We start from the raw sequence: 49,524 nt of genomic DNA on the forward strand, positions 1-49,524 counted from the left end.
CATTGACGCCGCGTGATGCCGGATACGGCTTCGTCGTTGTCACGACGCGAGTGGGGAACCGTTCTGTGGGTCATGTTGGTAATGTTCAGGTAGTCATACGGCAAGCCAATGTCGACATCAGTAATGCTTTGCGTCCGCTTCGCGCACTTTGCCGCGAAACACGTGGTACTGCATCGCGTTGTAGACGAGGATGATCGGCAGGATTACGACGGTGCCGACGAGTGCAAACAACTGGCTTGAATGGCTCGACGAGGCTTCCCAGATCGTCAGCGATGGCGGCACGATGTTCGGCCAGATGCTGATCACGAATCCCGTATAGCCGAGGAAGACCAATCCGAGCGTCAACAGGAACGGCGTTGCTTCGCGTTCGGTCCGTAGCGCTCGGACGATTCCCGCGACGCATGCGAGCACGAGGACCGGCACCGGCATGAACCAGACGAGATTGCCGCTGCCGAACCAGCGATGGGCGACGGCGGGCAGGCCGATCACGGTCCACAGGCTGACTACACCCATCACGCCGAGTAGCACGCCGGTCAGTGGCTTCATCAGCGAGCGCATCCTGCGCTGAAGTTCTCCTTCGACCTTGAGGATCAGCCAGCCGCAGCCGAGCGTTGCGTACGTGACCAGCACGCCGATTCCACAGAGCAGGCTGAACGGCGATAGCCAGTCGAACGGGCCGCCCGCGAACTGGTTGTTCACGATCCGGATGCCTTGAAGCAGCGAGCCGAGCACGATCCCTTGGCAGAATGCCGCGAGCGCGGAGCCACCGATGAACGCGAGATCCCACAGGTGTTGGGTGCGGACCGCTTTCGCTCGCAGTTCGAATGCTGCGCCGCGGAAGATCAGCCCGACTACCATCAGGATCAACGGCAGGTAGTTGGCAGGAAGCAGCGTCGAATATACGACGGGAAACGCCCCGTACAGATCGGCGCCGCCGAGCACGAGGAATGTCTCGTTGCCATCCCACACCGGAGCGATCGTATGGAGCATCACGTCGCGATCGCGTTTCTCCTCGAAGAACGGAAACAGCAGGCCGATACCGAGGTCGAAGCCGTCCAGCATCACGTAGAGAAACACGCCGAGCCCGATGATCGCGGCCCATACGACAGGAAGGTCGATCTGCATGGGTCACTCCGTTTCGGTAGTGTCCAGCGGTGTGGACAGGGCGCTTTTATGCAAACCGGGATGCCGGCGAACCTCGACAAGACCGGCTTTGGCCGTTGGCCCACGAAACATCAGCTTCATCATGTAATAGACCCCCGCGCCGAATACCAGGAAATAGACCACGACGAAGATCAGCAGCGACACGCCGGCTTGTTGCGCGCTGATGGGCGACACGGAATCCGCCGTACGCAGCACGCCGTAGACCGTCCACGGCTGGCGTCCGACTTCGGTCGTGATCCAGCCGGCAAGTAACGCGACGAGGCCCGACGGTCCCATGCACAGAACGAACCGCTGGTACCAGCGCGCTTCGTAAAGCCGGCCGCCGGGCCTAAGCAGCAGGCCGAGCAGGGCGGTCAGAAGCATCAGCATCCCGAGGCCGGACATTATCCGGAACGTCCAGAACACGATTGGCGAATACGGGCGGTCCTGCGGAGGGAATTCCTTCAGGCCGCGAATCTCGCCATCCCAGCTGTGCGTGAGGATCAGGCTGCCGAGATGCGGCACCTGGATCGCATAGCGCGTGACTTCGGCCTGCATGTCGGGCAGGCCGACGAGATTGAGCGCGGTGCCGCCTTTCTCGGTTTCCCACAGCCCCTCGATTGCCGCGATCTTCGCGGGCTGGTACTTGCGCGTATTGAGGCCGTGCGCATCGCCGACGACGATTTGTACCGGCGTCAGGATCAGCAGCAGCCGGAGCGCCATCGAGAAGCTGCGCTTGACGGGCTCGTCGCGACGTCCCTTCAGTAGATGCCATGCGCCGCACGAAGCGACGATGAAACCCGCGACGATGAACGCGGCGATCGCCATGTGGGCAAGGCGGTACGGAAACGACGGATTGAAGATGACGGCGAGCCAGTCGACCGGAACGATGCGACCGTTCCGAATCGCGTAGCCTTGCGGCGTCTGCATGAAGCTGTTCGAGGCGAGGATCCAGAATGTCGACACGAGCGTGCCGGCCGCGACCATGAGCGTGGCGAAGAAGTGTGCTCGCTCGCTCACGCGCTGCCAGCCGAACAGCATCACGCCGAGAAAGCCGGCTTCGAGGAAGAACGCGGTCAACACTTCATACGTGAGCAGCGGCCCGGTGATGTTGCCGGCGACGCTGGAGAACCCGCTCCAGTTCGTGCCGAACTCGTAGGCCATCACGACGCCCGAGACCACGCCCATGCCGAAGCCGATCGCGAAGATCTTCGACCAGAACAGGAACATGGCCCTGTAGGCGTTATCGCGCGTCACGAGCCAGCGCCATTCGAGCACGGCCAGAAAACTGGCCATGCCGATGCTGATGGCGGGGAAGATGATGTGGACGGAGACTGTGAACGCGAACTGTAGCCGCGCGAGATGAAGTGCGTCGAATATCTCCATCACCGCTCCGTCTCAAGTTTGAATTCACGTTCTTATAATCAATAGCAGTACGCAAAGTCAACGTAAATATCTGGATTGCAAAATTTGTACGATACGAGGTACGGGCCAGTGACGGCCGATCGTGCCTTATGCGAAGGGGGTTTCGCGAGTTTGCAGACTGACCATGACCGATAGGTTGTGATTATCTACAAATCGGTTTGTGTGAAATCACAGTATTGTGAAAGGCCACAATCGCAATATGATGTTTCACAGTTTCATCGACCGAATACCGCGATTACTATCAACAGCCGAATCGCGCACTGCTCATGCTGGGCCAGATGAGTACTCTCGATCAAAAGGCCGAAATAGGTGTCCGGCACCGGTAGTTGTGTGTCCGTCCGAGCCTCTTTCCGCAGCGTTGGTTCGATCGCTGAATCATCCTTGCGTCATGTCCTCATGCCGCTTTCGTTCGTTGCCTTGAGTAATTTGCCGATGCGTCTGTCTACCGCCCTGAGTTTCGTTTCGATCGCGGCCAGCCTGTTGCTCGAAGGATGTGCAGCCGCGCCGTCGGTTGCCGTATTCGGCGCGGCTTTTCCTGACTGGCTGTTCTGCATCGTTGGCGGTGTATTGGGGACGGCGATCGTTCACGTCGTGCTGGGCAAGCGCGGCAAGCGCGCACTGCTCGCGCCGCTGGCGATCAGCTATCCCGCGCTCGCCGCAGCGCTCGCGATGGCGTTCTGGCTGCTCTTCTTTCCCCACTGATCTCGCGTACCGTTATGTCCGACGCTTCCGGCGCATCGCGCAAAAAGTCCCTGCCTGCATGGCTCATCGTGATTGCCGCGCTGGTGTTGCTCGGCGTTGTCGTGTGGCGTCTCGACCAGTCGCCGACGACCGATGACGCATACGTCTACGCGGACACGATCAACGTCGTGCCGGAAGTCAACGGCAAGATCGTCGAGATGCCGGTACGCGACAACCAGCCGGTGAAGCAGGGCGACCTGCTGTTCCGGATCGATCCTCGGCCGTACCAGGACGCGCTGAACCAGGCGCGCGCACGGCTGGTTACGCTCGACAAGCAGATTGGGCTGACGCAACGCACGGTCAATGCGCAGCAGTACAACGCAGATTCCGTCAAGGCGGCGGTCGAACGCTCGCGCGCGCAGGCTGCGCAGGCAGCCGATACGCTGCACCGGATGGAGCCGCTGCTCGCGCCGGGCTACACGTCGGCGGAGGACGTCGACCGGGCGCGAACCGCGCAGCGCGCGGCGCAGGCGGAACTGAACGCGGCGATGCTGCAGGCGCAGCAGGCATCCGCAGCGGTGAGCGGTGTGGATGCGCTGGTCGCGCAGCGTGCGGAAGTCGAGGCACAGATCGCGATCGCCGAATTGAATCTCGAGTACACCGAAGTTCGTGCGCCGTTCGACGGACGGGTGGCTTCCTTGCGCACGACGGTCGGCCAGTTCGCTTCGGCGCTCAAGCCGGTCTTTACGTTGATCGACACGCGTCATTGGTACGTTGTCGCGAATTTTCGCGAAACCGATCTGAAGGGCATACGCGCCGGAATGCCGGCCACTGTCTATCTGACGAGTGACACCGGCAAACGCTTCGGCGGTACGATCGATTCGATCAGCTACGGCGTGCTGCCTGACGACGGCGGCGTGGTGCTGGACGGGTTGCCGCGCGTGGCGCGCAGCATCAACTGGGTGCATGTGTCGCAGCGGTTCCCGGTCAAGATCGCGGTGCGTGACCCGGATCCGAACCTGTTCCGGGTCGGCACCTCGGCGGTCGCGACCCTCAGGCGCGACGCTGCTGCACACGACACGGCACGGTGAGCGCGGCATGAGCACCGCGCAATTCTCGCCGAGCCGTCTGCAGCGCTTCGCGGGCTTCGTCGGCGGAGAGATTCGCCCGTACCCGGGGCGCATGAACGTGATGCTGCGCTGCGTGCTTGCCAGCGCAATCGTCATCGTTGCGTCGATGGCGCTGGAGGTGCCGTTGCTGGCGGTGTCGCTGATCGTGGTGTTCTTCGTGACGCAGGCGAACGTCGTGGTGACGCGCCTGATCGGCATCCTGTTCGTCGTCGGTTCGACACTCGCCGTCGGCAGTTCGATCCTGGTGTTCAAGTTCACCTACGACTATCCGCTGTTGCGGATACTGCTGGCGGGTGCGTTGTTCTTCTTCAGCGTCTACATGATGCGGGTGGCAAAGATCGGCGTGGTGTTCTTCATCGTCGCCATCATCGTCATTTACTCGCAGACCTTCGTCGATCGAACCGATCAGGCTGAACTGCTGGTACGCGCGGTGCTGTGGGTATGGGTCGCGGTCAACTATGCGATCGCAGTGACGCTCGTCATCAATACGCTGTTCCTGCCGGCGGAACCTGTGCATCAGCTTCGAGCGGCCCTGTGCGGGCAACTCAATGCCGTCGACTCGCGTCTGGCCGCGCTCGAACAGCGTGCACCGACGGTGGGTGGCCCAACGGCACGCGACATCCAGGTCGGTGCGCTGACGCTACAGAAATTGCTCCGCTTTGCGACGATGCGCGACCGTGTGTATCGCTCGAGCCAGGCATTGCATCTCGCCCGCGTGGCGACGGTGTCGCGCCTGTACGCGGCGGCGGGCCATCTGCCGGGCTCTGCCACGGGATCGGTGGCCGATGCGCTTCCGGTGCTGCGCGACGCCGTTCGGCGCCTGACCGAGGCAGCTGGGACGGACGCCCGTTTTGTTGCGCCGGACGCGCTGGCTGGACTGGCGGCGGAAGGGTTGCCGGGTGCGCTGGCAGAAATGCGCGACGCTTTGCTGATGTTCTCGGACCGGTCGGCCGCCCCGCCTGAAGCACAGTCCAAGGCCGAGAAGGAGCGCATGTTGGTGCCGGATGCCGTCACCAACCCGGTTTACGCGCAGTTCGCACTGAAGACGCTTATGGCGGCCATGTGCAGCTACGTTTTCTACGTCGCGACCGACTGGCAAGGCATCCATACGATGATGCTGACCTGCCTGATCGTCGCGCAACCTAGCCTCGGCGCATCCGCGCAGCGTGCCGTACTGCGGATCGGCGGCGCGGCGGTCGGCAGCGTGCTGGCGCTCGCGATGGTCGTCTGGGTCATGCCGCATCTGGACGGCATTGTCGGCTTGCTGATGATGACGTTGCCGGTGATCGCACTGGCCGCGTGGGTATCGGCGGGTTCGGAACGCATTAGCTACGCGGGTACGCAGATCATGTTTACGTTCTCGCTCGCCGTGCTCGAGCATTTCGGCCCGACCACGAATCTCACGGAAATCCGGGACCGGATGATCGGGATTCTGCTCGGCGTTGTCGTGTCCGCGGTAGCTCATGCGTTTCTATGGCCAGAGGCCGAGGGTGAGGCGCTGCGTCAGCGGGCGGCGAAGCTGCTGCGCCGGATTGGTACGCAACTTCGCTCGGATACGACCGGGCCGGTGCCGGTCGGGCTGTGGGCGGAACTGGGCGACAGCGAGGCAATGTCGGCACGTGTCGCGCTCGAGCCGGGCTGGCAGATGGCGGACGGCGAGCACGAAGGCCTGACCTTGCGGGTGCAGACCCTGCTGGCTCATACGCGCGAAATCCTGTTGGCGACCGATGCGTTCGGCGCGGAGCGGGATGCACAGCACCTACCGGCCGAGGTTGCTGTCGCGACGGCAGCGTTCCAGGCCGAACTGGCCGGTGCGCTGGACAGTTATGCAGACGCGCTGGTCGAGCACCCGTTGACGATAGACGCGCCATCGCGTGCATCGATTGCAGCTCTCTCGGATCGCTGCACGGAGGATCTGTCCGCCCGGCGGGGCGATGCGTCGCAGACGGCGTACGACCGACTGCTGACCCGCGCCGGCGATCTCGCCGGCCAGATAGCAGGGCTGCCCGCCTGGGCGCCAGAACCCGTCGCTTCAGTATTGACTTCCCGAGCTTCCCAAGCATGACCGATTCGTTGATTCGACCTTCCTGTTCATCGTTGCGCCGCATAGCCGTCGCGGTGCTGCTGTGCGGGCTGTCCGCATGTGCGCTGATTCGTCACGACACCAAGCCCACGACGACACTCGATCCGGATCGGATCCGCATCGCTGACGACATCCACCTGGCGCGGGACGGCTGGCCGTCGGCGCGCTGGTGGACGCGCTACGGCGATCCGCAGCTCGACGCGCTGGTCGGTCGGGCACTGGCCGATTCGCCGACGATGGCGATCGCGCGCACCCGCGTATCGCAGGCCAAATCCGACGTCGATCTCGTGAAAGCGGGGACCAATCTGCAGGTGAGCGCGCTCGGGTCGGTCGATCGGGAGCGCGTGTCGAGCAACGGCTTCTTGGGCGCCTATTCCGGCAATCAGCCGCTGCTGGGCGCGACCGGGCCGTGGTACACGGAAGGCATCGTTGGCCTGAGTGCAAGCCTCGATATCGATATCTGGGGCAAGCAGCGTGCGCAGGTCGAGGCCGCGCTGGGTATGCACAACGCGCGGGTGGTCGAGACTTCGGCGATCGAGCTGGAGGTATCCGCCGACATCGCGCAGCTCTACTACGGTATTCAGACGACCTATCGTCTCATCGGTCTGCTGGAACAATTGCATGACGTGGCTGCGTTCTCGATGGATGCGCACGCCGCACGCGCGGCCCGTGGGCTCGAGCCACAGACGCAGGCGGAACTCGCCCGCGCGCAGAAGCTGGCGACGGAGCGGCAGCTGGTGGCTGCTCGCGGGCGCATCGTGCAGTTGCGTGAAGCGCTGCGTGCGCTGCTCGGTGCCGGGCCAACGGATCTGCCGGAGATCACGCCCGTGCCGTTGCCGGAGCCGCCGTCGTCGCTGCCGTCGACGCTGTCGTATGAACTGCTGGCGCGGCGCCCGGATTTGCAGGCGATGCGCTGGTATGTCGAAGCGTCGTTCGACAAGATCGACGCGGCGAAGGCCGCGTTCTATCCGAGTTTCGACATCAAGGCATTTTTCGGCGTCAACGCGCTGCATCTGGGTGACCTGTTCACGCATGCGAGTCAGCAGATCAATCTCGTCCCCGGCCTTTACCTGCCGGTATTCGATGGTGGCCGACTCAACGCGAATCTCGGCAATGCGCGCCATGCGAGCAACCTGCTGATCCTGCAATACAACCAGTCAGTCCTGAACGCCGTGCGCGACGTTGCCACGACGGGCAGCCAACTGCAGGATCTCGACGCTGAAGCGAAGCTGCAGACGCAGAAGATCCAAGCCGTGACGTTTGCGCAGGACAGCGCCGATGCGCATTACCGTAGCGGGCTGGGCAGCCGCTTGACTGCGGAGGAAGCGAAGCAGGCCGTGCTTCTGGAGCAGGTCGCACTGCTCGATCTCGACGGTCGTCGGATCGGCCAGGACATCGCGTTGACCAAAGCGCTCGGTGGTGGCTACCGGTCGGATGCGCCGGTTGTCCTCAACCCGAGGTAATGCCGTTCATGTTCGAACAGTCACTACGATCGCCCGTTCGTGATGTGCCGCGTGAGGTCGACGGCTTTCGCACGATGATGGCCGTTCAGATCTCGATTCGGAACGTGCTGAACGACAGAATGCTGACGGCGCTCGGGGTTCAGTTCTCGCAGGGCAACGCGCTGGCCCATCTCGCGCGCAGCGAAGCGACGTCATGCCAGGAGCTTGCGAAGTCGCTTGGCTGCGGAACAAGCCGCCTCACACGACTTGCCCAGGATCTGGAACGTCGCGGGCTGATCGTGAGGCGTCGGGATGGCCGGGACCGCCGCACGCTGAATCTGTCGCTTACGTCGAAGGGGCGAGAGATCGCGGAGCGGGTTCCGCCCGTCGTCGAGGAGGCCGAGCGGATCGTGCTGGGGCGATTGTCGGAGGAGGAACGGATGTTTCTCAGACGATTTCTCCGGCGAATCATTTGCGAGATCGAGGCATGAACGGTTACGCCCCGATTGCGCCATGCCAACGGACGCCGATGCGTGCGTCGTCGATCCGTGCTCCATGGCCCGAAACCTGTAGAGCGAGTGTCGCCACATGTCCCGCACTGCATTGATCGCTTGCCATACCTGCGACACGTTGCTGCGCAAGCTGCCGCTCGCCGGGAACACGCAAGCGCGCTGTCCGCGTTGCAATGAACTGCTTTACCGAGGCGGCGTTTCGAAGCTCGACCGCGTCTGTGCGCTCACGCTGGCCGCGCTGATCACGTTCGTGATCGCGCAGGGTTTCCCGATCCTAGAAATGAACGTGAACGGCATGCATGTGCAGACGACGTTGTTGGGTGCGGTGCGGGCGCTGTGGGATCAAGGTATGGGCATCGTCGCCGTGATGGTGTTCTGCGCGACGCTGCTGTTTCCGCTCACCGAGATGGCAGCGCTGCTGTACGTGATGCTGCCGCTGCGCGCCGGCCGCATTCCGCGTGGTTTTGGCACGGTGTTGCGCGCGATCGGATTGGTGCGCCCTTGGGGGATGATCGAGGTATTCATGCTCGGCATCCTCGTCACGATCGTCAAGATGGTGAGCCTTGCGCAGGTGGTGCCTGAAGCGGCGCTGTTCGCGTTCGCGGCGCTCACGCTGATGTTGACCGTCGTCGTGATGTTCGATCCGCGTGCACTGTGGGATCTGGCTGACGAACTGCGCGGCGACAACCACGCCGGCGACGAGGCGACGATCCAATGAGGACGACGACCGCTGCCCGTGAAGGCATGGCGAGCTGCCACGTCTGTGGCCAGGTTCAGACGCTTGCCGTCGATCGGCGTGAGGTGCCGGCCCATTGTGCGCGCTGTGGAAGCATGCTGCACCAGCGCTTCCCGAACAGCCTTGCACGCACCTGGGCGTTTCTGCTTGCGGCAATGATCCTGTACATCCCCGCCAATCTGCTCCCGATGATGCGTACGTCGTCGATCGTCGGCTCGCAGTCGGACACGATCATGAGTGGCGTGGTCTATTTCTGGGTGTCGGGTGACTGGCCGCTCGCGGTGGTCGTGTTCGTCGCCAGCATTCTCGTGCCGATGCTCAAGCTCTGCGTACTGCTGATCCTGGTCATCACCGCCCAGTGTCGTTCCACCTGGCGGCCGATGCAGCGCACCACGCTCTATCGGGTCGTCGAGCACATCGGCCGCTGGTCGATGCTCGACATCTTCGTCGTGACGCTTACCGTCGCGCTCGTCCACTTCCGGTCGCTCGCCGTCATCACCGCCGGTCCCGGCGCACTGGCGTTCGGCTCGGTCGTGATCCTGACGATGCTCGCGTCGTTGCAGTTCGATCCCCGTCTGATCTGGGATCCCGTTGAAATCTCTGGAAATCACCATGAATAGTCCGCAAGGCCCACAACGCGATTCCAATCCAGGTGCCGGCCAACCACCGACCATTGCCGATCCGGCGATCGCGAAGCGCGCCGGTTGGCTGCCGTCGCTCGTGTGGCTTGTGCCGCTGATTGCGGCGCTGATCGGCATCGGTCTCGTGGTCAAGTCGGTGCGCGAACGAGGCCCGGAAATCACGATCAGCTTCGCCAATGCGGAAGGGCTCGAGCCCGGCAAGACGCAGGTGAAATACAAGGATGTCGAGGTTGGCACGGTTGACGCGATCCGTCTTGCAAAGGATCTGTCGCATGTGCTGGTCGACGTCCGGCTCAAGAAGGAAGCCGAAGACTTCGCAGTGAAGGGGTCGCGCTTCTGGGTCGTGCGCCCGCGCATTGGCGCGACCGGCGTATCGGGCCTCGGCACGTTGCTGTCGGGCGCATACATCGGCGTCGACGCGGGCCGTTCGCAGGATAGCGAGCGCGCGTTCAGCGGCCTCGATACACCGCCTGCCGTGACGGGCGACCAGCGCGGTACGCAGTACACGCTGCGCGGCGATTCGCTTGGCTCGGTCGATATCGGCTCGCCCGTGTACTACCGGCGCGTGCAGGTCGGGCAGGTGGTCGGCTTCTCGCTGGACAAGCTCGGCACGGGCGTTACGTTCACGGTGTTCGTCAACGCGCCGTACGACCAGTACGTTCACGAAAATTCGCGCTGGTGGCAGGCGAGCGGCGTCGATCTGCGTCTCGATTCGAGCGGCCTGAAACTGAACACGCAATCGCTCGCCACTGTGATTCTCGGCGGCATCGCGTTCCAGTCTCCGGCCGATCAACCGCCTGGGGAAGTGGCTGCGCACGACACGGTATTCCAGCTGGCCTCGGACGAGGGGCAGGCGATGCGCGACCCGGACGGTGAACGCGTGCCGGTCGTGATGAACTTCAATCAGTCGCTGCGCGGACTCGCGGTGGGTGCGCCGGTCGACTTCCGCGGCATCGTGCTCGGCGAAGTGACCAACATCGGCATCGACTACGACGCGAAGGCGAAGAGCTTCAAGATGCCGGTGACGATGAATCTGTATCCGGAACGGCTCGGCAAGAGTTTCCGGGACGCGATTCGCAGCAAGGGCGAACCTGAGCGTCGACAGATCCTGCAGCGACTCGTCGAGCACGGGCTGCGCGGCCAGTTGCGCACCGGAAACCTGTTGACGAGTCAGCTCTACGTCGCACTCGATTTCTTCCCGACGGCGCCGGCCGTGAAGCTTGATGTCAGTCACGAGACTGTCGAACTGCCGACCGTGGCGAACACGCTCGACGAGCTGCAGTCTCAGGTGGCCGACATCGCGAAGAAGCTCGACAAGGTGCCGTTCGACCAGATCGGTGCAAATCTGAACAGCGCGCTGTCGAACGCCGACAAGCTGTTCAAGCAACTCGACACGCAGGTCGCGCCACAGGCGCGCGACACATTGTCGGCGGCGAAGCAGACGTTCACGGCCGCCGAGGCGACGCTGCAGCAGGACTCGCCGCTGCAGTCCGACGTGCGCGGCGCGCTGAAGGAGCTGACGCACACACTGCAATCGCTGAATGCGCTCGCCGACTATCTCGAGCGTCACCCCGAATCGCTGCTCAAGGGCAAGCCAGGAGATCAACAATGACGACACGCGTGAACGGTTTCTCGAGCGGCGCTGCGGCTGCCTTCGCCGTGCTGGCGCTCGCCGCGTGCAGCTCACCCCCCGCGAGGTTCTATACGCTGAGCCCGGCCGACGCTGCGGCGCCCGTGCACACCGCGCCCGCCAACCCGCCGTTCCTGATCGAGGTGCCGTCCGTCGGCGTGCCCGAACAGGTCGCGAAGAACCAGCTCGTCGTGCAGAAGAACGCCGCGCAGGTGGATGTGCTCGAGCAGGAACGCTGGGCATCTCCACCGGCCGACGAGATCCGTCGTGCGCTGTCCGATGATCTTGCCGCGCGGCTCGGCACGATCGATGTTGCGAACTCCGCATATCCGTCCGGAGTGCCCGTGTACCGAATCAGCGTGAACGTGCAGCGCTTCGAGTCGTGGCCGGGCAAGCGCGCGGCGGTCGATGCGGTGTGGAGCGTGCGCTCGCTCGCCACGCAGGCCGTGATGACCTGCCGCACGAGCGTCGCGGAACCGGTTGACGACGGCTACGACGCGCTCGTGGTCGGCCACCGGCGTGCACTCGCGGCACTGGCGAGCCAGATTACCGGGGGTGTCGAGGCGATGGAAGCGTTGCGTATCCGATTCGTGAAAGCGCCTGTCTCTGGACAATCCAGGGCGGTGAATCTGTCACAGGCTTCGACTGTGCCTTGCCTCAATTTATCGCGCTGAACGCGACCATCGGGCTGATGCCGCAAAGCGTGGCCCGGCTGTAGACGCCATGCAGGCGTGGCACGGGACCATGACGTGACGAAAGTACCGTCGATTTACCGGGCGATGCAATCGTAAAAGGGAGACGTTATGGACCGCCTGGTGGCTATGAAGGCCTTTGTTCGTGTGGTCGACTGTTTGAGCTTCACCACGGCGGCCAGACATCTGCATCTCGCGCCGGCCACTGTGTCGCGCCTCGTTCAGTATCTCGAAAAGCAGGCCAACGTGCGCCTTCTGAATCGAAGCACGCGCACCGTCAGTCCGACTGAAGAGGGCCGTGCCTACTACGATGCCTGCGTTCGCGTGTTGGAACAGATCGACAACATGAACGCGGAGGCTGCAAACGCCGGGTGCGCGCCGGAGGGGCGGATCAAGGTCGGACTTTCCTCCGCGATAGCGAAGAGTGTGCTGATTCCCGCGCTGCCGTCGTTGCTTTTGGCGTTTCCGAAACTCGATGTGGAGATGGCTATCTCCGACAACCCGTTCGATTTCGCAAAGGACGCGGTTGATTGCACGATCCATATCGGTACCGTACGGGAGAACAGCGTGATCGCGAAGGGAGTGGGATGGATCGATCGAATCATGGTTGCGTCGCCGGCCTATCTGGCGCGCTACGGTGAACCTCGTAGACTCGCGGAACTGAAAGACCATATGACCGTGGCAGCCGCATGGGATGACGGAACTGGACTGAAACCCTGGGAGGTCCATGTCGGCGGTAAGGCTGCGCCAATTGTGATGAAGAGCCGGATCATGGTGAACGACGCGGATGCGGTCATTTCGTGCGCGCTGGCAGGACTGGGCATCATCTCAGGCTACCGTTTTGCGCTCCGCTCCTATCTTGACGATGGCTCGCTCACGGAGATCATGCGAGGCAGCTTCGCGGAGGCGAAGCCGGTGAGCATCGTGTATTACCCGAATCGCCATATGCCAAACAAGCTACGCACTTTCATCGATTGGTTCAAAGCAGTATTCGAAGAGGCGATCGAGGATTCGGGTCATTCCCCCCGGTGATCCCGGGAAGCAGAAAACAAGTGGTCGTTGTTAGCTGTTGCCTGGGCTTCAACTGGCCCCAGGTGGGCTGTCGTTGCGTGCGACGACAATCAGTCGTCCGGGCGTCTATACGGAGAATAGCGAAGGCGGTTGTGGCCAAACGCCCTCGACACAGACGTATCGCGCGGGGATCCAGCAGTCCGACTTGCCGACGCTACGTCGCTCGGTGCCGGGACGGTGTTTCATCAGATTCCGCCGCTTCACCGCGATCGGCCAAGGTGACGCCCAGTGCGCTCTGGACAGCCTCGAATCGCGAGCTGACATTGAGTTTCTCGAAGATATTCTTCAAGTGCCACTTGATGGTCTCTGGCGCAACTCGCAATGCACGTCCGATTTCCTTATTGGAAAGACCATGAGCGATATGGCCCAGGATTTCGATCTCGCGAGAACTGAGCAGGTCTCGGGCCGTGCGCGATTGGTCGTCGCTCGTCGGTATCCACTGTTCTTCGAACGCGGCGAGCAGTCGATCCAGAAAGGCTTTTTGAATACCTGCAAGATCGGGCGTATCACGCGCCCATTTCCTGAGCAGGTGCAGCAACGGCTCGCCCTCGTCGACGAAGCTGCCGATCATATCGTTTGCCTGCGCATAGCGCAGTGCGTCTTCCAGTGCCTTGAATGCCGCGTCACACGTGTTGTTCTGCAGGAGCGCCAACGCGCGCAGTAGGGATATCCGGGCTTCGTGGTACTTCATCCCGGCCTGGGCTAGCGTGTTTCTCAATGCGTCGAGCCGCTCGACAGCTCGGCCCGGCTGACCAGTCGCAATGTCGAGCCGTGCCTTCACCTCGCACCAGCTTGCCCACGTGATGATGAAGCTGCCCATCGGCATCGGAATCTGCTCTGGCATGAGCGGATCGAGCGCATCGGCGGTTTCTCTTGCTCGATCGATCCAGCCACGCTGAAGACAGAGCCGCACGATGTCGGCATCGCACGCTGCACGCAAGCGCAGCCAGCTTCGGGTGATGGCGATTTCGGTCGCCTGTGTCAGGCAGAGCAAGGCAGACGCAATATCATTGCTCCTCGCATACAGTCGGGCAGCGGTACGACAGAAGTTCGACAGTGAGCCGAGCGGACACGCTTCCGCCGCGATGGTCGACCGGTCGTCGATCAACTGCCATGCGCGGGACAAATCGTTCTGTTCGTAGCAAACAGCAGCCAGATAGCCGGCTGGCACCGCTGCCGCCGCGGAGTTGCGGAATACGTTTGCTTCCGCATAAGCGATGGCGGAGGAGAACAACGCTTTGGCCTCCGCCAGGCGACCGCACACGAGCATGTTCAGCCCGAACATGCATTCACGATAGACGCTCGCGTAGAGACACTCGGGATCGTCAATCCTGGTTCCGGATCTTTCGAGCCTGATGTGCTCAACCTCGTCGAAGCGACCGGCGTAGATCAGGCCGAAGATGTGTGCCGTCTCCCCGATTCGCCTGACCCACGCCGACAGCGGCAGCGGCGAGGCTGCGACTTGTCCCCCAAACTCGAGCGACTGGCAGCTATCGTCTCCAAATCCGGAAATCGCTGCATCTACCGCAGTTAGCTCGATGGGGAGTGTCGAGTTCCGTTCGTCTTCCATCTGCGCGCTGTCAGTGCCGCAGTGCGTGAAGTCGGCCTTCACAGGCCGCAGCACATCGTCGGCTTCCGAGACGCGCATCAGAAACGCCAGCGCCCAGGCTTTGGCAAGCTGCAATCGAATTCTCGACTTCACCACCTGAGGTGGAAGTCTGCCGATCAAACCCAGCAACGCGCTGATGTCGCTACGATCCATCAACGTCATCGCGCAGCTTTCGACCCAGGTCGCTGCCTGTTGCGTCTCACCGGCAGCCAGGGCATGACGCACGGCGTCCTGCCATTGGCGCTTGTTCGCGAACCACTGACTGGCACGATGATGAAGTTTCGGCAGATCGTCGGGTAGCTGCCGGGCGGCTCGCCGTCTGAGCGCGTCGGACAGCAGCGCGTGATACCGGAACCATTGCCGTTCGTCGTCGAGCGATCGGATAAACAGGTTGTTCCGCTCCAGCCAATCGAGCTTTTCCCAACTGTGGGCGTTGGCTCCGATGATGGCATCGCACAATTCGGCATTCATGCGGTCGAGAATCGACGTTCGAAGCAGAAATTGATAGACGGCGGACGGCAGGCGCGTAAGGACGGCTTCGTCGAGATAGGCGTCGATGCCGAATCGGTTGCCGGTGAGATCTCGCGCTACCTTGATTGTGTCCGGTTCCCCCTTCAGCGACAGTGCAGCGAGCTGCAAACCTGCAATCCATCCCTCGGTTGCTTCGTGTAGTAATTCGACGGCGGAGCGGTCGAGCATCGCGTTGCCTGCGTGCGCGAAGAACGTTTGCGCATCGTCGGCTGAAAAGCGCAGGTCGGAAGCGTCGATCCGCAGCAGTTGGTCCTGGGCCTGGAATTGTGCAAGTGCCAACTTGGGTTCTCCACGCGCGCCGAGCAAGACGTGAAAATTCTCAGGCGCATAGCGCAATAGTCGTAGCACGACCGCGCATACCGCGGTGGATGTGAGACGGTCGAAGTCGTCCAGGATCAGGAAGACCTGTTTGCCGCAGATGGCGATTTCGTTGAGCAGAACAGAGATGACGATTCTGCTCGGGGTCAACGGATCCTTGCGCAGCAATTTTTCGGCTTGTTGCCCGACCCCCCGCGTACCTTGGCTCAGCGAAGCGACGAGGTAGGCGCCGAACTGATCGGGATCGTCATCGTCATTGTCCAGACTGAGCCAGGCGACGAGCTGGTGGCGCGCGCGTAGCACTTCGCACCATTCGGACAGCGTCGTCGTTTTTCCGAATCCCGCAGGTGCGGTAATCAGGGTAACCGTGTGTTCGGCCGCCGCGGCCAGCTTTTTCAGCAGCATGCGGCGCGACACTCGGCACCGCGGCGGACGCGGTGGCGCCATCTTCGTTTGTATTAACGAAAGATTCCAGATGTACTCGTCAGAATCGGTCGGTGACGTCATTGCAATCGGTGCGAAATTCACCTTGTCATGATAATAGGTGCCGTAGTCAGGACGGTGAGGGTTTTCCCACGGGAGGGGGGCGCTTACCTTCCTCCCCCCCGGTGTTCGGCTTCTAACCCCCCCTTCGCCAGGCACACGCGCCTCCCACCTACCCGTAGTCTTTCAGTCAGGTTCACGTCCACGCCGCTCGACAACGCGTTCATCGCATTGCGTCGTGCTGGTAGGGCGCGATTCGTCAGGTCAAGCGTTTCCCAACTGTCCGTCGAGGAATCAATGGTAGCTACCGCTTCGCTGATCGACCAATCGTCGTCGGCCTACGCCTATCCGCTGCTGATTAAGCAACTGTTACATACGCCCCTCGCGGTTAGCCCGGAGCAGGAGATTGTTTACCGGGGACAGGTGCGGCACAACTATTGGACGCTGCGTCACCGTATCGGGCAAGTGGCCAACTACTTGCAGGCATTGGGCGTAAGACCGGGAGACACGGTTGCTGTCATGGACTGGGACAGCCATCGCTATCTGGAGTGCTACTTCGCCATCCCGATGATGGGTGCCACGCTGATGACGGTCAACGTCAGGCTGTCGCCGGATCAGATCGCATACACGTTGAATCATTCTGGCGCGTCCGTTCTGCTGATCAATGCGGAGTTTCTGTCTGCACTCGACAAGATTCGCGGAGAACTACGTCACATCGATCGGTTCGTGCTGATTGACGATAGCGGAACGGTCGAGGTGCCCGCATATTTCGTGAACGAATACGAAGCGCTGCTGGAAGAAGCGTCACCGGAGTTCGATTTCGCCGACTTCGACGAGAACACGCGGGCGACGACCTTCTACACGACTGGCACGACGGGTGCGCCGAAGGGTGTCTATTTTTCGCATCGACAGATCGTCCTTCATACGTTGGCGACCATGGCTGCTCTCGCCAGCTCGCCGAGGCAGGGGCGCATCGATCGGGACGATGTCTACATGCCGATCACGCCGATGTTTCATGTCCATGCGTGGGGCATGCCATACATTGCGACCGTTCTCGGAATCAAGCAGGTGTATCCCGGGCGCTATTTGCCGGAGACGCTGCTGGAGTTGATTCGACGCGAGAAGGTCAGTTTTTCACACTGTGTGCCGACCGTCATGCAAATGTTGCTGACCCATCCCGCCGGAAAGGATATCGATTTGAGCGGGTGGAAAGTGATCATCGGCGGTTCGGCGTTGCCAACGGGGCTCGCCCAACTCGCGCTGGCGCGCGGCATCGACATTTTCGCGGGCTACGGCATGTCGGAGACCTGTCCGGTTCTGACCTTGGCGCAAGTCAAGACATCGATGCTCGATGACGAATCGCAGTCGGTCGATATCCGGACGAAGGCTGGCGTGCCGATCCCGTTGGTCGACCTGCGCATCGTCGATACCGAGATGCACGATGTCGCGCATGACGGCAAGACGCCTGGCGAAGTCGTCGTGCGCGCCCCGTGGCTGACGCAAGGATACCTCGACGACCCGAAGGCGTCCGAGACGCTCTGGGAGGGCGGGTATCTGCATACCAACGACATCGGGGTTGTCGACAGCGACGGGTATTTGCAAATCACGGATCGCATCAAGGACGTGATCAAGACGGGTGGCGAATGGGTGTCTTCGCTCGAGGTCGAGAGCCTGATTTCTCGTCATCCGGCTGTCAGTGAAGTTGCCGTCGTTGGCATCAAGGATGAGAAATGGGGAGAGCGGCCGCTGGCGCTGGTCGTGCTCAAGCCTGACGGCGTCGCGGACAAGAGCGCGATTCAGGAACATCTGGCCGAGTTTGTCGAACGCGGGATGATTTCCAAATATGCGATTCCCCAATCGATTCTGTTCGTCGAATCGTTGGAAAAGACCAGCGTCGGAAAGATCAACAAGAAGGCATTGCGCAGCCTGTACGCGAACGCGTGACCAGTCGGTACCCGCCAGGGTCGGCCTGCATGCCTGACATGGCGAAATCAAAAGAAGGCATTCACCGCTTCGTCTCGTCATGGACGGCGACGGTGAATCAGCCTGTAAAACTGGAGACGGAAGAATGACAACAGTGCTCGATTCGAGAGACTCGTACGTGGTGCCGTTCGTGCGGTGCTTCGCCCGGTGATGCGTCGTCGGCCGAATCCATTTCACTAACCTGCATCAGTTTGCAACGAGAGCGATATGACTGGCATAAGCGCGGGCCTCGACGGCATTCAGCAATTGATTGGCAAGGAACTTGGCGTGTCTGCTTGGGAACAAGTCGACCAGGCGCGTATCGACGCGTTTGCTCACTGTACCGGCGACCATCAGTGGATTCACATCGACCAAAACCGCGCCCGGCGCGAGAGCCCGGTCGGCACGACCATCGCGCACGGTTATCTGCTGTTGTCCTTGATTGCGCCGACTTCGTTCGAGGTCTTCATCAAGCCCGCCGGCGTGAGCATGGCGCTCAACTACGGGCTCGACAAGGTTCGTTTTCTGACGCCCGTGCCGGCCGGCGCACGTGTACGCAATCGCATCACGTTGCTGTCGGTTGACGACAAGGGCGCAGGCAGAACGCTGCTGGTCACGGAGAACGCATTCGAGGTCGAAGGCGAAACCAAACCGGCCCTCGTCGCGCAAGCGCTGACGATGGTGCTCAGGTAAGTCGGGAGCGAACGAATCATGGCGACTCGAAAGAACGATGACAGCGCGACACCTCAATCGCGCGACTCCCATGATGATCTTGGCGCCGCAGCAGCCGATCGCGTGCTGGGCCCGAATCCCTTTGTCGGCCTGCGTGGGCGGGATGTAGTGGTTGGCGCGAGTGAGCTCGCGATCGCCGCGGCCAGGAATCCGTCGCTGTTGCTTGAGCAGGAAGCAGCGCTCATCCGTGAGCTGACGGCCATCCTGATTGGCAAGTCCGACGTCGTGCCGGATGCGTCGGACAAACGGTTTCAAGAGCCCGCGTGGACGTCGAATCCGCTCTATCGAGCGGTACTGCAGGGACACCTTGCGTGGTCTCGTGCGCTCGGTCAACTGGTCGAGCATTCGGGGCTGTCCGGCAGCGCCCGGGAGCGAGCGCAGTTTGTCGTATCGATGCTGACCAGCGCGGCGGCGCCGACCAATACGTTGCTCGGCAACCCGGGCGCACTCAAGCGACTCATCGATACGGGTGGCGCGAACGTCGTCTCGGGTGTGCTGAATATGCTGAAGGACGTCGCGGTCAATGGGGGGATGCCCGCCCAGGTCGATACCGGTGCGTTCAAGGTCGGTAAAAATCTTGCGCTGACGCCGGGGGCCGTCGTGTTCCGCAACGAAGTGCTGGAACTGATTCAGTACAGTCCGGCTACCGAGTCGGTGCATGCGCGCCCGCACTTGCTCGTTCCACCTCAGATCAACAAGTTCTACGTATATGACTTGGCACCGGGCAGGAGCGTGGCCGAGTTTCTCGTGAAGCACGGCTTCCAGGTATTCATGGTCAGTTGGAGAAATCCCAAGTCTACCCAACGGAATTGGGATTTCGATACATACGTCAAGGCACTGATCGAGGCAATTGCGGCGATACGTGACATCTCCGGAGCCGAGGACGTCAATGTTCATGGCGCGTGTTCCGGCGCCATGACGATCTCTGCGTTGCTGGGGCATCTCGCGGCATCGAATCAGCCGCTTGTCAACGCGGCGACGCTGATGGTGGCCGTGCTCGACAGCCGTGCTGAATCGCAATTGGGGCATTTCATCGATGCCGATACGATTGCGCTCGCAAAAAAAGGATCGGCCGCGAAAGGTGTGCTCGAGGGCAGGGAAATGGGGCGCGTTTTCGCGTGGATGCGCCCAAACGATCTGATCTGGAATTACTGGGTCAACAACTACCTGATGGGCAATGCCCCACCGGTATTCGACATCCTGTACTGGAACAACGACACGACGCGATTGCCAGCCGCATTCCATGGCCGGTTGCTCGACATCTATGCGAACAACCTGCTCACCACGCCATCGGCGATGACCGTGCTCGGCACGCCGATCGATCTGTCGAAGGTGACCTGCGACAAATATCTGCTCGCAGGTACTACCGACCATATCACGCCGTGGCAAGGTGTGTTCAATACGTCGAAGGCGTTTGGTGGTGCGAATGAATTCGTATTGAGCTCGAGCGGACACATCCAGAGCATCATCAACCCGCCAGGAAACGCGAAGGCGAAGTTTCTTACCGGGAGCCATTCGGCCGAGGCCGCGGATGAGTGGTTGGCCGGAGCAACCAGCAACGCGGGTTCATGGTGGGGCCATTGGGCCGAGTGGCTGGAAGCCAGATCCGGGCCTAAGCGCGAGGCGACGGAAAAGCTCGGCAGCACGAACTACCCAAAACTTGACACTGCACCTGGACGATACGTAGTTGAAGGTTAGTGAAATCCTCGATTCTGATGATATTGCCTTTTTTTTGACCGCCACGGAGGTGAACCATGGATAACGCTTCTCAACTATTTGACGACATCGTCAAGCTGGTTAAGCAATACAACGTCCCAGGCATCCAACTCGATGCCATTCTGAGTTCGAGGCGCAAGGATCTCGAAGCGATGCTGGAAATCGGGAAGACGCTGCAAGGCGGTGGTCAGTCGATCGCGCAAAAGCAGGCGGAGATTCTGCGTACATCCCTCGAGGATTTGCGCAACGTGCTGACCGCGCAGACGAGCGCGGAGCGAGACAAGGTTGCCGCCGCGAACGAGACGATTCAACGCGCGTTCGGCAATGTCAGTGAACTTGTCCAGATCGCGCTGCAGTCGCAGTCCGCTGCATTCGACACGCTGCGTGCGCGGACGGAGGCAAGCCTTGCGGAGTGGCGCGCGTTGTTGCCGATCGATATCGGACGGCCTCAAGGAGGGAAGGAATGAGCGATCGCCATTCCAGCGGCACCGAGTCTCCGGGCGAAGCGTGTCGGATCGGGGAGGCGGAGGTCAGGACGCTGGAGGTGGACGGCCAGAGCCTGAAAGTCGTCATCCGAACGGGTTCGCTCGAGGGCGCACCGCTGTTGATCTTCAACGGCATCGGCGCAAACCTGGAATTGCTGGAACCCTTCACCACCGAACTCACGGGCATTGAGACGATCGCCTTCGACGTGCCGGGCGTCGGTGGATCGCCCGCACCGACCCTGCCTTACCGATTCTGGGGACTGGCGCGGCTGATCAACCGCATGATGCTGCAGCTTGGCTATGACGGGCAGATCGACGTGATGGGTATTTCTTGGGGGGGAGCGCTCGCGCAGCAGTTTGCCTTCCAGTTTCCGGGGCGGTGTCGGCGCTTGGTACTGGCGGCGACGTCTCCGGGCGTGCTGATGGTGCCGGGCAAACTGTCGGTGCTCAGCAAGATGGTGAATCCCCGCCGCTACTCGGACGCAAGATTTCTCGAACGGGTGGGTGCCGATCTGTACGGTGGCGCCTTTCGCGATCACCCTGAACGGTTGCGCGAACACGGCCGCCATTTGCGTCCTCCCCGCGGCCGCGGCTACCTCTATCAACTGCTTGCGGCCTGGGGCTGGAGCAGCCTGCCGTGGTTGCCGATGCTGAGCCAACCCACGCTGGTGATCGCGGGCAACGACGATCCAATCATTCCGATGGTGAATGCCAAAGTGCTTGCCACGATGATTCGGAAAGCGAAGCTGAACGTCGTCGATGATGGTCATCTGTTCATCGTCAATCGACCTCAGGAGATCGCATCGATGGTCCGGCAATTTCTGTCGGACGAGGGTGCGCCGAGCCCGCCACTGCCAGCCCCGCACAAGGACGAGTAGTGACAGTGTTATCAGGACGTGCACGGGAATTGCAGAACGATGCGCGGCAACAAGGGTGTTAATGAAAATAAAGATCGGAGTTTGGAGGATCAGGATGAAATCGACATGGCGTCAGGGAGCATTCGCTTTTTGTGTTGCAGGATCGCTGGGGGTAACGTCCGGAACGGCGCATGCGCAGAGCAGCGTCACGCTATACGGCGTGGTCGACGCGGCGCTGCTGTATACGAGCAAATCCTTGAATACGCACACGGGGGCAAATGACGGCCACAAGTTTGCGATGATCGACGGGGCTGCGTCGGCGTCGCGATTCGGCATGAGAGGCGTCGAAGATCTCGGTGGTGGAATGAAGGCGACCTTTGTTCTCGAGAGCGGCATAGATATTTCGAATGGCGGCTTCGGTAATTCGAACGGCAATATGTTCGGCCGTCAGGCGTGGATCGGATTGAGCGGAGATTTCGGGACGGTCAAGGCCGGTCTGCAATACTCGCCATTCGTGCTATCGTTGATTTCGACTGACCCGCGTGATATCGCATATTTTGGCAGCGGCGCGGTCCTATACGTCGACAACGTGCTGGTCACGGGTCTATTCAATCAGAATGCCGTTTCCTATACCAGCCCGGTGATTGCAGGCTTTCAGGGAAGCGCGATGTTCGGACTTGGCGGGAAGGCGGGGGACTTCCAGTCGGGAAGGCAATATTCAGCCAGTCTGAAATACCAGTCCGGCGGGCTCCTGGTTACGGCCGCGCTTTATAGCGGTAACGCGGGCGGCACGGCAGGTACGCCGATTCCCAGCACCGTGCCGTTTACCGGACGGACCATTGGCGCCGCGTATAGCTTCGGTAATTTGACCGTTAAAGGGTCATATGCGCTCTACAAAGTGAGTGGGTCGTTTGATAATCGGGTGTATGGAGCCGGGGCGAGCTACACCATTACACCTGCAGTCGAAGTCGACGCGGGTGCCTGGTTCACGAGCGACGGCAACGATACGGGGAATCGTTCGATCCTGGCCGCGACGGGGTTGAAGTATTTCCTGTCGAAGGCGACGACCATTTATGGACAGGTCGCGATGGTCCATAACCACGGCCAAATGAACACGGGACTGTCGATTAATGGTGCTTTGCACGAGGTGCCCGGAACTTCGGTGGGTACCACGGTGGGCCTTCGCCATACCTTCTAGGTAAAGGTGCAGGGTCCTGACGCCGCATAAGTGTCGAATCGCGCTGCGTCCATCGAATATGTGGTCTCGATGGACGTCTGGCCGCCTTTCCTACCCGCTTCCAGCTGGTGACCGTCCGTAGAAATTCTGCTTCGTGTCTGAGGATGGCTGGCGCCGGTCTAAGCAAGCAGCGGATTCGCCCTCGTGGGACGGACACGCCAGCGTGGCGACCAACCGTACGTGGTAATACTTTGCCTGGAGTTCTACGCGCTTGAATGATGTTTTCTTGCACGCGGCGTGCTATTTGCTGTGCGCGGACGGATACCGGCGCGGAGTCAGGAGCTTATCTCGGCGTGTCTTAACCCCCGCGCAGCTGTCGCAGCGTTGCACTGTCTGGTACGCACCCAAGCCGGTCAATGCCCGTTGGGCACGGTGGCAGCGGCCCTACACTGGGGGGCAGTGGGTCGAATTACGCGCGTTGATCGATGCGTTAGCCTATGCGGTGGGCATTGAGGATAACCAGCTATAACGCTCGTGTTGCCAGGGGATTGGCGTCCACAGGGCGTCGAAGGACGTCTCCTACGGCTGCAGCGCCCATGCAGGAACGCCGGCGTCAAGCACCTCACTGCGGTTCGCGAGATAGAGCTGTTGCGCGCGCGGGTTGCCGGATGCGTCTGGGGAGTAGTCAACATGCCAATGACGTAAAAAATATCCCACCAGGCAGGCACGAAGCGTGACAGTCTTGGCGCCGCCTTTCATGTCATAGTCGGCATATGTAGTTTCCGGGTGAAGGGCCCGGGGATGTGGGGTAAGACGTAATACTATTTCGGTGTTCCAGTCACGATCTATTGACAAGTCGACATCAGAACTGCCACGTTCCTCGACACTCGCGAATCGCGTGAGCCCGAAATCCCGAAACTCTTCCTTTTCGTGGTCGAAACACCGAATGTGCCAGCGTAGGCCGTCATTCACGAGAGCTAGCGGTGAGAGTTTTCGGGAGTGAGATCCAGTAGTTAGTGAGGTGTACTCAGCAATAACAAACTGTCGCTGATCGATAGCGCGGGTGAGAGTCGCAGCGATATCCAGCGGAACCTGACGCTTGATGCTTGTGCTTACCCAACCAGGGATTCGCTTTGTTCTCGAAGGATCGAAATCGACAGCGCCGTCGCCCGCTAACGCATGCAGAGCCTGCTCGACGTTGTGTTCGAAGTATGGCTGTCCGCCGTCAAAAACGTAGCATTTCCGGCGCAGGTCGTATCTCAGCACCGAAGGGGCTAGCTCTGCATAGAGCGATAGGTCCTTGGTTGCAGCAGGCTCGCTAATCCCGAACCGGAAAGTCAGGTCCTTCCTGCTCACTTGTCCAGAAAATAGGGCCAGAAATTCGATGTAGTACAGCCGCTCGCGCTGGGTGTCTCGGGGCAAGTTCATATAGGTGTTCCTCCGCACCGCATTGTAGGCCAAGATTGATTTTATGTCGTCGCTTAAAATACGTGGTCATAAAAAGTAGTTGCATTTTCCTTTCGCGCCGATAAAATGGTTCCGTCGGCCGTGGATGGCGGTCGATCAGCATCGAGAGACGCTGCCGGCGATCTATCAGGAAAAGCGACTATGAGCGAGCATGACCAGAAGGGCGCGCACGAACAGCGCGGCCATGAAGACGGTTCCAAGCACGGTCACCATGGTGACCACGCGCATCACGGCCATCATGATCATGGCCACCAACCACCGCCGAACCCGCCGGGGCGGCCGGACCCTGGATCGGGTGCGCCGAAGCCCCCTGGTCATCGGCCGGTGGGTTAATCATGGAAGCCTGGTGGGACCGCTATCCGGCTGCGCTCTCCAGGGAGAAGGAGGCGCTGGACCGACTGGGATATCGTTGGTCGATTGACGCCGCTGCGACGGAGGCGGGGCAGCTGGTGGTACATGTTGACGTGCCGCATGGAGATGGGGTGTTGGCACTCACGGCCAGTTACCCGGATATGTATCCATACTTCGTGCCAGCGGTGACGACGGATCCCGGTCAGTTTCAGCGCCACCAGCACCCTCTCGGGCAAAATCTGTGCCTTTTGGCGCGAGAGGGTGAGGAGTGGCGTCCCGGACACGATTCGCTGGCGACGCTTATTCAGGAGCAACTGCCAGCGATTTTGGAAGTTAACGACAGTAGCGCAGCTGCTGAGGCCATCGCGAAAGCAGAGGATCATGTTGGTGAACCTTTGTCGTCGTTCTTGCCGTATGCGGTGGAATGTGCGGTCATCGTTCCGGACGAAACCCCGCCGGCGGAGGTGTCAGCAGGGCGGCTTAACCTACTGCTTCGTGCTGCGCCTCCCGGATGGTCGGATCGGTGTTTCGTCAATGGCGTCGTTGCGTCGATGAGCGACATGCACAACAAGCCGCTCGTGACTTTCGCGGCGAAGATACCGGCCTTCGCAGTCCGTTCGAACGGTTTTTGGCTGAGGCTGGAGAGAAGGCCGGAGATCAGTTCCTTCGAGACCGCCACGCAAGATGTATTCCGCCAGATAGAAGCTAAGCTTCCCGAACTGGGAAAAATGCTTTCGTCTGCGAAGCGGGGCGACGTCATCGTAGTTGGTGTGGTTTATCCTGACGAAGTGTCCTGGCGGCACGCCGCGGATGACTGGATATTCTTGTCCGTGCGTGTGACGCGAGAAGCAAAGCGATCGCGTCAGGCCGACGTTCGCGTGGACTTTTTGCGAGCGGATTGGGGAGGCCAGCAAGCTTGGCTGCGGCGCGCGCCATTTTTGACACCGATGCGCGACAAGGCTGCATTGATTGTTGGGCTAGGCAGCTTGGGATCACCCGTTGGTCTCCAACTGGCAAGGGCAGGAATTGGCCGGCTTGAACTCGTCGATTGCGATAACTTGCAGGTCGGAAATACGGTGCGGTGGGCGTTGGGATGGCAGTATGCGGGTCTCCAGAAGACGACCGCCCTGGCGTCGCACATCAGCAATGAATATCCATACACGGCCGTGCGTGGCTGTAATCTTCGCATAGGAGTGCCCTCGCTCCCTGGAGACAATCGCGTTTCTGAATATGCGATCCTCCGACAACTGGCGACCGAGGCAGATATCGTCATTGACGCAGCCGCGAATCACCGGGTAAGTCACTTCCTGGCCGATCTCGCTCGTGAACTCGGGAAGCCGTATGTTTGGCTGACGACGACGCACGGCGCTGCAGGCGGCATCGTTGGTCGAATCAGAGCGGGCAGTTCGACCGGCTGTTGGCATTGTTTTCTTCGCGGTCTTGAGGATAAAACTATCCGACTGCCGGCAGATGCCGGTACAGATGAAATCCAGCCCGGCGGGTGTTCTCAACCCACGTTCATTGGTGCAGGGATCGATAGTGATGCGATCGCCAACCTCGCCAGCCGTTTGGCGGTCGCGACTCTATGTTCGGGAGCGCATGACGGATATCCGGACTTTTCGTGGGACGTCGCGGTTGCCGATATCCAGAGAGAAGGGATGTCAATTGCGCCTGATTGGACGACTTATGTTTTGGATGCGAGACAAGACTGCCTGGTCTGCAGCTCGCGGGTATGAGCCAGCTTTGGATTGATGCGCCCGCGTTCGACGAGATGCTTGATGAGGCTCGTCGCTCGTATCCGCTCGAAACGGGGGGCGTCCTAGTTGGATATGTCGCCAGTAACAATGAGCCGGTTGTTCAGCACATTATCGGACCGGGACCGGCCGCCCGGCACAAGCGCCAGCGATTTCATCCCGATCATGACTGGCAGTGCCATCGGCTCGACGATATTTTCGAGGCATCATCGGGACGCGCGGTTTATCTGGGAGACTGGCATACGCACCCTGATGGAAGGCCACATATGAGTTGGCTCGACAGGCGAACACTACGCGGCATCGCCCAACATCGAGAGGCAGAGCTTGCACGCCCATTGATGCTCATCGGCGGCGGCGGGCCCGAAGATTGGGAGTGGCGAGTGCATCGGTACGTCAGCGATTGCATAGCCGGTTTCGACATTCGGTACGACGTGCTCGATATTCGGGCATACGCGGCCTGATTCGGTGCGGCTCGGTGCCTGGCTGCCGATGCCTTGACGGCACGCAGGCTTCTCATGGCCGTTGGCGAGGCGACACTCTGAATTTTGAGAACTAATTCGACATATTAATAAGGATAACGTATGAAAAACGTAAATGTTGACATCGTTGGAAATGGGAATGTTGTCGGAAATGGTAACCGCACTGTCAGCGTTACCAACAACACGCGGATTAACAATAGTGGAGGGTCTGGCGGATCGGGCGGTAGTGGCGGTGGCGGGAGCGCGGGTGCAGAGATTGCCGTCCTAGCAGCCGTGGTATCGATCGTCATGTGCTGGCTGTACGTGCGACACATTGATGGAATTTATGATGTCCTTACGAAGGCTGCGCTTCTGTCGAGTTTGCCTGTCCTGCCTCTTGTAATCGGATTTCTGTGGCGACTTCGCACTGAAGAGGGAACATGGGGGGATATGGTCAAATTGTTTATCAACCCTGTTGTTACGATCATCGTTTTGAGCTTGCTCAACTTTGGTTATGGCCGATTGGACGGGCACGTTATTCAGATGGCAACTCATATGCAGGCGCGTGACTTTTGGAACGGTCTATCGGAATACGGACATCGCGTAGTGTTCGAGAACATCGTTGGAACGGCCGCGATTGTGGGTGTCTTGCTTTCGAATGTGTTGATGGCAGTATTCCAGTGCGCGGAAAGTATGGCTCAGCGTACAGGGGGCGTGATGGCCATCAGGCTGGTTGGCCTGACATTCAATTTCAGGCCGGCGCGTATGGTCGTGGTCTTTGCCGTATTTCTTGGAGGTTCGTTCTTGGCTTTCTCAGGAAAAGGCTTTGATTGGTGGTCATCTACCGTTGGCGGTATTACGGCTGCTGCTTTGAAGGGGTAGTCAATCAGATTATCCGGCCAATAGGTGAGTATGATAGATTGCTTGGAACGAAATATTTGGATCATATATGGAGAGGGGCGACGGTTATAGATCTTGCAAATCTCCTATATCGCATTGCTAAGCGGCATCGGACGGGGTTGATTGTCATTGATGAGCTTCAAAATGCACTCCGAGCTGTTGAAAGAAGTGACCCGTTGTTCGACTTCTTTGTCGGTCTGACTAATGGAGGCGGCATACCGATTATCGTTATCGGTACGCCAAAATCCGAGCGGTTGTTCAGAAAAACTCTCCGATCTGCGCGGCGGATCAGTAGTCACGGCGTGATTCAGTGGAACGGCATGCGCGATGCTGCGGCCGCCAGAGCGGGGTTCATCTGGTAGGCTGAGTGCCTATGGGCAGAGGAGTGAGCGCGTTCCGGGGTTGCGATATTGTGAGGAGTGTTTGGCGCAATGGCGGGATAAGCGTGTTGGGGCATATTGGAAATTGAATCATCAGTTGCCAGGAGTATTTTACTGCGATGAACATAAGGTCGCATTGAAGGCGGTTGATCAAAATAGAGTTAATTATGATTTTGGGATATTTTCCTGCTGTTTGTAGCGATGGAGCTCTACGAAATCGAAACGCAAAAGACGACGTACATCGACATCTTCAAGACACCACGCGAATCGCTCAAGGGCTGCAGCATGGGAGACAAGTTCCTTGTGGAGCTTGTTGACCACTCGGGCCATTACATTGGCAACCATAAAGACTTCGTCTATTACGCGGGAGGAGGGCGACTAATGGCAACCCAGGATGTTCCGAGGCGGTTCGCCTCCGTTCTGCAGGAGCATTTGACCGAGTTCGTTAGCCGTCATCCGGCTTCGTTTCCAGCGACCATCGCGTTCCCTACGGCAGAGACGGCGCGACGTGACGTCGAGCTCTGGTAAATTCCTATCGGACCATTGGGTCGCTGGATACTTCGTATGGGAAATGTTGCGGCGCATTATTATTTTCATGCAACCTGATATGTCGCGGATTTTGGTCGCCGCATCAGTAGTCGCAGGCGCAGACTTTGTGGCTCTGAAAGAAGAGGATTTAATGACCGGCGACGATAATCGGCAAACATTGTCCTCTTTGAGCCGATGCAATCCCTACTATTGTAAGCGTTTCACCGAGCGTTTACCGCAGACTTTGTTGTACGCCCATAGCGAGCACGGCATCGGTCGGCGGCGACGTGAACACTTCGCCGCAAACGGCCGCGCTCAGCATCCCTTCGCCGACGTAGCCGCCGTGCGCGGGCTCGTGACCGCTGCCGCCGCCGGACAGGATCGCGACGGGGCGCCGCGACGGCTCGGGCAGCGGCTGGCGGACGAGCACCTGCTCGTCGCCGAGGATCGCGACATGCGGCGACTGCCGCGCGATGCCTTCGAGCATTTCGCGCACGACGTCGGACGGGTGGTTCACGAGCTTTTTCATGGCGACGGTTTCCTGACGATGGGGCGCAGCCCGGCGGCACGCGTGCGGTGCCGCCGGGGCTGCGTACTGTGGATGGTAGGCGGTGAATGGCAGGCGGCGCGCGCCGAATGCAATGCGCCGCGCTTAGCGTTACGTAACATCGAAGCATTCGTAGCACGAATGTAACGATACCAGCGCCGCTCATGGGCATGAAACGCATCGATCGCGATCGCGGCCAGGCGCTTGTCCGGGCCCGCGGGCGCCGGCACGGCGGCGGGAATGCCCGTGCGCTCGCACCAATGGCATGAAACATGCTGTTTCTTCCTCCGGTCCTCAATCGAACCTTCCATTGCCCGGACCGCGAGGAGACCACCATGTATCGCACCCGCATTGTCACGTCCGCGGCGTTGCTCGCCGCCGCCGGCGTGCTGGCCGCCTGCGGCGGCAACGACGTCGCCGCGCCGTCGAGCGCCGCCGCGAGCACCAGTGGCGCAACCATCGCCGGCGACGCGCCCGGCAGCAACACGCCGGACGGAGGCTGGGGCACCAGCGGCGCCCCCGGCACGCGCGGCGTCGTGAGTACCGCCGGCGCGCTCGCGGTCGGCGTCGGCTCGACCGTCAGCGCGGCGTCGTTGCCGGTACTCGGCAACGCCGTGACGCGCAGCGCAGGCGACACGATCTCGAGCGTCAGCACGATTTCGCGCGCCGCGACCAATGCGCTCAGCGACGGGCTCGGCAGGATTGGCTCGACGTCCGATCCGGTCGGCACGACGGTTGCCGGCCTCGGCGACGTGGTCGGCGCAACGGCGAATCCGGTCGCGGGCCTCGCGCAGACCGTCCGCGCGCTCGGCTCGGGGCCGCTGGCGCCGCTCGCGCCGGTGACCACCCCCGTCGGCGCGGCGCTCGACACCGTGGCCGGCGGCCTCGGCACGGCGGGCAAGACGGTCGGCGCGACGCTGGCGTCGGGCGCCGTGCAGCAGGTCACGCAGCCGCTCAGCTCGGCCGTCACGCCGCTCGTCATCACGGCCGGCCAGGCGACGCAGCAGATCGGCGCGACCACGGGCCTCGGGCAGCCGGTGGCCGGCCTGCTCGGGCAGGTCGGCGGCGTGCTGGCGACGACCGGGGGGCGGATGGGCTCCGTTTCGTCGCAACCGGCGGTCGGGGCGGTGGGCGAAGTCGTCGGCGCGCTCGGCAATACCGTCACGAACGCAGGTGGACTCGTGAACGCCAACGGCCCGAACGGCGTCGCGCCGATTCCCGGCCTGATCGTGAGTCTCGCGGGCGCTTCCATCACCACCGTGCAGAACGGTCCGTCGAACGGCGCGCCGGGCGGTTCGAGCGCGTCCGGCCCGCTCGGCGGCTTGCTGTCGGGGGCCGGCTCGACGCCGCTTGGGTCGCTGACCGGTGCGCTCGGCGGCGCGGCCGGTGCCGGCGCGGCGAGTCCGCTTGCTCCGGTGACCAATCTCGTGTCGACGGTCACCGGTGTGGTCGGTAGTGGCGCGGGCGGCGCCGGTGCTGCGGCGAATCCGCTCGCGCCCGTGACGTCGTTGCTCGGCGGTGTAACGGGCGGCGTCGGGAAATAGCGGCGCACCGCGCGGCGAGCGGCCGGACGACGCGCGGCTCGCCGCTGCGGGAACGCGCGCCGCATCGCCTTCGCCGAGCCACGCCGTCGACGATGCGCGACGCGCCGACGCGGCCGTCACCCGCAGCACCTGACGCGCGGCGCCGCGTGCCGCCGCGCGATCGCGCCTACTTGGCTGCCGCGATCGCGTTCGCGCGAATCAAGCGCGCGCGCAGCACATTGCGGCTGATGCCGAGCAGGCGCGCGGCCTGGATCTGGTTGCGGTGACTGAAGTCGAACGCGACCCGCATCACGGTGTCCTCGATATATTCGAACAGGTTCTCGTGCGCCTCGTCGAACAGCGCGCACAGCGCCAGCTCGAGCGCTTCCCCGGCAGGCACCCGGCTCGCCGCTTCCCCCGCGGCCGTGACCGGCACGCACGACGATGCCAGGTTCAGGTCGGTATCCTGCAGTGCATCGTGACGGCTCACCAGCAGCGCGTGATGCATCACGTTCTCCAGTTCGCGGATATTGCCGGGCCACGAATGCGCTTCGAGGCGGCGTGCCGCGCGCGGATCGATGCTGCGCGGCCCGTGGCCGAGGCGGCCGCGGTATGCGTCGAAGAAGTGGCGCGCGAGCGGCAGGATGTCGCCGGGCCGTTCGCGCAGCGATGGCACGTCGAGCCGCACGACGTTGAGCCGGTAGAACAGGTCGCCGCGAAACCGTCCGTCCGCCACCGCCTGCTGCAGGTCGACGTTGGTCGCGGCCACCACGCGCACGTCGATCGGGATGCCCGTGCGCGAGCCGAGCCGCACGACCTCGCGTTCCTGCAATACACGCAGCAGCTTGACCTGCATCGACAGCGGCAGGTCGCCGATCTCGTCGAGAAACAGCGTGCCGCCGTTCGCGGCCTCGAACCAGCCCGGCTTCGTGCCGGCCGCTCCCGTGAATGCACCTTTCTCGTGACCGAACAGTTCGCTGTCGACGAGCGTGTCGGAGAGCGCGCCGCAATTCACGGCGACGAACGGGCCGCCGCCGCGATGGCTGACGTCGTGCACGTGGCGCGCGATCAGCTCCTTGCCGGTGCCGGTTTCGCCGACGATCAGCACGTTCGCGTCGCTCGGCGCGACGCACCGCACGCGCTCGAGTAGCGCGAGCGAACGTGGATCGACGAAGACGTGCGTACGTGGGCGGGCCGGTGCGTGGTGCGCCGGAACGGCGGGAGCGGGCGCGCTATGCGATTCGTCCGGCTGCGCGGTGACGACACGAAGATTGACCGGACGTGGCGTGGCAAACAGTGAAGTCATGGCGATGAAGGCGTAAGTCGATCGAACGGGCCGGACCCGCGCCGGCGGGCGCCGCGGTCCGGTTGCTGCCCGGTCAGCAGAGTGTTCAGTGTTTTGCGCCGCACGGGAAACATCGATTTCTGATAACGAAAGCGGGATTGCTGCGCAGGATGCAACGGCGCGGGAACGTGCTGCCGTGACAGCGGATTCGACGGCATTGCGCTCGGCGCGACGCGCGCAGGGCGTTGCGATCGGACGGCTGGAGCGCGCGGCACTGCTGATTGAGCAGCAGCGCATCAGCACGGCTGTTTCCGCCGGTTCATCGCCGTGCGGAATATCGATGTGACGTGATTTCCGGAACGCTTGCCGCGGCTGGTCATATGGCTGCGGAAGCCATGCCAGGCGGGCGCTCGGACGATATTTCGTGATGCAGAGGATCGACGCGATCGCGCCTGCGTCGACAATGGCACGCTCCTTGCGGACCCGACACGGTATCGGCGCGGCAACGCGCAGCTCGACAACGGGAACGCATGGCATGAGCAATACCCTCAACGTCGTCGCCATCTCGGGCGGCCTGCAGCGGCCGTCACGCACGCTGGCGCTGACGAACGCGATCGTCAGCGCGCTCGGCGATGCCGTGCCGATCGACGCACGGTCGATCGAACTCGGCGAAATCGGCAGCCGGCTGGCCGGCGCGCTGAAGCGCGCGCAGGTACCGCCCGATCTCGACGCGCTGATCCGCGCGATCGAGACGGCCGATGCGCTCGTCGTCGCGAGCCCCGTGTATCGCGCGTCGTACACCGGCCTCTTCAAGCACCTGTTCGACCTCGTGCATCACGAGTCGCTGGTCGATGTGCCGGTGCTGCTCGCGGCCACAGGCGGCAGCGAGCGGCATGCGCTCGTGATCGACCATCAGCTGCGGCCGCTCTTCAGCTTCTTCCAGGCGCGCACGCTGCCGATCGGCGTGTATGCGGCCGAAAGCGATTTCGACCGCTACGAGATCGCGAACCCCGCACTGCGCGCACGCATCGCGCTCGCGGTCGAGCGTGCGGTGCCGCAGCTGCGTCCGCGCGCGCTTGCCGCCGCGGCCGCGTAGCCCGTCTCTCGTTTTTCCATTCGATCAGGACTTCTCATGAGCATTCACGAATCTTCGGCCGACGGCGTCAAATTCGCATACTGGGTGCCGAACGTCAGCGGCGGCCTCGTCGTCAGCACGATCGAGCAGCGTACCGACTGGAGCCTCGAATACAACCAGAAACTCGCTCGCACGGCCGAAGCGGCCGGCTTCGACTACGCGTTGAGCCAGATCCGCTTCACGGCCGGCTACGGCGCCGAATACCAGCACGAGTCGGTGTCGTTCAGCCAGGCGCTGCTGCACGCGACGACGAAGCTCAAGGTGCTTGCGGCGATCCTGCCGGGGCCGTGGCATCCGGCCGTGGTCGCGAAGCAGCTTGCCACGATCGACCACATCTCGAACGGGCGCATTGCGATCAACGTGGTGAGCGGCTGGTTCAAGGGCGAGTTCACCGCGATCGGCGAGCCGTGGCTCGAGCACGACGAACGCTATCGGCGCTCGAAGGAATTCATCCAGGCGCTCAAGGGCATCTGGACGCAGGACAATTTCACGTTCAAGGGCGACTTCTACCGCTTCAACGACTACACGCTGAGCCCGAAGCCCGTGCAGAAACCGCACCCGGAGATCTTCCAGGGCGGCAGCTCGCGCGCGGCACGCGACAACGCGGCGAGCGTGTCGGACTGGTACTTCACGAACGGCAATACGCCGGAGAACCTGAAGGCGCAGATCGACGACATCCGCGCGAAGGCCGCTGCGAACAACCATCGCGTGCGGATCGGCGTCAACGCGTTCGTGATCGCGCGCGACACCGAGGAAGAGGCGAAGGCCGTGCTCGACGACATCATTGCGCATGCGCATGTCGAGGCGGTCAATGCGTTCGGCGATGCGGTGAAGGAGGCCGGCAAGGCGTCGCCCGAAGGCGAGGGCAACTGGGCGAAATCCACGTTCGAGGATCTCGTGCAGTACAACGACGGCTTCCGCACGAACCTGATCGGCACGCCGCAACAGATCGCCGAGCGGATCGTCGCGCTGAAGGCGATCGGCGTCGATCTCGTGCTCGCCGGTTTCCTGCATTTCATCGAGGAAGTCGAGTACTTCGGCAAGCGCGTGCTGCCGCTCGTGCGCGAACTGGAAGCGCAGCGGCAGGCGGTTGCCGCGTGATGCGCGGCGCCTGCGCGCTGAGGCGCTGAGGCAGGCCGCGCACCGGGCGGGCGAACGGACGGCCTGCGAGGAGCATCGCAGGTGACTGACGCTTCCCCTATCGAAACAGGCGGTCGACGGATGCCTGCGCGGCGCCGTCGATCCATGCAGATTTTTGCCGGAAACTCCATGTCCACGGAAATCATCGAAGAACACACGCGGCCGCAAGCAGACGCTGCGCCCGTTCCCGTCATCGGCTCCGATGCCGAAGCGCTCGACGTCGCGCATCAGGTCGCGGCGCGACTCGCCGAACATGCGGCGCTGCGCGATCGCGAACGGAAGCTGCCGTACGACGAAATCGAGTTGTTCTCGTCGAGCGGACTGTGGGGGATCACCGTGCCGCGCGAATACGGCGGCGCGGAAGTGTCGAACGTCACGCTCGCGGAAGTGATTGCGATCGTCTCGCAGGCGGACCCGTCGATCGGGCAGATTCCGCAGAATCACTACTGCCTGATCGAGGATATTCGTCTCGAAGGCAACGATGCGCAAAAACGCTTCTTCTTCGATCTCGTGCTGAAGGGCGCGCGCTACGGCAACGCGTTTTCGGAAGCGGGCGGCAAGAACGTGCTCGACATCCGGACGCGCGTGCGCCGCGACGGCGACGGATTCGTGCTGAACGGCCGCAAGTTCTACTCGACCGGTACGCTGTTCGCGCACTGGATTCCGGTGCTAGCCCTCGACGAGGCGGACCAGGCGGTACTTGCATTCGTGCGGCAGGGCGCGCCGGGGCTTACCGTGGTCGACGACTGGAGCGGCTTCGGCCAGCGCACCACCGCGAGCGGCACGGTGATCGCCGAGAACGTGCGCGTGAGCGCGTTCGAGATCTTCCACACGCAGCGTTCGTACGATCGCCCGACCTTCGCGGGCCCGTTTGCGCAGATCACGACGGCCGCGATCGATCTCGGCATCGCGCGCGCCGCGCTGCAGGACACGATCGCATTCGTGCAGCAGCATGCGCGGCCCTGGATCGACAGCGGCGTCGAACGCGCGAGCGAGGACCCGCTGACGATCGCGCAGATCGGCGACATCGCGTACCGCGTGCATGCGGCCGAAGCGCTGCTCGCGCGCGCGGGGCGCTTCGTCGACGTCGCGAAGCGCGAGCCTGACGAGGACGCGGTCGCGCAGGCCGCGATCGCCGTCGGCGAGGCGAAGATCGCGACGACCGAGGTATCGCTGCTCGCGGCGAGCAAGCTGTTCGAACTGGGCGGCAGCAAGTCGACGCTCGCGAAATACAACTTCGACCGCCACTGGCGCAACGCGCGCGTGCATACGCTGCACGATCCCGTGCGCTGGAAATACCACGCGGTCGGCAACTACTACCTCAACGGCGTGAAGCCCGCGCGCCATTCGTGGAACTGACGAACCCGCGCCGGCGTCGTCGCCGCGACGTGGTTCCGATGCGCGCCGCGGCGCGCATTTTCGTACGGGCGCACGCAGCGGCCCGCGTCGAGGCCATGCCACGGACGCGGCACACGCCGCGCCGCCTCAAACATGACAAGGTGAATCGATGAGCCATCCAGCCACACCCGCGCAGGCGCTGCCCGCGCCGGGCACCGCGCCGCAGGCAGGCGGCCTGCGGCGCAATTACCTGAGCCTGCCCGAGCTGATCGCGCAGTCGATCGGCCTCGTCGGCGTGTCGGGCGGGATCGGCGTGCTGATTCCCGCCGTGTTCGCGACGGCCGGCAACGGCACCTGGCTCGCGTACCTGTTTGCGATCGTCGCGCTGCTGTTCTCGTCGTGGAGCATCTCGGTGTTCGCGCGCGATTCGGCGTCGCCGGGCGCGCTGTATGCATACGTGTCGGCCGGCATCGGGCCGACCTGGGGCGCCATCTGCGGCTGGTCGCTGCTGATCGCCTATGCGGTGGCCGCGGCGGGCATCCTGCAGGGCACGATCAACACGTTTCTCGTGCTCGGCCGCGAAACGGGGCTGCTCGGCGGCGCGACGCCGCTCGGCACGGTGCTCGGCCTCACGGTCGTCACCGCGTTTGCCGCGTGGTACATCGCGTTTCGCGACATCCGGCTGTCCACGCGCTTCACGCTGTTCGTCGAGCTCGCGACGCTGCTGCTGATCGCCGCCGTCGTGATCGGAACGATCGCATTCGGCGGTCATCCCGTCGATCGCGCGCAGCTCACGCTCGAAGGCGTGAAGCCGACGCAGCTGCAGCTCGGCATGGTGCTGGCGTTCTTCAGCTTCACCGGGTTCGAGAGCGCGACCGTGCTCGGCGCCGAGGCGCGCGACCCGTTCCGCGCGATTCCGCGTGCGGTGCTGATCAGCGTGGTCGGGCCGGCGCTGCTGTTCGTGGTCGGCGCGTACGGGCTGGTCGGCGCGTTCCACGGGCAGACGCCGCCGCTCGATCGCGTCGACGGGCCGCTCGCGGTGCTCGCGCATCGGCTGGGCGCCGGGTGGGTCGGGGTGTTGATCGACGCAGGGGTGGCGCTCAGTTTCTTCGCGGCGTTCTTCTCGTCGATCAACGCGGCGGCGCGCATCGTCTATACGTTCGGGCGGCAGGGCGTGCTGCATGCGTCGACCGGGCGCGCGCACGAGACGAACGCGACGCCGCACGTCGCGGTCGCGCTGATCGCGGTGCTCGCGCTGGCGACGGCGCTGGTGCTGACCGCACGCGGCACGGCGCTGCTGGATTCGTACGGCTATCTCAGCTCGATCGCCACCTACGGCTGGCTGCTCGCCTACGTGCTGGTCGCGATCGGCGCGCCGCTCTATCTGCGTCGGCAACGCAGGCTTCGCGCGCGGCACGTCGCGATCAGCGTCGTCGCGGTCGTGCTGCTCGCGATTCCGCTCGCCGGCAGCGTGTATCCCGTGCCGGACGGCGTCTATGCATGGCTGCCTTACGTGTTCGTCGCGTTGCTGGCGGTCGGGCTCGCGTGGTTCGTGGTGCTGCGTGTGCGGTTTCCGGAGCGGCTGCGCGACCTGGAGGCCGAATTGCTGACGAAGTGAACGCGCGGCGGCGCGATGTACCTCGATACGTGCGTCGCGGCCGTCACGCCGCACCCGCCATGCTCGACGCCTCGACGAGCATCTGCACGCCGAGGCCGCCGAGCACCGCGCCCATCGCCCAGCGTTGCGCGAGCAGCAGCGCCGGCCGCCCGTGCAGGAACTTCGCGATGCCGCTCGAGCCGATCGCGACCAGTCCGTTCGCCGACACGAACGCCGCGATCAGCAATGAGCCGAGAAAGAGCGACTGGCCGAACACGCTGCCTTGCCGGTAATCGATGAACTGCGGCAGCAGCGACACGAACAGCATCGCGAGCTTCGGATTCAGCACGCTGGTCGTCGCGCCCATCGCGAGCAGCCGCAGCGGCTGCTCGTTCGGCAGCGTCTTCACTTCGAACGGTGAACGGCCGCCGGGCCGGACGGCCTGCCACGCGAGGTAGAGCAGATACGCGGCGCCCACCACGCCAAGCACGGTGCCCGCGTACGGCACGCTCAGGAACAGCGTCGTGATCCCGAACGCGGCGCCGAACATGTAGAACAGGTAGCCCACCGTCACGCCGGCCAGCGAAATCAGCCCGGCGGTGCGCCCTTGCGCGATCGAGCGCGACATCACGTAGACCATGTTCGGCCCCGGCGTGATCGCGAGCATGCCGCCGATGACCAGGAATCCGTAGAGCGAGCCGGAGGTATGCATGGTTGCCGCTTCCCGCGATGAATGTCGATGACGTCCATTGTCCGGCGTTGGAGGAGGACAGTAAAACGGGATAAACTGAATCGATTGATCAGATTTTCTGAATGACATGAAAAAGCTCGACCTCGATGTGCTGGCGATGGTGGTGGCCGTGGCGGAGTCCGGCTCGTTCGCGCAGGGCGCGCAGGCGGTGCACCGGTCGCCGTCGGCGCTGAGCATGCAGATCAAGGCGCTGGAGGATGCACTCGGCAAGCCGCTGTTCATCCGCGACACGCGCAACGTCACGGCCACCGACGACGGCCGCATGCTCGCCGAATACGGCCGCCGGATGCTGGCGCTGCGCGACGAGGCGTGGGCGTCGGTCGTGCGGCCGGAGATCCGCGGGCGCGTGACGATCGGCGTGCCGGACGACTACATCTCGTCGCTGCTGCCGCAGGTGCTCGGCAAGTTCGCCGCGATGCATCCGCGCGTCGAAGTGCGCGTGATCGGCCAGCCGAGCAGCGCGCTGGTGCCGATGCTGAAGGACAACACCATCGATCTGGCCTGCCTCACGCGCATCAAGGGCGTGACCGGCGAGCTGGTGCGGCGCGAGCCGATCGTGTGGACCGGCTCGGCGAAACGGAACGTATGGGAAGAGCGGCCGCTGCCGGTCGCGCTCTTCACGCACGGCAGCATGGCGCGCGATCACGCGCTCAAGGCGCTGAACCGGCAGAAGATTCCGTTCCGGATGTCATACGAAAGCCCGAGCTTCCTCGGCTTGCTCAGCATGGTCGAGGCCGGCCTCGCGATCGCGCCGCTCGCGCGCTGCAGCATTCCCGCGCATCTCGTCCGGTTGTCGCAGAACGAAGGGCTGCCGCCGCTCGACGCGATCGAGGTCGTGCTGGCGCGCAGCGCGCAATCGGCGCGCCCGCTGTGCGACTACCTCGCCGAACAGATTCTCGATGAATGGCGCGCGTGAGCGCGCCGCGCGGCTGCCTGCACGTCAGCACGTCAGCACGATTTCAGCAGCCATTCACGAAACGCGACCAGCGACGGCAGCGTGTCGTTTTCCGGCGGATACACGAGGTAGTAGCTGCGCTGGCTGGTGATCGCATCGCCGATCGACACGAGCTCGTTGCGGCTGAGCTCGTCTTCCACCAGCACCTTCGGCACGAGGCCGATCCCCATTCCCGCCCGCACGGCCTGGATCAGGTGCGACGTCAGCTCGAAACTGGGACCGATGCGCATCTCGCGATGATCGAGCCCGAAATGCGAGAACCATTCGGCCCACGCGTGCTGATTGCTCGTCACGCCCAGCAGCGTCTGCCCGACCGCCCATGCCGGCGCGCGCGGGCCGGCCTTGCGGCGCCCGACTGACTCGGGGCTCGCGATCGCGATCAGGAACTCGTTGTACAGCCGGTGCGCGTGCAGGCCGGGCCAGTCGCCCGCGCCGACGGTGATGGCCGCGTCGAGATCGTCGGTGTGGAAGTCGATGCCGCCGATCCGCGAATGCAGGTGCACGGTCACGCCCGGATGCGCGGCATAGAAATCGTGCAGGTGCGGCAGCAGCCATTTCGAGCCGAAGGTCGGCAAGGTCGCGAGCCGCAGCGTGCCGGCGCCGGCCTGGTGCGACATCGCCTGCAGCGTCGCGCCGCGGATGCGCCCGAGCGCGCCGCTCAGCTCGACGAAGTAGCGCCGGCCGACTTCCGTCAGCTTCACGGAGCGGCCTTCACGCCGGAACAGCGGCACGCCGAGCTGATCCTCGAGCGTCTGGACCTGCCGGCTGATCGCGCTCTGGCTCAGCGACAGCTCGTCGGCCGCACGCGTGTAGCTTTCGTGGCGCGCCGCGGCCTCGAACACCAGCAGCAGCGACATGGACGGGGTCAGGCGACGGTAATTCATGAGTTTTATGCAAGTTTTGCCGGGGGAGAATTCGTTTGTTTCTCGCGCTGATTCGCACGATACTGGATTTCCGGGCTGCGTGGAATCTTGCTCAAAACTCATGTTTTCGATCGAGGCCGCGCACCGGCTCCCTCCACATTGCGCTTTCATCCCATGCCGATCGCTCCGTTGCCCCGTCCCGCCAGCCCGCCCGAGGCTCGTTACCGCGACTTTCTCGCCGCCCTCCAGGCGGCCGGATTCGCCGGCGAAATCCGCGCGGACCATGCGAACCGGACCGTGCAGGCGACCGACAACTCGATCTACCAGCGCCTGCCGCAGGCGGTGATCTGTCCCGCGCATGCGGACGACGTGCGGCTGCTCGCGCGCCTGCTCGCCGAACCCGCGCACCGCGACGTCGCGGTGGCGGCGCGCGGCGGCGGCACGGGCACCAACGGGCAGTCGCTGACCGATGGCGTGGTCGTGGACCTGTCGCGCAACATGAACCGGATCCTCGAGATCAACGCCGGCGAGCGCTGGGTGCGCGTGCAGGCGGGCGTCGTCAAGGACCAGCTCAACGCCGCGCTGAAGCCGCATGGCCTGTTTTTCGCGCCCGAGCTGTCGACGTCGAACCGCGCGACGGTCGGCGGGATGATCAACACCGACGCGAGCGGGCAGGGCAGCTGCACGTACGGCAAGACACGCGACCACGTGCTCGCGCTCGACTTCGTGCTGATGGGCGGCGAGCAACTGCACAGCGACGCGCTCGCGGACGACGAACTGGAACGCCGCTGCGCACGGCAGGACCGGGTCGGCAAGGTCTATCGCACCGCGCGCCGCATCAGCGACGAAAAGGCCGCGCTGATCGACGCGAAGTTTCCGAAGCTCAATCGCTGCCTGACCGGCTACGATCTCGCGCACCTGCGCGAACCGGACGGCCGCTTCAACCTGAACAGCGTGCTGTGCGGCGCCGAAGGCTCGCTCGGTTTCGTGGTCGAGGCGAAGCTGAACGTGCTGCCGATCCCGAAGTATTCGGTGCTGGTCAACGTGCGCTACGCCGGCTTCATGGACGCGCTGCGCGATGCGCGCGCGCTGCTCGAACTCAAGCCGTTGTCGATCGAGACGGTCGACTCGAAGGTGCTGATGCTCGCGATGAAGGACTTCGTGTGGAGCAGCGTGGCCGAGTATTTCCCGCAGGACGATGCGCGTCCGACGCTCGGCATCAACCTGATCGAATTCTGCGGCGACGACGCCGGCGACGTCGATGCGCGCGTGCGGGCGTTCGTCGAGCATTTGCGCACCGACACGAGCGTCGAGCGCCTCGGCCACACGCTCGCGACCGGCGACGACGCGGTGAAGCGCGTGTACGCGATGCGCAAGCGCGCGGTCGGCCTGCTCGGCAACGTGCAGGGCGAGGCGCGCCCGCAGCCGTTCGTCGAGGACACCGCGGTGCCGCCCGAGAATCTCGCCGCGTACATCGCCGAATTCCGCGCACTGCTCGACGGCCACGGGTTGCAGTACGGGATGTTCGGCCACGTCGACGCGGGCGTGCTGCACGTGCGTCCGGCGCTCGACATGAAGGACCCGAAGCAGGCGGCGCTGGTGCGGCCGGTGTCGGACGCGGTGGCCGAACTCACGCAGCGGCATGGTGGCCTGTTATGGGGCGAGCACGGCAAGGGCGTGCGCTCCGAATATGCGCCGGCGTTCTTCGGCGAGCTGTATCCGTCGCTGCAGCAGCTGAAGGCCGCGTTCGATCCGCACAACCAGTTCAACCCGGGCAAGATCGCGACGCCGCCGGCGCCGACGCTGCGGCTCTTGAAGATCGACGAGGTGCCCACGCGCGGCGATCACGACCGGCAGATCGACGAGCGCGTATGGCAGCACTACGGCACGGCGATGCACTGCAACGGCAACGGCGCGTGCTACAACTTCGATCCGGACGACGCGATGTGCCCGTCGTGGAAGGCGACGCGCGAACGCGTGCAGTCGCCGAAGGGGCGCGCGTCGCTGATGCGCGAATGGTTGCGTCTGCAAGGACAGGCCGGCGTCGACGTCGTCGCGGCCGCGCGTGCGCGGCAGCCGTTCCTGCGCGGTTTCGCGCAACGCTGGCGCAACAGCCGTGCGGCGCGCAACGGCGAAGCCGACTTTTCGCACGAGGTGTACGACGCGATGGCCGGCTGCCTCGCGTGCAAGTCGTGCGCGGGGCAGTGCCCGGTCAAGGTCAACGTGCCCGAGTTCCGCTCGCGCTTTCTCGAGCTGTATCACCAGCGCTACCTGCGGCCGCTGCGCGACTACCTGATCGGCTCGCTCGAATTCACGATGCCGTGGATGGCGCGCGTGCCCGCGCTGTACAACGGCCTGATGCGCGCCGGCTGGGTGCGCACGCTGCTCGAGCGGCACGTCGGCATGGTCGATAGTCCGCTCCTGAGCCGCTTCGACCTCGCGGCCGTGATCCGGCAATGGAAGGTGCGGCCGGCCGAGCCGCAGGCGCTCGCCGCGTTGAGCGATGCGCAGCGCGCACGCAGCGTCGTCATCGTGCAGGACACGTTCACGCGTTATTTCGACACCGAGCAACTGGCGACGCTGATCGAACTGGCCGCGCGTATCGGCTTCCAGGTGTGGCTCGCGCCGCTCGCGCCGAACGGCAAGGCGCTGCACGTACAGGGCTTTCTTCGCGCGTTCCAGCAGGCGGCGATTCGCAACGCGACGCAACTGGCCGCGCTCGCGCGCTCGGGTGTCGCGCTCGTCGGCCTCGATCCGGCGATGACGCTCACGTATCGGCAGGAATACCTGAAGGTGACGGGGCTCGCCGACGTGCCGAAGGTCGCGCTGCCGCAGGAGTGGTTGCTGGACGCGATGCCGGAGGCCGGGGCGGGCGCGCACGGCGTATCGGCAGCGTACCGGCTGCTGCCGCATTGCACCGAGAAGACCAACGCGCCCGACAGCGGCAAGCAGTGGGCGCAGGTGTTCGCGCGTCGCGGGTTGCGCCTGGCGGTTCAGGCGGCAGGGTGCTGCGGGATGTCGGGGACCTACGGGCACGAGGCGCGCAACCTGCAGACGTCGCGCACGATCTATGCGCAATCGTGGGCCGCGCATGTCGATGCGCCGGAAGTGGAGGGTGAAGCGCTGGCGACCGGGTATTCGTGCCGCAGCCAGGTGAAGCGCATGTCCGCGCGGCAGGTACGTCATCCGCTGCAGGCGCTGCTCGAGCACGTGCGTGCGGCGGCGTGACGGGCGGGCCCCGAGCGCGGCGCGGCAGCGCGCGTGACGGTGTCGAGCGGCACCGGCGATGCCGCTACCGACCGCTGCGGCTCAGGAGCCGGCTTTCGCGGTCTTTCGCGTGCGCGGCTTTGCCACCGGAAACGCGCCGACGCCGCGCGGCCGTTTCGGCTCGATGCCCGTCTTGCCGATCACGTGCCGGAAATCGATCTCGTGCGCGGCGAGCGCGCCGATGAGTGTCGCGATGACCGCGAGGTGGGAAGGGACGGTGCCCTTGCTCGAATAGTTCGTGATGGAACTTTCGTTCATCCGGATCAGCCGGGCGAACTCGCGCGCCGTCAACTGCGCTTTCTTCAACTCCTGTTGAAATTCCGCATACGCCATTGCACACATGTCGCCTCATCTCCGCAAAACTTGAATCGGCCCCGCGCGACGCCGGCGCAAACGGGTGGCGTTCCCGTCGTGCCGGCGTCGCGAGGCGTTACATCTTCACCTGGTCGAGGAAGGTCTTCTTGCCGCTCTTGTAGCCGTAGATCGAGATGATCCCGTGCGTCAGGTCGCCCTTCGCGTCGAACGTCGTCGTGCCGATCACGCCTTCATACTTCGTCGACGGCATCGCGGCGAGGATCTTCGCCGGGTCCGTCGAGTTCGCGCGCTTCATCGCGTCGACGGCGATGTAGACCGCGTCGTACGCGAACGGCGCATCGAACTTGATGCCCTGGTTGAAGCGCTTCTGGTACTTGGCGAGGAACGCCGCGCCGCCCGGCATCTTCTCGAGCGCCGCGCCTGCCTGCGAGCACAGCACGTTGTCCGCGGCCGGGCCGGCCAGCTGGGCGAGCGAGTCGGTGCACACGCCGTCGCCCGACAGGATCTTCGCGCGCAGGCCGAGCTGCTTCGCCTGCTTCGCGAGCGGGCCGCCGGTGGCGTCCATGCCGCCGTACATGATCGCGTCCGGGTTCTCGCCCTTGACCTTGGTGAGAATCGCGCGGAAGTCGACGGCCTTGTCGTTGGTCGCGTCGTGCGACAGCACCTTCAGGCCGAGCGCCTTCGCCTTCTTCTCGAATTCGTTCGCGAGGCCCTGGCCGTACGCGGTCGAATCGTCGATCACCGCGACGCTCTTCACGCCCTTCGACTGCGCGTAGCTCGCGAGTGCCGGACCTTGCTGCGCGTCGGTCGCGACCACGCGATACGTGGTCTTGAAGCCCTGCAGCGTGTAGGTCGGGTTCGTGGCGGACGGCGAGATCTGCACGATGCCCGCGTCGCTGTAGATCTTCGACGCCGGGATCGACGTGCCCGAGTTCAGGTGGCCGATGACGGCGACGACCTTGTCGTCGACGAGCTTCTGCGCGACCTGCGTGGCCTGGCGCGGGTCGGCCGCGTCATCCTGCGCGTCGAGCTGCAGCGTGATCTTCTGGCCGCCGATCGTCAGGCCCTTCGCATTGATTTCTTCCACCGCGAGGCGCGCACCGTTCTCGTTGTCCTTGCCGAGGTGCGAAATGCCGCCCGTCGTCGGTTCGACGCTGCCGATCTTCACGACCTGGTCGGCCATCGCGCCCGACGCGGCCGCAAATGCGGCGGCCACCAGTGCGACGGTGATCAGGGGTTTGCAGCGCATGCCGACAGTGCTTCGTTCCATCTGCCATCTCCGTTGATTGATATTTCTGGTGCCGTCCGGTTTGCCGCGCGCCCTTGTGAGGCGGTCGGTGTGCCGGACGAATCTCCGTGACCCGTGACGGGCCCGGCTTGCATGTCGCCCGGGGCTCGCACGAGCGAGCGGGCGATTGCGTCGGGCGACACGCAATTCGTATGAATATATCCGAACGCGCTTGCGCCCGCTTCCGCGAATTGCCCGGCCTTGCGCAAATGTGATGCGATGGCGCGGCCGTTTCGCGATGCGTCGCGCAGGTGTGAGCGTCTTGCGCCGTCGATTGCTTCGATTATTCGACCGGGCCGATCCCGATGACCATGGACAGCGCGATGCAATCAATCCGGCACTGTTCGGTCGATTTGTCTGCACAGTTTCGTCGCCGTGGCGCTGCTCGAGATGCCGCCATCCGCTTGTTGCAACTAACGGTCAAGCCCGGCCGCGTCGGCGAATGGCGAATGGCGACGGGCCGTTCGGCGCAGCGTGTACGTCCAGCTTTGCAGATGACGGGGGCCGGCTCGTTCGGCTCGGCCGGCCCGCTGCCGGCTCGTCCGGACCGGCGTCGCCGTCCCGCGCGGCCGCATGCCTACGTCCGTCCGCGCAAGGCCACGAATATCACGCCGGCAATCGCCAGCAGGCCGCCGCACACCGTTTCGATGCCGGGCCGCTCGCCTGTCAGCGCCATCGACAACACCGTCGCGACGGCCGGTGTCAGGTAGAGGAAATTGGCGGCGCGCGCCGCGCCGAAGTAGCCGAGCGCGAAGGTCCAGGTCGCGTAACCCAGCGCGGCGGGAAAGATGCCGAGCACCAGGACGGCGAGCGCCGTGTCGCGTGACGCGCCGCCGCCGAGCGACGCGAGCGCGCCGGGCAACCATGGCGTGAGCAGCAGCGCACCGGCCAGCAGCGTATACGCGGTGCAGGGCAGCGCGCCGTACACGGGAATCAGCCGCCGCTGCAGCACGAAATAGCTGGCCGAACACAATGCCGCGCCGAGGATCAGCGTGCTGCCGGAGCCAAGCACGAGGCCTCCCGGCTGGCCGTGCGCGATCACGGCGATGCCGGCCAGGCTGACCAGCGAGCCGAGCCATCCCCGGCGATTGAAGCGTTCGCGCAGAAACACCGCGGCCAGCAGCGCCGTGAAGATCGGCAGCGTGTTCACGATGAAGCTCGCCGCGCCGGCCGACACGGTCTGCTCGCCGGTATTGAGCAGCGCGTTGTAGAGTGCGATGCCGAGCAGGCCGCAGACGAGAAAGCGCAACGCGTCGCGTCTGGCCGGCATGCGAGGCCGCCGCCACGCGAGCCATGCGATCGCGAGCACCGCCGCGGTCGCGAAGCGCGCGGCCGCGAGTTGCAGCGGGGCCAGCCCGTGCAGGCCGATCCGGATGAACGGGAAGGCGGAGGCCCACGAGACGATCGTGAACGCCACCGCGCCGGCCGCGACGAGCGGCAGTCGCGCGCTGCGCGACGAGGGGGAGGAAAGCGTGTTCATGCGGCAATGGTGTGGCGACGCGAGATGTTAAGCTAGCGCACAGATCAACCAGCGGGTATGAATATGGCTCACAGCTCGGTGCGACGCCGGGCCGATGGCCCGGCGCGCACGCAGCAGCATGCGGCGGACGCGCTGCCATCGGTTGCGCCGGCACCCGGCCCGCGGCCGCCGCTGGCCAGCCTGGAAACCGTCTGTGCGGTGGCGCGGCTGGGCTCGTTCCTGGCGGCCGCCGACGCGTCCGGCGTCACGCACGGCGCGATCAGCCGGCGCGTGGCGGCCGTCGAGAACTGGCTTGGCATGGCGTTGTTCGAACGTCATGCGCGCGGCGTGCGGCTGACGCCGGACGGCCAGCGTTTCGTCGGCCGGATCGAACAGGCGTTCGCGATCATCGACGGCGCGGCCGACCAGTGGCGCTCGCCGCGTACGCCGCGACTGGTCAGGATGAGCGTGGTGCCGGCATTCGCGCAGCTCTGGCTGCTCGAACGCCAGCACGCGCTCGAGAGCGAGGCGCCCGCGTTGCGCATCGAGCTCGGCATCGAGCTTCGCAATGTGGACATCGCCGCCGGCGAAGCGGATCTGTCGATCCGGTACGGGCGCGGCAACTGGCGTCAGCTCGAAACCAGCGCGTTCATGCCGGAGACGCTCCATCCGGTCGCGCATCCGCGGCTCGCCGCGCAGCTGGCCGCGCGGCGCCGTCGCAACGACGCCGCCGCGCTGCTCGAGATGCCGCTGCTGCACGACTCCGACGTGACCGGTTGGCGCACCTGGTTCGACGCGCTCGGCATACCGTTCAAGCCGCGCGCGCAGGATCGCCGTTTCGAGGACTACAACCTGGTGCTCGCGGCGGCCGAGGCGGGGCTCGGCGTGGCGCTGGCGCGAACGCCGCTCGCGGATTCGTATCTCAAGCGCAGCGCGCTCGTCCGCGTGAGCCGGCATGAGGTCGAGTCGCCGCTCAGGTATCACTTCGTGCATGCGAAGGGCGAGAATCGTCCGGAGGTGCTCGCGCTGATGGAGCGGATGCGGGCCGCGCTGGGATAGGCGGCACGGGCGTCGAGGTGTGCGACGCAGGCGACGCAGGCGGCGCGGACGGCGCCGCCGCTCGACCCGGGCTACCGGATCGTCGACAATGCGACCGCGGAAAATTGCGGGACCCGACAGATTAACGAAAATCGAGCGTGTTGAACCGTTCGAATGCAGAGGGAATGAGGAATGAATAGACCAGACAAGTCGTCGAAAGCGCGTGCGGCGCTCGACCAGCTGTTTTCGGGCATGGCGCCCGCGGACGCGCAGCAGCGCGCGTCGCGCCCGGGCAACCCGTTCGAAGCGGCAGGCGACCCGACCGGCGCCGACGGCCGCGTCGAAGTCACGCTGTCGACGAGAATCCAGTTGCGCGGCTATCCGGGCGCGGATGCGTTCATGAAGCGCATGGCCGAAGCCTGGGGCCTCGCGTGGGGCCCGTACGACGCCGTGCGGGCGACGGCGACGCTGCCGGCCGGCTGGCGCTCGCGCCGGCTGCCGGAAGTCACGCAGATCGTCGACGAACGCGACGTGCTGCGCGCGGAAAGCAGCCTGCAGGGCGGCGAGATGTCGTATCTGAAAGTGCATCCGCGCTATTACATCGATGCGCGCAAGGGGGTCGGCTGGCGCAAGTCGTCGAAGGCGTCCGACGATCCGGATCTCGACGGCCCCGACTGGAACTGCTACGTGATGGACCGGGAAAAATCCGCCGAGGTGCACGAGCTGACGACGTCGTCGTCGAAGGCCGATCTGGACAACGCGCGCGCGACGTTGCTGAAGTGGCTCGACGAGCACTACCCGAAGCATCGCGATCCGTTCGCATACTGGACGGATTGCGAACGCCCGCTGTAAGTCCGCACGGCGCGCGGCCATCGCGGAGCACCATTGAAACAGAACGGTCCGGTCCCGATTCTCTGGGCAGCGTTCGGCGCGGCGGTCGGCTCGACCGTCATCGAGCTGCTGCTCTGGCCGATCGCCGGAGAGGACCCCTTTCACAACCTGCTGCGCGACGCGCGCCTGACGGCCGCCCTCGTGATGGGGCGAGCCGTGCTCGGCGCGTCCCCGGGCTTCGATCCGACGATCATGGGCGTGGCGACGCTGGTGCATGCCGCGTTGTCGCTTGCCTATACGGCCGTGCTGGCGAGGATGGTGCGCAACCTGTCGCCCGGCGCCGCGCTGGTGGCGGGCGGCGCGTTCGGACTGGTGCTCTACGGTATCAACCTGCACGCGTTCACCGCGATCTTCCCGTGGTTCGTTCCGGTGCGCGGCGCGATCACGCTGGTCGCCCATGTGGTCTTCGGCGTGATGGCGGCGGGCGTCTACTGCATCGTCCGGCGTTCGGCGCGCGCATGATCGTCGGCGGTTCGTGCATCACGCATGCGTATCCCGACCCCAGGAATAATCGGCCATGCCACATCGTCTAATGGTCGGGTGACCCTATACGAAGCCGCGCGTCGTCCGTGACGCCAAGGCTCGGGTGGTCGGGGGCAACAATGCAGGAGCCGATCATGTGCAACTTGTTTCGGGTCGGGATGGGCGTCGTCTGTCTCGGCTGCTCCATGTGCGTGCTTGCGCAAACCTATGACGACTCGCCGGACGAAGGCGCCCGCTGCCGTGCGGTCGTCATGCAAGCGGAAATCGACGGCACGGAACAGCAGATCGTCGGGCGCGCGTGCCGGCAAGGCGACGGCACCTGGCAGATGATGCAGAGCACGGACGGCAGCATCGTGTGGTATCCGGATACCGCGTATCCGTACGCCGATCCCTGGTACTGGGGGCCGGCGGTGTTCGTCGGCACGGGCGTCAGCTTCGTCTTCATCGACCGTTTCCATCATCGCCATCACTTCGACCACTTCGGTCACGTCGGCCACTTCGACGGGGGCATGCGTGGTCGTGTCGGCGTTCCGATGGGCACTGGCTTTCACCGTGGCTCGGCGTTCGTCGGCGGTGAGCACGGGTTCGGGGGAATGAGGCGGCATTGAGCCGGCGTACCTTCGTGCGCACGCCGCTCGCGACCGTCGAGCCGCCGTTTGCGAAGAAGTGCCCTGCACGGAAGCGGGCGATCTCAACGTTACATGCTTGGATAGTTCGGCCCGCCGCCGCCTTCCGGCGTGACCCACACGATGTTT

45 protein-coding genes and 1 pseudogene are annotated in these 49,524 nt (G+C 63.7%); 34 read left to right on the plus strand and 12 right to left on the minus strand.

Going from position 1 to position 49,524, the window contains the following annotated elements; all coding sequences use genetic code 11:
* Window positions 1-117: 117 nt before the first annotated feature.
* Complete coding sequence (gene cydB / locus U4Z31_RS31780; RefSeq protein WP_321812417.1) at window positions 118-1,125, minus strand: cytochrome d ubiquinol oxidase subunit II; 1,008 nt, start codon at window positions 1,123-1,125, stop codon at window positions 118-120.
* A gap of 3 nt (window positions 1,126-1,128) precedes the next feature.
* Complete coding sequence (locus U4Z31_RS31785; protein ID WP_321812418.1) at window positions 1,129-2,529, minus strand: cytochrome ubiquinol oxidase subunit I; 1,401 nt, start codon at window positions 2,527-2,529, stop codon at window positions 1,129-1,131.
* Between the two features lie 420 nt (window positions 2,530-2,949).
* Here U4Z31_RS31785 and U4Z31_RS31790 point away from each other — a divergent pair, with 420 nt between their 5' ends.
* The 10 genes from U4Z31_RS31790 (at window position 2,950) to U4Z31_RS31835 (ending at window position 13,147) form a co-directional block, all read left to right on the plus strand.
* The gene (locus U4Z31_RS31790; protein WP_234621197.1) at window positions 2,950-3,270 is read left to right on the plus strand and encodes a YtcA family lipoprotein; all 321 of its coding nucleotides are present in this window, start codon (window positions 2,950-2,952) and stop codon (window positions 3,268-3,270) included.
* Window positions 3,271-3,284: 14 nt separating this feature from the next.
* Window positions 3,285-4,340 carry a multidrug transporter subunit MdtN gene (gene mdtN, locus U4Z31_RS31795; RefSeq protein ID WP_234621196.1) on the plus strand — a complete coding sequence of 352 codons (1,056 nt, stop codon included), beginning with the start codon at window positions 3,285-3,287 and terminating at the stop codon, window positions 4,338-4,340.
* A 7-nt stretch (window positions 4,341-4,347) separates the two neighbouring features.
* Window positions 4,348-6,444 (plus strand): multidrug efflux transporter permease subunit MdtO, encoded by a 2,097-nt coding sequence (mdtO, locus tag U4Z31_RS31800; RefSeq protein ID WP_321812419.1) that lies wholly within the window; start codon window positions 4,348-4,350, stop codon window positions 6,442-6,444.
* Window positions 6,441-7,925, plus strand: a complete 1,485-nt coding sequence (locus U4Z31_RS31805) for an MdtP family multidrug efflux transporter outer membrane subunit (protein ID WP_321812420.1) — start codon at window positions 6,441-6,443, stop codon at window positions 7,923-7,925. The genes mdtO and U4Z31_RS31805 overlap by 4 nt, the downstream gene beginning before the upstream one ends.
* Before the next feature lie 8 nt (window positions 7,926-7,933).
* Window positions 7,934-8,395 carry a MarR family winged helix-turn-helix transcriptional regulator gene (locus U4Z31_RS31810; protein ID WP_321812421.1) on the plus strand — a complete coding sequence of 154 codons (462 nt, stop codon included), beginning with the start codon at window positions 7,934-7,936 and terminating at the stop codon, window positions 8,393-8,395.
* A 97-nt stretch (window positions 8,396-8,492) separates the two neighbouring features.
* Entirely contained in the window at window positions 8,493-9,134 is a 642-nt protein-coding gene (locus tag U4Z31_RS31815; RefSeq protein ID WP_175689078.1) for a paraquat-inducible protein A, read from the plus strand.
* Complete coding sequence (locus U4Z31_RS31820; RefSeq protein WP_175689079.1) at window positions 9,131-9,772, plus strand: paraquat-inducible protein A; 642 nt, start codon at window positions 9,131-9,133, stop codon at window positions 9,770-9,772. Before U4Z31_RS31815 ends, U4Z31_RS31820 begins: the two co-directional genes overlap by 4 nt.
* Window positions 9,765-11,405 carry an intermembrane transport protein PqiB gene (locus U4Z31_RS31825; protein WP_234621191.1) on the plus strand — a complete coding sequence of 547 codons (1,641 nt, stop codon included), beginning with the start codon at window positions 9,765-9,767 and terminating at the stop codon, window positions 11,403-11,405. Before U4Z31_RS31820 ends, U4Z31_RS31825 begins: the two co-directional genes overlap by 8 nt.
* Window positions 11,402-12,097 carry a PqiC family protein gene (locus tag U4Z31_RS31830; protein ID WP_321812422.1) on the plus strand — a complete coding sequence of 232 codons (696 nt, stop codon included), beginning with the start codon at window positions 11,402-11,404 and terminating at the stop codon, window positions 12,095-12,097. The genes U4Z31_RS31825 and U4Z31_RS31830 overlap by 4 nt, the downstream gene beginning before the upstream one ends.
* A 129-nt stretch (window positions 12,098-12,226) precedes the next feature.
* On the plus strand, window positions 12,227-13,147 hold the full coding sequence (locus U4Z31_RS31835) for a LysR family transcriptional regulator (RefSeq protein ID WP_321812423.1): 921 nt from the start codon (window positions 12,227-12,229) through the stop codon (window positions 13,145-13,147).
* A 193-nt stretch (window positions 13,148-13,340) separates the two neighbouring features.
* Here the strand turns inward: U4Z31_RS31835 and U4Z31_RS31840 are convergent, their stop codons facing one another.
* Window positions 13,341-16,049 (minus strand): LuxR C-terminal-related transcriptional regulator, encoded by a 2,709-nt coding sequence (locus U4Z31_RS31840; protein WP_321812424.1) that lies wholly within the window; start codon window positions 16,047-16,049, stop codon window positions 13,341-13,343.
* Between the two features lie 375 nt (window positions 16,050-16,424).
* Between U4Z31_RS31840 and U4Z31_RS31845 the strand changes: the two genes are divergently transcribed.
* The 6 genes from U4Z31_RS31845 (at window position 16,425) to U4Z31_RS31870 (ending at window position 23,077) form a co-directional block, all read left to right on the plus strand.
* Window positions 16,425-18,071, plus strand: coding sequence for a fatty acid--CoA ligase (locus U4Z31_RS31845; protein WP_321812425.1), 1,647 nt, complete (start codon window positions 16,425-16,427; stop codon window positions 18,069-18,071).
* A 246-nt stretch (window positions 18,072-18,317) separates the two neighbouring features.
* Complete coding sequence (locus U4Z31_RS31850) at window positions 18,318-18,782, plus strand: MaoC family dehydratase (protein WP_234621186.1); 465 nt, start codon at window positions 18,318-18,320, stop codon at window positions 18,780-18,782.
* A gap of 18 nt (window positions 18,783-18,800) precedes the next feature.
* The gene (locus tag U4Z31_RS31855; protein ID WP_321812426.1) at window positions 18,801-20,519 is read left to right on the plus strand and encodes an alpha/beta fold hydrolase; all 1,719 of its coding nucleotides are present in this window, start codon (window positions 18,801-18,803) and stop codon (window positions 20,517-20,519) included.
* Window positions 20,520-20,575: 56 nt separating this feature from the next.
* Entirely contained in the window at window positions 20,576-21,004 is a 429-nt protein-coding gene (locus U4Z31_RS31860) for a phasin family protein (RefSeq protein WP_175689087.1), read from the plus strand.
* Window positions 21,001-21,900, plus strand: coding sequence for a poly(3-hydroxyalkanoate) depolymerase (gene phaZ, locus U4Z31_RS31865; protein WP_321812427.1), 900 nt, complete (start codon window positions 21,001-21,003; stop codon window positions 21,898-21,900). Before U4Z31_RS31860 ends, phaZ begins: the two co-directional genes overlap by 4 nt.
* Window positions 21,901-21,994: 94 nt before the next feature.
* Window positions 21,995-23,077 (plus strand): porin, encoded by a 1,083-nt coding sequence (locus U4Z31_RS31870; protein WP_234621182.1) that lies wholly within the window; start codon window positions 21,995-21,997, stop codon window positions 23,075-23,077.
* Between the two features lie 558 nt (window positions 23,078-23,635).
* On the opposite strand, the gene U4Z31_RS31875 is transcribed toward U4Z31_RS31870, so the two are convergent.
* Window positions 23,636-24,484, minus strand: a complete 849-nt coding sequence (locus tag U4Z31_RS31875; RefSeq protein ID WP_321812428.1) for a WYL domain-containing protein — start codon at window positions 24,482-24,484, stop codon at window positions 23,636-23,638.
* Window positions 24,485-24,858: 374 nt separating this feature from the next.
* Here U4Z31_RS31875 and U4Z31_RS31880 point away from each other — a divergent pair, with 374 nt between their 5' ends.
* The 6 genes from U4Z31_RS31880 (at window position 24,859) to U4Z31_RS31900 (ending at window position 28,894) form a co-directional block, all read left to right on the plus strand.
* On the plus strand, window positions 24,859-26,610 hold the full coding sequence (locus U4Z31_RS31880; RefSeq protein WP_321812429.1) for a ThiF family adenylyltransferase: 1,752 nt from the start codon (window positions 24,859-24,861) through the stop codon (window positions 26,608-26,610).
* Entirely contained in the window at window positions 26,607-27,089 is a 483-nt protein-coding gene (locus tag U4Z31_RS31885) for a Mov34/MPN/PAD-1 family protein (protein WP_321812430.1), read from the plus strand. The genes U4Z31_RS31880 and U4Z31_RS31885 overlap by 4 nt, the downstream gene beginning before the upstream one ends.
* Window positions 27,090-27,209: 120 nt before the next feature.
* Window positions 27,210-27,968 carry a hypothetical protein gene (locus U4Z31_RS31890; protein WP_321812431.1) on the plus strand — a complete coding sequence of 253 codons (759 nt, stop codon included), beginning with the start codon at window positions 27,210-27,212 and terminating at the stop codon, window positions 27,966-27,968.
* The gene (locus tag U4Z31_RS31895) at window positions 27,920-28,348 is read left to right on the plus strand and encodes an AAA family ATPase (protein ID WP_321812444.1); all 429 of its coding nucleotides are present in this window, start codon (window positions 27,920-27,922) and stop codon (window positions 28,346-28,348) included. Before U4Z31_RS31890 ends, U4Z31_RS31895 begins: the two co-directional genes overlap by 49 nt.
* Complete coding sequence (locus U4Z31_RS37235) at window positions 28,314-28,565, plus strand: TniQ family protein (RefSeq protein WP_415750316.1); 252 nt, start codon at window positions 28,314-28,316, stop codon at window positions 28,563-28,565. The genes U4Z31_RS31895 and U4Z31_RS37235 overlap by 35 nt, the downstream gene beginning before the upstream one ends.
* Window positions 28,566-28,567: 2 nt before the next feature.
* Window positions 28,568-28,894: a hypothetical protein gene (locus tag U4Z31_RS31900; protein WP_321812432.1), complete on the plus strand. Its 327-nt coding sequence runs from the start codon at window positions 28,568-28,570 to the stop codon at window positions 28,892-28,894.
* 259 nt (window positions 28,895-29,153) lie between these two features.
* Here U4Z31_RS31900 and U4Z31_RS31905 read toward each other — a convergent pair.
* A pseudogene (locus U4Z31_RS31905) lies at window positions 29,154-29,423 on the minus strand (dihydroxyacetone kinase subunit DhaK); the annotation flags it as partial.
* Window positions 29,420-29,752: a hypothetical protein gene (locus U4Z31_RS31910; protein WP_321812433.1), complete on the minus strand. Its 333-nt coding sequence runs from the start codon at window positions 29,750-29,752 to the stop codon at window positions 29,420-29,422. The gene U4Z31_RS31910 and the pseudogene U4Z31_RS31905, both read right to left, overlap by 4 nt.
* Before the next feature lie 24 nt (window positions 29,753-29,776).
* Between U4Z31_RS31910 and U4Z31_RS31915 the strand changes: the two genes are divergently transcribed.
* Window positions 29,777-30,985 (plus strand): collagen-like triple helix repeat-containing protein, encoded by a 1,209-nt coding sequence (locus U4Z31_RS31915; protein WP_321812434.1) that lies wholly within the window; start codon window positions 29,777-29,779, stop codon window positions 30,983-30,985.
* Window positions 30,986-31,151: 166 nt separating this feature from the next.
* Here the strand turns inward: U4Z31_RS31915 and U4Z31_RS31920 are convergent, their stop codons facing one another.
* On the minus strand, window positions 31,152-32,270 hold the full coding sequence (locus U4Z31_RS31920; RefSeq protein WP_321812435.1) for a sigma-54 interaction domain-containing protein: 1,119 nt from the start codon (window positions 32,268-32,270) through the stop codon (window positions 31,152-31,154).
* Window positions 32,271-32,358: 88 nt separating this feature from the next.
* Here U4Z31_RS31920 and U4Z31_RS31925 point away from each other — a divergent pair, with 88 nt between their 5' ends.
* From U4Z31_RS31925 to U4Z31_RS31945, 5 genes are all read left to right on the plus strand, one after another.
* Entirely contained in the window at window positions 32,359-32,595 is a 237-nt protein-coding gene (locus tag U4Z31_RS31925; RefSeq protein WP_124523106.1) for a hypothetical protein, read from the plus strand.
* A gap of 189 nt (window positions 32,596-32,784) precedes the next feature.
* Window positions 32,785-33,345 carry an FMN reductase gene (gene msuE, locus U4Z31_RS31930; RefSeq protein WP_124523108.1) on the plus strand — a complete coding sequence of 187 codons (561 nt, stop codon included), beginning with the start codon at window positions 32,785-32,787 and terminating at the stop codon, window positions 33,343-33,345.
* A 36-nt stretch (window positions 33,346-33,381) separates the two neighbouring features.
* Window positions 33,382-34,485 (plus strand): dimethylsulfone monooxygenase SfnG, encoded by a 1,104-nt coding sequence (gene sfnG / locus U4Z31_RS31935; protein WP_321812436.1) that lies wholly within the window; start codon window positions 33,382-33,384, stop codon window positions 34,483-34,485.
* A gap of 168 nt (window positions 34,486-34,653) precedes the next feature.
* A complete protein-coding gene (locus tag U4Z31_RS31940; RefSeq protein ID WP_321812437.1) occupies window positions 34,654-35,883 on the plus strand; it encodes an SfnB family sulfur acquisition oxidoreductase in 1,230 nt (409 codons plus the stop codon).
* Between the two features lie 148 nt (window positions 35,884-36,031).
* A complete protein-coding gene (locus U4Z31_RS31945) occupies window positions 36,032-37,480 on the plus strand; it encodes an APC family permease (RefSeq protein ID WP_321812438.1) in 1,449 nt (482 codons plus the stop codon).
* 43 nt (window positions 37,481-37,523) lie between these two features.
* Here the strand turns inward: U4Z31_RS31945 and U4Z31_RS31950 are convergent, their stop codons facing one another.
* Window positions 37,524-38,171: a LysE family translocator gene (locus tag U4Z31_RS31950; RefSeq protein ID WP_321803951.1), complete on the minus strand. Its 648-nt coding sequence runs from the start codon at window positions 38,169-38,171 to the stop codon at window positions 37,524-37,526.
* A gap of 106 nt (window positions 38,172-38,277) precedes the next feature.
* Here U4Z31_RS31950 and U4Z31_RS31955 point away from each other — a divergent pair, with 106 nt between their 5' ends.
* Window positions 38,278-39,126 carry a LysR substrate-binding domain-containing protein gene (locus U4Z31_RS31955; protein WP_044848647.1) on the plus strand — a complete coding sequence of 283 codons (849 nt, stop codon included), beginning with the start codon at window positions 38,278-38,280 and terminating at the stop codon, window positions 39,124-39,126.
* 32 nt (window positions 39,127-39,158) lie between these two features.
* Here the strand turns inward: U4Z31_RS31955 and U4Z31_RS31960 are convergent, their stop codons facing one another.
* Complete coding sequence (locus tag U4Z31_RS31960) at window positions 39,159-40,049, minus strand: LysR substrate-binding domain-containing protein (protein WP_044848646.1); 891 nt, start codon at window positions 40,047-40,049, stop codon at window positions 39,159-39,161.
* Between the two features lie 153 nt (window positions 40,050-40,202).
* Between U4Z31_RS31960 and U4Z31_RS31965 the strand changes: the two genes are divergently transcribed.
* Window positions 40,203-43,256 (plus strand): FAD-binding and (Fe-S)-binding domain-containing protein, encoded by a 3,054-nt coding sequence (locus tag U4Z31_RS31965; protein WP_321812439.1) that lies wholly within the window; start codon window positions 40,203-40,205, stop codon window positions 43,254-43,256.
* Window positions 43,257-43,337: 81 nt separating this feature from the next.
* Here the strand turns inward: U4Z31_RS31965 and U4Z31_RS31970 are convergent, their stop codons facing one another.
* From U4Z31_RS31970 to U4Z31_RS31980, 3 genes are all read right to left on the minus strand, one after another.
* Window positions 43,338-43,637: an XRE family transcriptional regulator gene (locus U4Z31_RS31970; protein WP_321803944.1), complete on the minus strand. Its 300-nt coding sequence runs from the start codon at window positions 43,635-43,637 to the stop codon at window positions 43,338-43,340.
* A gap of 88 nt (window positions 43,638-43,725) precedes the next feature.
* Complete coding sequence (locus tag U4Z31_RS31975; protein WP_321812440.1) at window positions 43,726-44,880, minus strand: branched-chain amino acid ABC transporter substrate-binding protein; 1,155 nt, start codon at window positions 44,878-44,880, stop codon at window positions 43,726-43,728.
* A 595-nt stretch (window positions 44,881-45,475) separates the two neighbouring features.
* Complete coding sequence (locus tag U4Z31_RS31980) at window positions 45,476-46,378, minus strand: DMT family transporter (RefSeq protein WP_321812441.1); 903 nt, start codon at window positions 46,376-46,378, stop codon at window positions 45,476-45,478.
* Window positions 46,379-46,435: 57 nt separating this feature from the next.
* Here U4Z31_RS31980 and U4Z31_RS31985 point away from each other — a divergent pair, with 57 nt between their 5' ends.
* The 4 genes from U4Z31_RS31985 (at window position 46,436) to U4Z31_RS32000 (ending at window position 49,377) form a co-directional block, all read left to right on the plus strand.
* Entirely contained in the window at window positions 46,436-47,416 is a 981-nt protein-coding gene (locus U4Z31_RS31985) for a LysR substrate-binding domain-containing protein (protein ID WP_321812442.1), read from the plus strand.
* Between the two features lie 171 nt (window positions 47,417-47,587).
* Complete coding sequence (locus tag U4Z31_RS31990; protein WP_321812443.1) at window positions 47,588-48,247, plus strand: nitroreductase; 660 nt, start codon at window positions 47,588-47,590, stop codon at window positions 48,245-48,247.
* Between the two features lie 33 nt (window positions 48,248-48,280).
* Complete coding sequence (locus U4Z31_RS31995; protein ID WP_044848639.1) at window positions 48,281-48,748, plus strand: hypothetical protein; 468 nt, start codon at window positions 48,281-48,283, stop codon at window positions 48,746-48,748.
* A gap of 155 nt (window positions 48,749-48,903) precedes the next feature.
* Window positions 48,904-49,377 (plus strand): hypothetical protein, encoded by a 474-nt coding sequence (locus U4Z31_RS32000; protein WP_321812445.1) that lies wholly within the window; start codon window positions 48,904-48,906, stop codon window positions 49,375-49,377.
* Window positions 49,378-49,524: the final 147 nt, after the last annotated feature.

The sequence above is a fragment of the Burkholderia sp. BCC1985 genome (assembly GCF_905339915.1).
In the GTDB taxonomy this organism is placed as follows: Bacteria; Pseudomonadota; Gammaproteobacteria; order Burkholderiales; family Burkholderiaceae; genus Burkholderia.

Coding starts and splice junctions, on each gene's coding strand:
- U4Z31_RS31835 (WP_321812423.1), top strand. CDS start 12,227: ATGGACCGCCTGGTGGCTATGAAGGCCTTTGTTCGTGTGGTCGACTGT.
- U4Z31_RS37235 (WP_415750316.1), top strand. CDS start 28,314: ATGCTGCGGCCGCCAGAGCGGGGTTCATCTGGTAGGCTGAGTGCCTAT.
- U4Z31_RS31870 (WP_234621182.1), top strand. CDS start 21,995: ATGAAATCGACATGGCGTCAGGGAGCATTCGCTTTTTGTGTTGCAGGA.
- U4Z31_RS31980 (WP_321812441.1), bottom strand. CDS start 46,378: ATGAACACGCTTTCCTCCCCCTCGTCGCGCAGCGCGCGACTGCCGCTC.
- U4Z31_RS31850 (WP_234621186.1), top strand. CDS start 18,318: ATGACTGGCATAAGCGCGGGCCTCGACGGCATTCAGCAATTGATTGGC.
- U4Z31_RS31985 (WP_321812442.1), top strand. CDS start 46,436: ATGAATATGGCTCACAGCTCGGTGCGACGCCGGGCCGATGGCCCGGCG.
- U4Z31_RS31855 (WP_321812426.1), top strand. CDS start 18,801: ATGGCGACTCGAAAGAACGATGACAGCGCGACACCTCAATCGCGCGAC.
- U4Z31_RS31860 (WP_175689087.1), top strand. CDS start 20,576: ATGGATAACGCTTCTCAACTATTTGACGACATCGTCAAGCTGGTTAAG.
- U4Z31_RS31945 (WP_321812438.1), top strand. CDS start 36,032: ATGAGCCATCCAGCCACACCCGCGCAGGCGCTGCCCGCGCCGGGCACC.
- mdtN (WP_234621196.1), top strand. CDS start 3,285: ATGTCCGACGCTTCCGGCGCATCGCGCAAAAAGTCCCTGCCTGCATGG.
- U4Z31_RS31785 (WP_321812418.1), bottom strand. CDS start 2,529: ATGGAGATATTCGACGCACTTCATCTCGCGCGGCTACAGTTCGCGTTC.
- U4Z31_RS31940 (WP_321812437.1), top strand. CDS start 34,654: ATGTCCACGGAAATCATCGAAGAACACACGCGGCCGCAAGCAGACGCT.
- U4Z31_RS31825 (WP_234621191.1), top strand. CDS start 9,765: ATGAATAGTCCGCAAGGCCCACAACGCGATTCCAATCCAGGTGCCGGC.
- U4Z31_RS31875 (WP_321812428.1), bottom strand. CDS start 24,484: ATGAACTTGCCCCGAGACACCCAGCGCGAGCGGCTGTACTACATCGAA.
- U4Z31_RS31810 (WP_321812421.1), top strand. CDS start 7,934: ATGTTCGAACAGTCACTACGATCGCCCGTTCGTGATGTGCCGCGTGAG.
- U4Z31_RS31975 (WP_321812440.1), bottom strand. CDS start 44,880: ATGGAACGAAGCACTGTCGGCATGCGCTGCAAACCCCTGATCACCGTC.
- U4Z31_RS31950 (WP_321803951.1), bottom strand. CDS start 38,171: ATGCATACCTCCGGCTCGCTCTACGGATTCCTGGTCATCGGCGGCATG.
- mdtO (WP_321812419.1), top strand. CDS start 4,348: ATGAGCACCGCGCAATTCTCGCCGAGCCGTCTGCAGCGCTTCGCGGGC.
- U4Z31_RS31885 (WP_321812430.1), top strand. CDS start 26,607: ATGAGCCAGCTTTGGATTGATGCGCCCGCGTTCGACGAGATGCTTGAT.
- U4Z31_RS31965 (WP_321812439.1), top strand. CDS start 40,203: ATGCCGATCGCTCCGTTGCCCCGTCCCGCCAGCCCGCCCGAGGCTCGT.
- msuE (WP_124523108.1), top strand. CDS start 32,785: ATGAGCAATACCCTCAACGTCGTCGCCATCTCGGGCGGCCTGCAGCGG.
- cydB (WP_321812417.1), bottom strand. CDS start 1,125: ATGCAGATCGACCTTCCTGTCGTATGGGCCGCGATCATCGGGCTCGGC.
- U4Z31_RS31955 (WP_044848647.1), top strand. CDS start 38,278: ATGAAAAAGCTCGACCTCGATGTGCTGGCGATGGTGGTGGCCGTGGCG.
- U4Z31_RS31890 (WP_321812431.1), top strand. CDS start 27,210: ATGAAAAACGTAAATGTTGACATCGTTGGAAATGGGAATGTTGTCGGA.
- U4Z31_RS31845 (WP_321812425.1), top strand. CDS start 16,425: ATGGTAGCTACCGCTTCGCTGATCGACCAATCGTCGTCGGCCTACGCC.
- U4Z31_RS31830 (WP_321812422.1), top strand. CDS start 11,402: ATGACGACACGCGTGAACGGTTTCTCGAGCGGCGCTGCGGCTGCCTTC.
- U4Z31_RS31990 (WP_321812443.1), top strand. CDS start 47,588: ATGAATAGACCAGACAAGTCGTCGAAAGCGCGTGCGGCGCTCGACCAG.
- U4Z31_RS32000 (WP_321812445.1), top strand. CDS start 48,904: ATGTGCAACTTGTTTCGGGTCGGGATGGGCGTCGTCTGTCTCGGCTGC.
- phaZ (WP_321812427.1), top strand. CDS start 21,001: ATGAGCGATCGCCATTCCAGCGGCACCGAGTCTCCGGGCGAAGCGTGT.
- U4Z31_RS31970 (WP_321803944.1), bottom strand. CDS start 43,637: ATGTGTGCAATGGCGTATGCGGAATTTCAACAGGAGTTGAAGAAAGCG.
- U4Z31_RS31815 (WP_175689078.1), top strand. CDS start 8,493: ATGTCCCGCACTGCATTGATCGCTTGCCATACCTGCGACACGTTGCTG.
- U4Z31_RS31840 (WP_321812424.1), bottom strand. CDS start 16,049: ATGCTGCTGAAAAAGCTGGCCGCGGCGGCCGAACACACGGTTACCCTG.
- U4Z31_RS31805 (WP_321812420.1), top strand. CDS start 6,441: ATGACCGATTCGTTGATTCGACCTTCCTGTTCATCGTTGCGCCGCATA.
- sfnG (WP_321812436.1), top strand. CDS start 33,382: ATGAGCATTCACGAATCTTCGGCCGACGGCGTCAAATTCGCATACTGG.
- U4Z31_RS31915 (WP_321812434.1), top strand. CDS start 29,777: ATGTATCGCACCCGCATTGTCACGTCCGCGGCGTTGCTCGCCGCCGCC.
- U4Z31_RS31960 (WP_044848646.1), bottom strand. CDS start 40,049: ATGAATTACCGTCGCCTGACCCCGTCCATGTCGCTGCTGCTGGTGTTC.
- U4Z31_RS31820 (WP_175689079.1), top strand. CDS start 9,131: ATGAGGACGACGACCGCTGCCCGTGAAGGCATGGCGAGCTGCCACGTC.
- U4Z31_RS31880 (WP_321812429.1), top strand. CDS start 24,859: ATGGAAGCCTGGTGGGACCGCTATCCGGCTGCGCTCTCCAGGGAGAAG.
- U4Z31_RS31920 (WP_321812435.1), bottom strand. CDS start 32,270: ATGACTTCACTGTTTGCCACGCCACGTCCGGTCAATCTTCGTGTCGTC.
- U4Z31_RS31900 (WP_321812432.1), top strand. CDS start 28,568: ATGGAGCTCTACGAAATCGAAACGCAAAAGACGACGTACATCGACATC.
- U4Z31_RS31910 (WP_321812433.1), bottom strand. CDS start 29,752: ATGGAAGGTTCGATTGAGGACCGGAGGAAGAAACAGCATGTTTCATGC.